The 54,650-nt window shown below is 69.6% G+C and carries 55 protein-coding genes and 8 pseudogenes (1 of these 63 cut by a window edge); 26 read left to right on the forward strand and 37 right to left on the reverse strand.

Annotated elements, in window-relative coordinates; genetic code table 11:
* Positions 1–13: 13 nt before the first annotated feature.
* The 3 genes and pseudogenes from ACH4TL_RS29790 to ACH4TL_RS29800 form a co-directional block, all read left to right on the forward strand.
* Positions 14–277, forward strand: a pseudogene (locus ACH4TL_RS29790) (putative T7SS-secreted protein); the annotation flags it as partial.
* 214 nt (positions 278–491) lie between these two features.
* Positions 492–671 (forward strand): annotated as a pseudogene (locus ACH4TL_RS29795) (putative adhesin).
* Positions 672–717: 46 nt separating this feature from the next.
* Positions 718–1,140, forward strand: coding sequence for a hypothetical protein (locus ACH4TL_RS29800; protein WP_398321922.1), 423 nt, complete (start codon positions 718–720; stop codon positions 1,138–1,140).
* A gap of 20 nt (positions 1,141–1,160) precedes the next feature.
* Here ACH4TL_RS29800 and ACH4TL_RS29805 read toward each other — a convergent pair whose 3' ends face one another.
* Genes ACH4TL_RS29805 through ACH4TL_RS29815 form a run of 3 tightly spaced genes read right to left on the reverse strand, consistent with a single transcriptional unit; the run spans position 1,161 to position 4,732 of the window.
* Positions 1,161–2,669 (reverse strand): peptide MFS transporter, encoded by a 1,509-nt coding sequence (locus ACH4TL_RS29805; RefSeq protein WP_398321925.1) that lies wholly within the window; start codon positions 2,667–2,669, stop codon positions 1,161–1,163.
* Complete coding sequence (locus ACH4TL_RS29810) at positions 2,666–4,111, reverse strand: NAD(P)/FAD-dependent oxidoreductase (protein ID WP_398321928.1); 1,446 nt, start codon at positions 4,109–4,111, stop codon at positions 2,666–2,668. Before ACH4TL_RS29810 ends, ACH4TL_RS29805 begins: the two co-directional genes overlap by 4 nt.
* Before the next feature lie 48 nt (positions 4,112–4,159).
* Positions 4,160–4,732 carry a helix-turn-helix domain-containing protein gene (locus tag ACH4TL_RS29815; RefSeq protein WP_398321931.1) on the reverse strand — a complete coding sequence of 191 codons (573 nt, stop codon included), beginning with the start codon at positions 4,730–4,732 and terminating at the stop codon, positions 4,160–4,162.
* Positions 4,733–4,990: 258 nt separating this feature from the next.
* On the opposite strand from ACH4TL_RS29815, the gene ACH4TL_RS29820 reads away from it, so the two are divergent.
* Both ACH4TL_RS29820 and ACH4TL_RS29825 read left to right on the forward strand, forming a co-directional pair.
* Positions 4,991–5,764 (forward strand): SDR family oxidoreductase, encoded by a 774-nt coding sequence (locus tag ACH4TL_RS29820; RefSeq protein ID WP_398321934.1) that lies wholly within the window; start codon positions 4,991–4,993, stop codon positions 5,762–5,764.
* A 154-nt stretch (positions 5,765–5,918) separates the two neighbouring features.
* Positions 5,919–6,272 carry a hypothetical protein gene (locus ACH4TL_RS29825; protein ID WP_398321937.1) on the forward strand — a complete coding sequence of 118 codons (354 nt, stop codon included), beginning with the start codon at positions 5,919–5,921 and terminating at the stop codon, positions 6,270–6,272.
* Between the two features lie 9 nt (positions 6,273–6,281).
* Here the strand turns inward: ACH4TL_RS29825 and ACH4TL_RS29830 are convergent.
* From ACH4TL_RS29830 to ACH4TL_RS29850, 5 genes and pseudogenes are all read right to left on the reverse strand, one after another.
* Positions 6,282–7,096, reverse strand: a pseudogene (locus ACH4TL_RS29830) (aminoacyl--tRNA ligase-related protein).
* A gap of 308 nt (positions 7,097–7,404) precedes the next feature.
* On the reverse strand, positions 7,405–8,151 hold the full coding sequence (locus ACH4TL_RS29835) for a phosphotransferase family protein (RefSeq protein ID WP_398321940.1): 747 nt from the start codon (positions 8,149–8,151) through the stop codon (positions 7,405–7,407).
* 142 nt (positions 8,152–8,293) lie between these two features.
* Positions 8,294–8,659 carry a hypothetical protein gene (locus ACH4TL_RS29840; protein WP_398321943.1) on the reverse strand — a complete coding sequence of 122 codons (366 nt, stop codon included), beginning with the start codon at positions 8,657–8,659 and terminating at the stop codon, positions 8,294–8,296.
* A 325-nt stretch (positions 8,660–8,984) separates the two neighbouring features.
* Positions 8,985–9,629, reverse strand: coding sequence for a hypothetical protein (locus ACH4TL_RS29845; RefSeq protein WP_398321946.1), 645 nt, complete (start codon positions 9,627–9,629; stop codon positions 8,985–8,987).
* A gap of 135 nt (positions 9,630–9,764) precedes the next feature.
* Positions 9,765–9,911, reverse strand: a complete 147-nt coding sequence (locus tag ACH4TL_RS29850; protein ID WP_398321949.1) for a hypothetical protein — start codon at positions 9,909–9,911, stop codon at positions 9,765–9,767.
* Between the two features lie 50 nt (positions 9,912–9,961).
* Between ACH4TL_RS29850 and ACH4TL_RS29855 the strand changes: the two are divergent.
* Positions 9,962–10,596: pseudogene (locus tag ACH4TL_RS29855) on the forward strand (IS200/IS605 family accessory protein TnpB-related protein); the annotation flags it as partial.
* 86 nt (positions 10,597–10,682) lie between these two features.
* Here ACH4TL_RS29855 and ACH4TL_RS29860 read toward each other — a convergent pair.
* Both ACH4TL_RS29860 and ACH4TL_RS29865 read right to left on the reverse strand, forming a co-directional pair.
* Complete coding sequence (locus tag ACH4TL_RS29860; protein WP_398321952.1) at positions 10,683–11,600, reverse strand: PDR/VanB family oxidoreductase; 918 nt, start codon at positions 11,598–11,600, stop codon at positions 10,683–10,685.
* A gap of 37 nt (positions 11,601–11,637) precedes the next feature.
* Positions 11,638–12,267, reverse strand: coding sequence for an MSMEG_1061 family FMN-dependent PPOX-type flavoprotein (locus tag ACH4TL_RS29865; protein ID WP_398321955.1), 630 nt, complete (start codon positions 12,265–12,267; stop codon positions 11,638–11,640).
* 171 nt (positions 12,268–12,438) lie between these two features.
* Between ACH4TL_RS29865 and ACH4TL_RS29870 the strand changes: the two genes are divergently transcribed.
* From ACH4TL_RS29870 to ACH4TL_RS29885, 4 genes are all read left to right on the forward strand, one after another.
* Positions 12,439–13,095, forward strand: coding sequence for a TetR/AcrR family transcriptional regulator (locus ACH4TL_RS29870; protein WP_398321958.1), 657 nt, complete (start codon positions 12,439–12,441; stop codon positions 13,093–13,095).
* Between the two features lie 167 nt (positions 13,096–13,262).
* A complete protein-coding gene (locus tag ACH4TL_RS29875; RefSeq protein WP_398321961.1) occupies positions 13,263–14,087 on the forward strand; it encodes a class I SAM-dependent methyltransferase in 825 nt (274 codons plus the stop codon).
* Positions 14,088–14,192: 105 nt separating this feature from the next.
* Positions 14,193–15,188, forward strand: a complete 996-nt coding sequence (locus ACH4TL_RS29880) for a nucleoside hydrolase (protein ID WP_398321964.1) — start codon at positions 14,193–14,195, stop codon at positions 15,186–15,188.
* Positions 15,185–15,733: a DinB family protein gene (locus ACH4TL_RS29885; protein WP_398321967.1), complete on the forward strand. Its 549-nt coding sequence runs from the start codon at positions 15,185–15,187 to the stop codon at positions 15,731–15,733. Before ACH4TL_RS29880 ends, ACH4TL_RS29885 begins: the two co-directional genes overlap by 4 nt.
* An 11-nt stretch (positions 15,734–15,744) precedes the next feature.
* On the opposite strand, the gene ACH4TL_RS29890 is transcribed toward ACH4TL_RS29885, so the two are convergent.
* The 3 genes from ACH4TL_RS29890 to ACH4TL_RS29900 form a co-directional block, all read right to left on the reverse strand.
* Positions 15,745–16,638 carry a virginiamycin B lyase gene (locus ACH4TL_RS29890; protein WP_398321970.1) on the reverse strand — a complete coding sequence of 298 codons (894 nt, stop codon included), beginning with the start codon at positions 16,636–16,638 and terminating at the stop codon, positions 15,745–15,747.
* Positions 16,639–16,804: 166 nt separating this feature from the next.
* A complete protein-coding gene (locus tag ACH4TL_RS29895) occupies positions 16,805–17,476 on the reverse strand; it encodes a hypothetical protein (protein ID WP_398321972.1) in 672 nt (223 codons plus the stop codon).
* A complete protein-coding gene (locus tag ACH4TL_RS29900; RefSeq protein WP_398321975.1) occupies positions 17,476–17,973 on the reverse strand; it encodes an RNA polymerase sigma factor in 498 nt (165 codons plus the stop codon). The genes ACH4TL_RS29895 and ACH4TL_RS29900 overlap by 1 nt, the downstream gene beginning before the upstream one ends.
* Positions 17,974–18,106: 133 nt before the next feature.
* Between ACH4TL_RS29900 and ACH4TL_RS29905 the strand changes: the two genes are divergently transcribed.
* The 3 genes from ACH4TL_RS29905 (at position 18,107) to ACH4TL_RS29915 (ending at position 20,130) form a co-directional block, all read left to right on the forward strand.
* Positions 18,107–18,301 carry a hypothetical protein gene (locus tag ACH4TL_RS29905; protein ID WP_398321978.1) on the forward strand — a complete coding sequence of 65 codons (195 nt, stop codon included), beginning with the start codon at positions 18,107–18,109 and terminating at the stop codon, positions 18,299–18,301.
* An 80-nt stretch (positions 18,302–18,381) separates the two neighbouring features.
* Positions 18,382–19,293, forward strand: coding sequence for a DUF1396 domain-containing protein (locus ACH4TL_RS29910; protein ID WP_398321981.1), 912 nt, complete (start codon positions 18,382–18,384; stop codon positions 19,291–19,293).
* Positions 19,294–19,404: 111 nt separating this feature from the next.
* Complete coding sequence (locus ACH4TL_RS29915; RefSeq protein WP_398321984.1) at positions 19,405–20,130, forward strand: DUF4232 domain-containing protein; 726 nt, start codon at positions 19,405–19,407, stop codon at positions 20,128–20,130.
* A 74-nt stretch (positions 20,131–20,204) separates the two neighbouring features.
* On the opposite strand, the pseudogene ACH4TL_RS29920 reads toward ACH4TL_RS29915, so the two are convergent.
* The 7 genes and pseudogenes from ACH4TL_RS29920 to ACH4TL_RS29950 form a co-directional block, all read right to left on the reverse strand.
* Positions 20,205–21,626, reverse strand: a pseudogene (locus tag ACH4TL_RS29920) (M1 family metallopeptidase).
* 184 nt (positions 21,627–21,810) lie between these two features.
* The gene (locus tag ACH4TL_RS29925) at positions 21,811–22,485 is read right to left on the reverse strand and encodes a hypothetical protein (RefSeq protein ID WP_398321987.1); all 675 of its coding nucleotides are present in this window, start codon (positions 22,483–22,485) and stop codon (positions 21,811–21,813) included.
* Between the two features lie 754 nt (positions 22,486–23,239).
* Positions 23,240–24,073: a PIG-L family deacetylase gene (locus ACH4TL_RS29930; protein ID WP_398321990.1), complete on the reverse strand. Its 834-nt coding sequence runs from the start codon at positions 24,071–24,073 to the stop codon at positions 23,240–23,242.
* 412 nt (positions 24,074–24,485) lie between these two features.
* Positions 24,486–24,956, reverse strand: a complete 471-nt coding sequence (locus tag ACH4TL_RS29935; protein WP_398321993.1) for a DIP1984 family protein — start codon at positions 24,954–24,956, stop codon at positions 24,486–24,488.
* Between the two features lie 96 nt (positions 24,957–25,052).
* The gene (locus ACH4TL_RS29940) at positions 25,053–25,886 is read right to left on the reverse strand and encodes a citryl-CoA lyase (RefSeq protein ID WP_398321996.1); all 834 of its coding nucleotides are present in this window, start codon (positions 25,884–25,886) and stop codon (positions 25,053–25,055) included.
* Positions 25,883–27,094: a CaiB/BaiF CoA transferase family protein gene (locus ACH4TL_RS29945; RefSeq protein WP_398321999.1), complete on the reverse strand. Its 1,212-nt coding sequence runs from the start codon at positions 27,092–27,094 to the stop codon at positions 25,883–25,885. Before ACH4TL_RS29945 ends, ACH4TL_RS29940 begins: the two co-directional genes overlap by 4 nt.
* A complete protein-coding gene (locus tag ACH4TL_RS29950; protein ID WP_398322002.1) occupies positions 27,091–27,852 on the reverse strand; it encodes an IclR family transcriptional regulator in 762 nt (253 codons plus the stop codon). The genes ACH4TL_RS29945 and ACH4TL_RS29950 overlap by 4 nt, the downstream gene beginning before the upstream one ends.
* Before the next feature lie 159 nt (positions 27,853–28,011).
* On the opposite strand from ACH4TL_RS29950, the gene ACH4TL_RS29955 reads away from it, so the two are divergent.
* Positions 28,012–29,385 carry an MFS transporter gene (locus ACH4TL_RS29955; protein WP_398322005.1) on the forward strand — a complete coding sequence of 458 codons (1,374 nt, stop codon included), beginning with the start codon at positions 28,012–28,014 and terminating at the stop codon, positions 29,383–29,385.
* Between the two features lie 104 nt (positions 29,386–29,489).
* Here the strand turns inward: ACH4TL_RS29955 and ACH4TL_RS29960 are convergent, their stop codons facing one another.
* The gene (locus ACH4TL_RS29960) at positions 29,490–30,401 is read right to left on the reverse strand and encodes a LysR family transcriptional regulator (RefSeq protein WP_398322008.1); all 912 of its coding nucleotides are present in this window, start codon (positions 30,399–30,401) and stop codon (positions 29,490–29,492) included.
* 171 nt (positions 30,402–30,572) lie between these two features.
* On the opposite strand from ACH4TL_RS29960, the gene ACH4TL_RS29965 reads away from it, so the two are divergent.
* The 6 genes and pseudogenes from ACH4TL_RS29965 to ACH4TL_RS29990 form a co-directional block, all read left to right on the forward strand.
* Complete coding sequence (locus ACH4TL_RS29965) at positions 30,573–31,466, forward strand: oxidoreductase (protein ID WP_398322011.1); 894 nt, start codon at positions 30,573–30,575, stop codon at positions 31,464–31,466.
* A 278-nt stretch (positions 31,467–31,744) separates the two neighbouring features.
* Positions 31,745–32,053: pseudogene (locus ACH4TL_RS29970) on the forward strand (hypothetical protein); the annotation flags it as partial.
* Between the two features lie 64 nt (positions 32,054–32,117).
* Positions 32,118–32,618: an MFS transporter gene (locus ACH4TL_RS29975; RefSeq protein ID WP_398322014.1), complete on the forward strand. Its 501-nt coding sequence runs from the start codon at positions 32,118–32,120 to the stop codon at positions 32,616–32,618.
* The gene (locus tag ACH4TL_RS29980) at positions 32,519–32,920 is read left to right on the forward strand and encodes an MFS transporter (protein WP_398425374.1); all 402 of its coding nucleotides are present in this window, start codon (positions 32,519–32,521) and stop codon (positions 32,918–32,920) included. The genes ACH4TL_RS29975 and ACH4TL_RS29980 overlap by 100 nt, the downstream gene beginning before the upstream one ends.
* A gap of 8 nt (positions 32,921–32,928) precedes the next feature.
* Positions 32,929–33,252, forward strand: a complete 324-nt coding sequence (locus ACH4TL_RS29985; RefSeq protein ID WP_398322017.1) for an MFS transporter — start codon at positions 32,929–32,931, stop codon at positions 33,250–33,252.
* A gap of 70 nt (positions 33,253–33,322) precedes the next feature.
* A pseudogene (locus tag ACH4TL_RS29990) lies at positions 33,323–33,541 on the forward strand (IS701 family transposase); the annotation flags it as partial.
* Between the two features lie 8 nt (positions 33,542–33,549).
* Here ACH4TL_RS29990 and ACH4TL_RS29995 read toward each other — a convergent pair.
* A pseudogene (locus ACH4TL_RS29995) lies at positions 33,550–34,373 on the reverse strand (helix-turn-helix transcriptional regulator).
* A gap of 234 nt (positions 34,374–34,607) precedes the next feature.
* Positions 34,608–35,552 carry an NADP-dependent oxidoreductase gene (locus tag ACH4TL_RS30000; protein WP_398322020.1) on the reverse strand — a complete coding sequence of 315 codons (945 nt, stop codon included), beginning with the start codon at positions 35,550–35,552 and terminating at the stop codon, positions 34,608–34,610.
* Between the two features lie 231 nt (positions 35,553–35,783).
* Here ACH4TL_RS30000 and ACH4TL_RS30005 point away from each other — a divergent pair, with 231 nt between their 5' ends.
* From ACH4TL_RS30005 to ACH4TL_RS30015, 3 genes are all read left to right on the forward strand, one after another.
* Positions 35,784–36,284 carry a MarR family winged helix-turn-helix transcriptional regulator gene (locus ACH4TL_RS30005; RefSeq protein ID WP_398322023.1) on the forward strand — a complete coding sequence of 167 codons (501 nt, stop codon included), beginning with the start codon at positions 35,784–35,786 and terminating at the stop codon, positions 36,282–36,284.
* A gap of 58 nt (positions 36,285–36,342) precedes the next feature.
* Positions 36,343–36,516, forward strand: coding sequence for a hypothetical protein (locus ACH4TL_RS30010; protein ID WP_398322026.1), 174 nt, complete (start codon positions 36,343–36,345; stop codon positions 36,514–36,516).
* A gap of 356 nt (positions 36,517–36,872) precedes the next feature.
* Positions 36,873–37,415: a PucR family transcriptional regulator gene (locus tag ACH4TL_RS30015; protein ID WP_398322029.1), complete on the forward strand. Its 543-nt coding sequence runs from the start codon at positions 36,873–36,875 to the stop codon at positions 37,413–37,415.
* Between the two features lie 47 nt (positions 37,416–37,462).
* Here ACH4TL_RS30015 and ACH4TL_RS30020 read toward each other — a convergent pair whose 3' ends face one another.
* Positions 37,463–38,767: an MFS transporter gene (locus ACH4TL_RS30020; RefSeq protein ID WP_398322032.1), complete on the reverse strand. Its 1,305-nt coding sequence runs from the start codon at positions 38,765–38,767 to the stop codon at positions 37,463–37,465.
* 83 nt (positions 38,768–38,850) lie between these two features.
* The gene (locus ACH4TL_RS30025; RefSeq protein ID WP_398322035.1) at positions 38,851–40,347 is read right to left on the reverse strand and encodes an argininosuccinate lyase; all 1,497 of its coding nucleotides are present in this window, start codon (positions 40,345–40,347) and stop codon (positions 38,851–38,853) included.
* Between the two features lie 167 nt (positions 40,348–40,514).
* On the opposite strand from ACH4TL_RS30025, the gene ACH4TL_RS30030 reads away from it, so the two are divergent.
* Complete coding sequence (locus ACH4TL_RS30030) at positions 40,515–41,522, forward strand: LacI family DNA-binding transcriptional regulator (protein ID WP_398322038.1); 1,008 nt, start codon at positions 40,515–40,517, stop codon at positions 41,520–41,522.
* Positions 41,523–42,367: 845 nt separating this feature from the next.
* Here the strand turns inward: ACH4TL_RS30030 and ACH4TL_RS30035 are convergent.
* Positions 42,368–42,694 (reverse strand): transposase, encoded by a 327-nt coding sequence (locus tag ACH4TL_RS30035; RefSeq protein WP_398322041.1) that lies wholly within the window; start codon positions 42,692–42,694, stop codon positions 42,368–42,370.
* Complete coding sequence (locus tag ACH4TL_RS30040; protein WP_398322044.1) at positions 42,687–42,821, reverse strand: hypothetical protein; 135 nt, start codon at positions 42,819–42,821, stop codon at positions 42,687–42,689. Before ACH4TL_RS30040 ends, ACH4TL_RS30035 begins: the two co-directional genes overlap by 8 nt.
* A gap of 136 nt (positions 42,822–42,957) precedes the next feature.
* On the opposite strand from ACH4TL_RS30040, the gene ACH4TL_RS30045 reads away from it, so the two are divergent.
* Entirely contained in the window at positions 42,958–43,182 is a 225-nt protein-coding gene (locus ACH4TL_RS30045) for a hypothetical protein (protein ID WP_398322047.1), read from the forward strand.
* Between the two features lie 321 nt (positions 43,183–43,503).
* A complete protein-coding gene (locus ACH4TL_RS30050; RefSeq protein ID WP_398322050.1) occupies positions 43,504–44,508 on the forward strand; it encodes a helix-turn-helix transcriptional regulator in 1,005 nt (334 codons plus the stop codon).
* 180 nt (positions 44,509–44,688) lie between these two features.
* Here ACH4TL_RS30050 and ACH4TL_RS30055 read toward each other — a convergent pair whose 3' ends face one another.
* From ACH4TL_RS30055 to mpaC, 10 genes are all read right to left on the reverse strand, one after another.
* A complete protein-coding gene (locus ACH4TL_RS30055; RefSeq protein WP_398322053.1) occupies positions 44,689–44,928 on the reverse strand; it encodes a hypothetical protein in 240 nt (79 codons plus the stop codon).
* An 80-nt stretch (positions 44,929–45,008) separates the two neighbouring features.
* Positions 45,009–45,203, reverse strand: coding sequence for a hypothetical protein (locus ACH4TL_RS30060; RefSeq protein WP_398322056.1), 195 nt, complete (start codon positions 45,201–45,203; stop codon positions 45,009–45,011).
* Between the two features lie 42 nt (positions 45,204–45,245).
* Complete coding sequence (locus ACH4TL_RS30065; RefSeq protein ID WP_398322059.1) at positions 45,246–46,487, reverse strand: ABC transporter permease; 1,242 nt, start codon at positions 46,485–46,487, stop codon at positions 45,246–45,248.
* On the reverse strand, positions 46,484–47,374 hold the full coding sequence (locus ACH4TL_RS30070) for an ABC transporter ATP-binding protein (RefSeq protein ID WP_398322062.1): 891 nt from the start codon (positions 47,372–47,374) through the stop codon (positions 46,484–46,486). Before ACH4TL_RS30070 ends, ACH4TL_RS30065 begins: the two co-directional genes overlap by 4 nt.
* Before the next feature lie 24 nt (positions 47,375–47,398).
* Positions 47,399–48,526 carry a YcaO-like family protein gene (locus tag ACH4TL_RS30075; RefSeq protein WP_398322065.1) on the reverse strand — a complete coding sequence of 376 codons (1,128 nt, stop codon included), beginning with the start codon at positions 48,524–48,526 and terminating at the stop codon, positions 47,399–47,401.
* A 122-nt stretch (positions 48,527–48,648) separates the two neighbouring features.
* Positions 48,649–51,168 (reverse strand): class III lanthionine synthetase LanKC, encoded by a 2,520-nt coding sequence (lanKC, locus tag ACH4TL_RS30080; RefSeq protein ID WP_398322066.1) that lies wholly within the window; start codon positions 51,166–51,168, stop codon positions 48,649–48,651.
* 18 nt (positions 51,169–51,186) lie between these two features.
* A complete protein-coding gene (mpaP, locus tag ACH4TL_RS30085) occupies positions 51,187–52,821 on the reverse strand; it encodes a daptide biosynthesis intramembrane metalloprotease (protein ID WP_398322068.1) in 1,635 nt (544 codons plus the stop codon).
* Between the two features lie 153 nt (positions 52,822–52,974).
* Positions 52,975–53,118, reverse strand: a complete 144-nt coding sequence (locus tag ACH4TL_RS30090) for a daptide-type RiPP (protein WP_398322071.1) — start codon at positions 53,116–53,118, stop codon at positions 52,975–52,977.
* A gap of 95 nt (positions 53,119–53,213) precedes the next feature.
* Positions 53,214–53,363, reverse strand: coding sequence for a daptide-type RiPP (locus ACH4TL_RS30095; protein WP_398322074.1), 150 nt, complete (start codon positions 53,361–53,363; stop codon positions 53,214–53,216).
* Between the two features lie 32 nt (positions 53,364–53,395).
* Positions 53,396–54,650 carry the 3' portion of a daptide-type RiPP biosynthesis dehydogenase gene (mpaC, locus tag ACH4TL_RS30100; protein WP_398322077.1) on the reverse strand. Its footprint extends 62 nt past the window's final position, so only the last 1,255 of its 1,317 coding nucleotides appear in the window; its start codon lies off the right edge, out of view — the gene reads right to left on this strand; the stop codon is at positions 53,396–53,398.

The raw sequence follows: 54,650 nt of genomic DNA on the forward strand, positions 1-54,650 counted from the left end.
CGTCGGCGACGGCATCGAGGGCGCGGGCAGCTGGACCGCCGACCGGCTGGACGATGTCGGCTGGGACAGCGGCGCGGACTGGGTCCGCGCCGAGCGCGCCCGCGCCGCGGACGCGCTCGGCGCCGACGTGGACGAATTTCAGCTGGACCAGACCGACGACCCCATGAAGCTGGTCCGCTCCACGGCCGAGCACCTGACCCACTTCGCGAAGGCGTTCAACAACGTGGGCCGCTGCCTCAAGGGCGTCGACCCCGACCAGCTCATGAAGGGCGTGTTCGCGAACGCCTTCCCCAGCGGGGTCTCCGTCGAGCCGAAGAAGTGGCACAAAGCCGCCGACGACCGCGATCCGGGCACGCTGCCGGACAAGCCCGGCGCGTTCCACGATCCGGGCGCCGAGGGCATCAAGGCGGCGGAAGACGTCCTCAAGGAGGCCCGTCGGCAGCAGCCGCCACGGCGAAACCATCTCGGACTCCCTGGGCAACCAGATCGAGATGTGCAACCCCAAGCCCGTGGAGGTGTACGGTCCCGGGGAGAAACTGCCGGACTACATCCTGTCTGCCCCGTAGGGCCTCAAGATCATGGGCTCGCCCACGACGGTGGCAACCGACACCCGCCTCTCCCAACTGCTCCAGCCGAACATGGGACGCGTGCACTGGGCGGCCTGCCGATAGGTCCCCGACATCCTCTAGCCATCCAATTCCCTCTGGAAGGAACACCTTGTCCCGTTTCGACGACCTGTCCCCCTACGCCTACACCCCCGGCATCGGGGTCCCGGAGGGGATCGCGGCGTTCAACGTCGGCTGGCTGGAGAAGCAGGACGACTTCCCGCGCGGCGACGTCCCGCAGGCCTTCGTCGAATCCCTCGGGGTGCTGTGCCGGGACGAGTCCCAGAACGCCATGCGCGGCCTGTTCCCCTGCACCCTCCCCCACCCGGAGGGCAAGCCCCCGTACCCGGTCTCGGTCGAGGTCGAGGGCCAGAGGGTCACCCTCGGCGCCGCCGAGATCAGGGTGGTGGCGGCGAACGGCACCTGGCTCATCGCCCCGAACCTCGTCCACCACTACGTCACCGCGCACTCCTACCTGCCGCCGGAGGAGTTCATCGAAGCGGTGACGGCGCGGCGGAGTGCCCCGAGGATGTAGCCCAGCCGGGGAAACCCGGCTCAGGGCTCAAGACCCGCTTGGAGCAGACGGCCCACCGGCCTGCGCGTGGCGAGCAGAATGAGTCCGGTGCCGATGCCGCACACAGCGGTGACGGTGAAATAGGACGCGTTGTCGATCGCGGTGAAGAGCTGACCCAGCAGACCTGCCAGGGACGAACCCAGCGCGAGCGTGAGGAAGTTCAGCCCGACCATCTGGGAGCGGAACTTCTCGGGACCGATCCGCGTGGCCAGGGACAGCCCGATCGGGCCGATGAAGACCTCTGAAGAGCCGGCCGCCATCATGAACGTGAGGATGAGGACCAAGGGGATGTCGGCGTCTCCGGTGGCTTCGGAGATGATGAGCAGGAAGAGGTAGGCGCAGCCGATCTGGGTCAGCCCCAGGGCGACCTTGACCACCGGGCCGGGCTGGCGATCCCCCAGGGTCTTCCACATCCTGGCGATGAGCGGGGTGATGAGGACGGCCGCCAGCGGGCTGACCGTCGTGACCCAGGCGACCGGGAAGGTCCAGGTGCCGATGTGCAGGTCGACGCGTTCGGTGATGAGGACCGAGATCGCCGTGAACTTCTGGAACAGGAAGCCGAAGTACACGCCGGACGCGAGGAAGAGCGGAAGGTAGCCGAGGATGCGCCGACGCTCGTCGCGACTGACCGCCGACGATGTGGTCATGGTGAGGAAGTAGGTGGCGGCGGCCACCAGCGCGGCGATCGTCACCACGGTGGACAGGTTCTCCGCGCGGAGCAGGCCCATGGCGACGGCGGCGCCGACAGCCGCGAGGAAGCCGACGGCCGCCAGGGCGACGAGGGGGCGGCGGCCCGCGGGAAGGGGGTTGTTGACGGTCCGGGCGCGCTCGGGGAGCTTCTTCATCGAGGTGACGTACTGGACGAGCGCCGCACCCATGCCGACCGCCGCCAGCCCGAATCCGTAGTGGAAGCCGAGCTCGTTCTGGGCGAGGCCGGTGGTGAGCGGCCCGACCACGGCACCGATGTTGATGGCCATGTAGAAGTAGGAGAAGCCGGCGTCCCGGTAGCGCTCGTCCTGGTTCTGGTCCAGGACGAAGCCGACGATCGAGGTGATGTTCGTCTTCAGCGCGCCGGTGCCGAGGACGATGCACACCAGGCCGGTGCCGAGGCCGACCAGACCGGGCGCGAAGGCGAGCACCACGTGCCCGATGGTGATGACGACGGCGCCGTACAGCACCATGTTCTGCGGACTGATGAGCCGGTCGCCCAGCCAGGCACCCAGGATCTGGGAGAGGTAGACGGCACCCCCGTAGGCGCCGACGACGCCCGTCGCGACGGCCGGGGCCAGCGCCAGGCCACCGTCGTGGAGTGCGTAGAGCAGGTAGAACGACAGGATTCCCTGAAGCCCGTAGAAGGAGTAGCGCTCCCACAGCTCGGTGAAGGCCATGCTCACCAGGCCGCGCCGGAAGGAGTGTCCGGCGCCCTCAGCCGGTTTCCCGCCGCGCTCACTGTCAACTGTGGTGGTCGTCCGGTGCGGTGTGGTGTTCATTCGCTCAGTCCTGCCAGTCGTGAACCGAAACGGGCGATGAGGGAGGTGTCCTGGGAGTGCCGGCTCTCCTCCCATCGGTCGGCGACGCCGAAGAGCCGGTACATCGCGTGGACGCCGATCCAGCGCAGTGGTTCGGGCTCCCAGCGGCCGGAGTCGTGGTCGTTCCAGGGCAGTCGGGTCAGCGCGGTGTCGCGTCCGGCTGCCCGGTCCAGCAGCGTCCGTGCGGCGAGATGGGTCGCGGTGACGCCGTGTCCGGCGAAGCCGCGCACGACGCCGATCCTGGTGGCGGGATCGAAGGTGATGCCGGCGCACCAGTCGCGGGTCACGCCGATGGCACCCCGCCAGGCATGCTCGATGGTGAACCGCACATCGGGGAAGAACAGCTGGAGGCGTTCACGCAGAACGCGCACCGTACGGGCGTCCACACTGCCCGGCCCGGGGGTACCGGAGTTGAAGGCATAGGGCGTGCCGCGGCCGCCGATGGCGATGCGGTCATCGGCGGTGCGCTGAGCGTAGACGAAGGTGTGTGCCGCGTCGCCCAGGCATTCCCGGCCCTGCCAGCCGATCCGCTCCCAGGTGCTTTCGGGGAGCTGACCGGTGACGACCATGGAGGAGTTGACGGGAATGACCTCACGCCCGCCGAGGCCGCGGGCGTCGCTTTCGACCTGTCCGGAGTAGGCCTCCAAGCAGGTCAGAATGGTCCTGGCACGTACGGTTCCACGCTCGGTGGTCACGGCGCCGGGGGCGATGCGCGTGGCGCGCGTGCCTTCGAGGATGCGGACCCCCTTGGCCTCCACCACCGCCGCGAGACCGTGGACGAGCTTGGCGGGGTCGACACGCGCGGTCGTGCGGGTGAGCATGCCTCCCAGTGCGGGGCGGATGGCGATGCGCTTCCTGACGGCTCCGGCGTCGAGCAGTTCGAGATCCTCCGCGCGGTATCCGCCCGCGAGGTCCGCGGCGAAGGTGCGTTCGAGGCGCTTCATCGCGGCCGGGGTGGTGGCCACGCGCAGGTGCCCGCCCCTGTGCTGATCCGCCTGGATCCCCTCCTCCTCGAGGATGCGGAGGGTGTCGTCGATGGCCCCTTCCATCTCCCGCTGGAAGGAGGCGATGGCGGCGGTTCCGTCCTCGCCCCGCCTGCGCGCGGCCTTGGCGTACACGGCCCGGTTGCCCGGAATGAGCGGTGAGAGCCAGCCGCCGTTGCGCCCGGAGGCACCGTAGCCGACCTCTCCGGCCTCCAGAACGGTGATCTTCGCTCCGGGGCGCTCCACTGCGGCGAAGTAGGCGGCCCAGAGGCCGGTCAGTCCGCCGCCGACGACGACGAGGTCCTGTTCCTCGTCGGGCAGACCTGCGGCCCGGCTCCGCGACGGGCCGCCAGGCGCCCCCTCCGTGGTGCGGGAGGCCGCCATCCAGTGCGATATCTCGCCGTTTCGATACGCGGGCATGAGTGTCTCCAGCCGGTGGGCGACGAGCGGTGTTTCGGTGAGGCGGGGTCAGTAGGTGGGCGGTGCCATCGCCCACAGGACTCGGGCCTCTTCCGTGCCCGTGATTTCGACGACCCGATGGGGATCACTGCTGAGGTAGTGGATCGAGTCGAAGGCGGAGAGCCTGTGGGACTGCTCGCCGACCCAGACCTCCACCTCGCCGGACAGGACCAGAAGCAATTCTTCGGAGCTGCCGTGGGTGTAGGGCTCCACGCCGGTCGAGCCACCCGGCGTGAAGTGGCCGAGGAGCACCTCCAGATGGTCGAAGGCCCCGGGGGTGAGCTTGATCTTCGTGGCGCCCTCGCCGAAGGACATGCCGTGGGTGTCGCGGAACCGCAGTACCGGGCTGGCCGCGGATCCTCCCTGGTCGAAGAGGTCGCCAACGGTGAGTTTCAGTACCTCGCACAGCCGTTGGAGAGTCCGCACGCTCGCGTTGACCTGATCGCGCTCGACCTGGGAGAGGTGTCCCTCGGTGAGGCCGGTCCGGTCGGCCACGTCCTTGAGCGTTAACCGGAGGGCCTTTCTGCGACGCCGCAGACGGCCACCGACGCCGGACGGGGAGTCCGGTTGCCTGTTCGTCATGGGCGGGAACCTAACAAGCCTGCGGTCCGACCACAAGAGTTATTGCTCCCATCAAAGTTTTCTTTGATGGGAGCAACGCCGCCCCGCAGTGCGCTCGGGTCGCAGCAGCTCACGACGGGCCCGTAGGAATTGCCTTCGACGCTACGCCCGGGCGGCGGCGACCGGGATGCGCGAAGGTGGCCGTAATCCTCCTAGGATCACGCCGTCCGGGTGAAGCGCGGCCTGGAACCGCACGTGAGCCCCGGAAACCCTTCCTCCATGACCCATCGCAACCACCCCTCTCTGACCGGCCGAGTCGCAGTGATCACGGGCGCCACCAGCGGAATCGGCGCGGCCACCGCGCGCCGTCTGGCGGCCGACGGGGCCCACGTCGCCGTCCTGGGCCGCCGCGAGGACCGCCTGAAGGCCCTGGCCGACGACCTGCGCGGGGATACCCCCGGCACGATCCTCCCCCTGCCCGTCGACCTGACCGCCCCCGACGCCCTGACCACCGCCGCGGACACCATCCGCACCACGCTCGGCCGCGTCGACCTCGTCGTGGCCAACGCGGGCGTGATGCTCGGCGCCCCCTTCGAGACGGCGGCCACCGACGAATGGGACCGCATGCTCGACACCAACCTGCGCGCCCTGCTGCACACCGCCCGCACCTTCACCGACGACCTCATCGCCACCGCCGCCGACGGTCACCCCGCGGACCTCGTCCACATCGGCTCCGTCGCCGGACACGCCCTCTTCCCCAACTGGTCCGTCTACTCCGCCACCAAGGCCGCCGTGGCCCACCTGACCCGCAACCTGCGCGCCGAACTGGGCCCGCGCAACGTCCGCGTGAGGAACGTCGAACCGGGCGTCACCCTCACCGAACTGGGCGAGGACATGCGCGACGCGGAGATGCGCGCATCCCTCACCGGAATGCGCACCACCCTCCAGCCCCTGACCTCGGAGGACATCGCGAATGCGATCGCCTTCGCGGTCGCGGCCCCGCCGCACGTGAACATCGCCGACCTGGTGGTAGTCCCAACACAACAGGGCTGACGCCATCACCACGACCGCGGCCGGGGGGGGGGCGCCCCCGGCCGCGGCCACCGAACACCCGCCTCTGGCGTCCAGCTCCGCCAAAACCCCATGCCCACCGAGCCCTGGCCCGCTATCGTCCTTCACCCCACCGCACACACCGGAAGCGACCCGCATGACCAGCCACGTCTCCACCACGACACTCTGGCGACCCACCGGCCCCAAGGAGCTGGATCTGGTCCGCGAGTTGCATTGGCGCGCCTGGCCACCCCGCCTCCCCGAGCAACCGATCTTCTACCCGGTCCTCAACGAGGACTACGCGATCAAGATCGCGAGGGACTGGAACGTGAAGCACGACGGAGCGGGCTACGTCACCCGCTTCGAGGTCGAGTCGGACTTCGTGGCCCGCTACCCCGTACAACAGGCCGGCGGGAAGACCATCCTCGAACTCTGGGTCCCGGCCGAGGAACTGGACGACTTCAACGCCCACATCGTCGGCAAGATCCACCTGGTCCACGAGTTCCACTGACCAACACCGCTACCACAGCTCAACCCGACGAGCCCCCACCACCTCCCCCATACGCGCCACCACCTCCTCAGCGGCCAGAACTCCCACCCGCCGCCCGCCCCGCAACCGCAGCGCCACCGCACCCTCGGCGGCTTCCCTCGCGCCGATCACCACCTGGTACGGCACAAGCCGGGCAGCCCGCACCCGAGCCCCCAGCGAACCCCGCTCCGGCCCCTCGACCCGCGCCCGCAACCCCCGCTCGGCACACCTCTCCACAAACGCGTCGGCGTGCCCCACCTCCCCCTCGGACACCGGCAGAACCACCACCTGCACGGGCGCGAGCCACCCCGGAAACGCACCCCCATGCACCTCCACCAGGTGTGCGACAGCCCGCTCGACACTCCCGATGACACTGCGATGCACCATCACCACCCGGTGCTTCGCCCCATCCGCACCGACATATGACAACCCGAACCGCTCAGGCTGATGAAAGTCCACCTGCACGGTAGACAGGGTGAACTCCCGCCCAGCCCCATCCGCAACCTGCACATCGATCTTCGGCCCATAAAACGCGGCCTCCCCCTCAACCGCCTCATACGCCACCCCCGCTCGCCTCAGCACCTCCCCCAGCACCGCGACCGACCGCTCCCACACCTCTCCCGCTTGCCGAGGACCGGCGAATACACCTGCCGATACCCCGCCCGCCGCTCCTCCTCCCGGATGTACTCCTCCAGCGCCGCCCGCACCGCCGCCCCATCCGGCAACCAATACGGCAACCCGGCGCCAATCAGCGGATCGGTCCCGAACAGCTCCAACTCGCGGCCCAACTTGCGGTGATCATGCATGGCGTTCTCCTCACGGACGACGAGGCGAGCCCACCGCAAGCAAAAGCCCCGGGGCACTCGCCCCGGGGCTTCGATCAGACATAGGTCAGCGCGCCGGGACTCTCTCCGGCGTCGTCGTCACATCAGCGCGCTTCATGCCCCCGAAGCTACCAACCCCACCCCTCCCCCGCCTCCCCTTTTCCCCGGAGAACCCCCAGGGCCCTGCCACCACCAGTGACGAAGTGACCGCGAGACTTACACCCTCGACACCGGCGGCAACCGCGACGACGTCACCCAACTGATCCCGCTTGGCGGGGCCCGAGCAGCCCTCACATGCGGGATCTCAGCACGTCGACCTCGCAACCCGGCGCGAACGGGTCGAAGCCGTGCTCGACCAGCCAGCGAACCGCCAGCAGGCTTCGCAATGACCACCACGCGCGGATCACGTCGAGGTCGATGTCAGTGCCGTAGCCGGCGACGACGTCGTCAAGGTGCTCCTCGTGTCCGAGCGTGAAGGTGGCGAGGTCGTACAAGGCATCACCCTGGCCCGCCTCGGACCAGTCGATGATGCCCGTGACCTCGTCGCCGTCGACGAAGACGTGCGCGATCTGCAGGTCGCCGTGAGTGAACGCCGGAGTCCACGGCCGGAGCGCGGCCTCGGCAACCTGGCGGTTGCGGGTGACCAGGTCCGCGGGCAGGACGCCGTTCGCCACGAGCCGCTCGCACTCGTCGTCGAGTTCCGCCGCCAGCGCGACGATGCTCCGGCCGGCCCGGCCGGGCCGGGGCGGCAGCGGCGCATCGTGCAACCTCCGGATGGCGGCGCCCGCCGCGGCCCAAGCCGTCGGCGATCCGGTCGACGGCCCGCCGAGGCGTCCAAGCGTCGTCCCGGGGAGTGCGGCGATCGCGAGCACGGACGGCTTGCGCCACAGGACCTCCGGGGTGGGGACCGGCGCGAGGGACATCGCCTCGACCTCGACGTCGATGCGTGCCTGATCGGCGTCCACCTTCAGAAACACATCGCCGACGCGCAGGGTCGCGCGCTCGGAATGGGCGACGACGACTTCGACCTCATCCATGGGCGACCAGTATCCCGGGGGCGATCGCCGACGTCGCCGGGTTTCTCACGTGCGATGACGCGGCTGACCGCGTTCCACCTACCTCGCGGCCTCGTGCACGACACCGAAGGTGGTGGCGAAAGCTGGGCACGCCTACTGCACGTCAGCCCTGCTCATCCGCTGGCTCCGCAGTTCCGTGTACCGCGAGTGCATTGCGGTGCTCGCGGCCGGACCAGCAGCGAAGACATGTCACCCTCCCGAAGTTACTGCTAATATAGAAGTCACTGGCTTCTGCATTAGCAGTCGATGGGTTCTGCGGTGATGTGCACACGCCGGGCCGGGCATGCGGCGACCCGGCAGCGACAAGAACCACATCCCTCACTGCTTGCCCCGGCACGCAGGAGAACGCATGGCCGAACGCGAGCACCCGCTCCAGCCTGCCGTCCGCCGTGGACGACAGCCGCGTCGACTCGTCGATGGTGGACGCGTAGAAGGTCATGACCTCGGGAGCCATCTGGTGATCCGCCATGGCCGCATTGTGGCGGACCAGGGATGTCCGTGTTCCCTCCGTCCCCGGTCCCGCTCGATGACCAGCCCCGTCAGCGGCCGTGACGCCGAGGCCGACACGGCATGGCACACGGCCCTCGGCCACGCCGCGAACTGCCCCGGCTGCCGACCGCCGAGCGAAGGCTGCGAGGTGGGCCTGGCCCTCCTGCACATGCACCACCAAGCGTGGATCAAGCTGCACGAACAGCCCCACCCGATACCCCTCAGCACCGGCCTGGATCACCACGTGAGTGACACCGGGGCCAACCGCCTCGCACGGCAAGACCGGCCCCAGGGCGCCTGGTGCCCTACCTCAGAACGACACGCCCGGCACTGCGGTAGAGGGAGACGCCCAGGGCCAGCAGCCACCAGCTGAAGACCGCCCCCATCAGGGCAGTGGTGCCCCACCCGTTCGCCGCGTAGAAGTCCGCCGGGGTGTTCCCGAAGAACAGGGACGGCACGAAGGCCAGGTTCACTCCGGCCAGGACGTATGCCGAGCGGCTGGTCCACCGGGGGAGCAGGTTCGTGCGGGAGACGACATAACCCACCGCGGTCAGGAAGAACGCCAGCATGAGGCGGGAGATCGAGCCGTAGAGGATGTACGTACCGCTGACAGCGATGGTCGGATCGATCCGCCGGTCGGCGGCGATGACCGCACCGGCCTCCAGGCCGTGGGAGACCAGGGTGACGGTCGCATAGACGAGTCCTGTAGCGAAGGCCATCGAGCCAACCCACTCATACGCAGGGCTCACGCGCTTGACCAGTTCACGAAAGGCCGTCACGAACACGATGAGGAACGCGAGCGCGACAATCCCGATCAGCAGCCTGGCCAGGACGTTCGAGTCCGGCGGCGGGCCCGAGTACATGAAGTACAGGGGCACTTCAATGATGATGGCGGCCGCGGTCAAGATACCCGCGACACCGGTCATGCGTCTGGCAAAGGTCTCGTTCATGAGTGCCCCCGGTTGGCTCATCTGCTGATGAGGTAAATCCTGCCGACCGCGACACTCGCCGTCGGTGGGCCTGGACACCGGATCAGGGGTGGCCCCACCGACACCCTCCTCGCGGACTCCGCTGAACGTCCGGGATCAGCCCGGGCTGGGGCGGCCGTGGCGCTCGCGGGGGAACCAGTGGAGGTGGGCGCCTTCGGGGGCGGTGATGGCGGGGCGGATGTCGGCGGTGGCGCCATTCGTGGTGCCCGGCCCGTCCGGGGTGGCCGTCCGTGACAGTCTCAAGGGCCTGACCGGACAGGACGAGAAGGTCCTGCGTCTGGTCGGTGACCCTGCTGACCGGGACTGAGTGGCGGGTGCGGTGGGAGGCGGAGCGCTGGTTCCTCCAGGCCGACGGCGAGTCCGGCAGGCGGTTCGGGAACGAGACGATCCGGGTCAGTCCTGCCGGTGAGGTGAGTATCAAGCTTCCGGCACCGTTGGCCGGGCTGGCGAACGCGCCCCACGGCCGGTATGTGCTGGCCTGCGGGGTCGGGTTCCGGCACCGGGGCGAGCAGTGGGCCGACCGCATCGCCGCCGACCGTGCCGTGGCCTACCGCACATCACCGTCGTCGCCGTCGATGCCGCCTACACCAGCCGCTGGGGCGCTCAACACTGGAAGAGGCCCCTCACCAGCAAGAACAGACAGACCACTCGCCACCATGCGGCAGCGGTGGCGATCGGCAGGCGCGCCCTGGGGCACCCGATCCGGCGACGGACGCAACCGCCCCCGCAGGACCAATGGGGTCTCCCCTGCTCGAGCGAAGCCGAGAGCTTGGGGAAGATCGTGCGGGGCATCGGACCGTCCAGGCCGCACCGGTGGCTCCGGGGCGTGAGGAAACCCGCCCCCGCATTCCCGGACCACGAACACGATCCGTCGGCACCGGATGCGGAGCGAAAACGGGCGACCAGAGGGGGCACCTCCCAGCGGTAGCTGGGGGAGCCCACAACCGTTCGGAGCACCCGGCTGAGCACGAGTCCTGGCACCAGGACCCACTCCCGCTCAGTCTCTAGGAACGGTCAGATGTCCACTACCAGGCGGGGGGACCGGGCGCGGGACACGCAGGCGTACATGCGGCCCTCGGGGGCGCCGATGTCGTCGCGGTGTTCGGGCCGGCCGTCGACGACGGCGATCTCGCAGCTCCCGCAGACGCCTTCGCGGCAGCCGGACGGCACGGGGAATCCGGCGTGGGTCAGGGCGTCCAGCAGGGATTCGTCGGGCGGCACCTGGACCGTCCGCCCGGACCGGGCGCACACCGCCTCGAACGGTGTGTTGGGGGCGAACGTCCTGGTCACGGGCTGGAACCGCTCCATGTGGAGCCGTTCGGCGGGGAACGTGGCCTCCGCCGCGGCGAGCATCGGCGCGGGGCCGCAGCAGTAGACGAGGGCGTCGGGGTTCAGGGCGGACCGCAGCGCGGTGAGGTCCGGCCTGCCGTGCTGCCGCGTGGCGACGATCCGTACGCGATCGCCGTGGCGGGAGCGCAGTTCGTCGGCGAACGGCATGGTGGCGGCCGACTGCCCTGCGTACACGAGCGTGGCCGGAACGCCCGCCCCGGCCGCCGCCCGCAACATCGGCAGGATGGGGGTGATGCCGATGCCACCGGCGAGGAAGAGGTATTCGGGCGCGGGTACGAGCGGGAAGTGGTTCCGTGGCAGCGACACATCGAGGGTGCGGCCGCGGCGCAGGAACCGGTGGATGTACTCCGAACCGCCCCGGCTGAGGGGATCGTGGCGTACGGCCACCCGGTACGTGTCGCGGTCCGCCGGGTCCCCGCACAGCGAGTACTGCCGGGTCAGCCAGTTCGGCAGGGCCAGGTCGATGTGGGCTCCCGGCTCCCAGGGCGCCAGCGGGCCGGTGGCGCCGCGCAGGACGAGGGCGACGACGCTCTCGGCGACTTGGCGTATGGCGTCGACGGTGGTGTGTTGTGGCTGCTGCATCGGTGATTCACCTTGTGGCAGGAGGAGTTGGGAGGGGTCAGTAGAGCTTCCGGTAGCCCTCTTGGAGGGTGCGTTCGAGCATCTGCGGGTCGATGTCCACGCCGAACTGGGCGGCGGCGATCTCGCCGATCGAGGGCATCTCCTCGGCCAGGGCCTGGCTCGCGGGGTCCCACAGCCGGGACCGGATGAGCGCGCGGCCGCAGTGGAAGTACGCCTCCGCGACCTCGACCACGATCGCCAGCTCGGGCGTCCTCGCCTCGGTGCGCATCCGGGCGAGGACATCGGGCTCATCGGTGGGGTAGCCGCGGCCGTTGACGCGCAGCGTCTCCCGCAGCCCGGGGATGAAGAAGAGCAGCCCGACGCCGTCGTTCTCGGCGAGGTTGCGGAACGAGTCGGCGATCTTGTTTCCGGGCCGGTCGGGGAGGGCGAGGGTGTGTTCGTCGAGGACCTTCACGAACCCCGGGTAGTCGCCGCGCGGCGAGCAGTCGGCGCGCCCGGCCGCGTCCGCCGTGGCGAGGGTCAGGAAGGGTGAGTGGGCGATGAAGTGGCGGAAGTAGTCGTCGATGCGGTCGAGGATCTTGGCCTCGATCATGGCGTCGGGTTCCCCGAGCCGGGTGCGGACCTCGGCCGGTGACACCCGCCGGGGGCGGGCAGGGGCATGCGTCACTAAGGCTCCTTCGTCGGGGGTGAAATGGGCGGGGCGAACGCGGCGGCGGGGCGTGACCGGTCGCACCACCTGCGGCGGCAACTCACCGCTCAGCCGCAGCTCATGGCATCATTGTGAGCAATCATTCAGGTTCCGCGCCACTCGCATTCGCGGCCCCGCCCAGGAGGTGTCATGACGTCAGGCCACCGCGGACTTCGGCCACGTAGACAGCCACGCCAGGCCCGGGCCGAGCTGACCCGGCAGCGCATCCTCACCGCCGCTGCTCACGTTTTCGCCGAGTACGGCTACGCCGCCGGGACCACCAACCGCATCGCCGAGCAGGCCCGGATCTCGATCGGCTCGCTGTACCAGTACTACCCGAACAAGGACGCGATCCTGGTCGAGCTGGTGACGAGCCACCTCGACGCCGGGGCAGCCGCCACCAAGAGCCTCCAGGACGAGGAGCAGCCCGAATCCCTCGAAGAGCTGCTGCGCGGCTTCGTGCACACCGTGATCGGGAACCACCGCGACGATCCGCAGCTGCTGCGCGTCATGGCCGAGCAGGGGCCCCGGGCGCCCGAGTTGCTGGAGAAGGTCGCCGCGTACGAGCGCGAACGCATCGCCTACGCACGGGAGTTGTTCGACCGGCACCCCGAGGTCCGGATCGCCGACACGGACACCGCCGCCCGGCTCGTCGTGACCACGGTCGAGCTGGTCATCCACACCCTCATCGCCGCGCCCGATCCCGTCGACGCCACCCGGCTGGAGAACGAACTCGTCGCGATGCTCATCCGCTACCTCACTCCACAGCCCGGGCCGGGACGGGACGCAACGCCAAGCGGGTGTTGACACGACGCCGAGCCCCATCGTGCCGCCGAACATCGCGAGCCACGCTCGAACGTGGCTTCGACGACCGCGCCGCCCGGTCCCGGCAATGGCTCGCTTTGCCCCGTCATGGCCGGTTGTTCCCGGCCGCGTCCTTTGCCGGGGCCGCCCGGCGCCCGCATAGTGAGCCCATGACCGACGCGTACGAGCGGATGATGCGGGCCAACCAGTCGAACTGGGATGCCCGGACCCCCGTCCACCTCGCCAGCCGGTTCTACGGGATCGACGAGGACCCCGATCCGTCGCGGTGGTTCGCCCCATGGGAGTGGGACGACATCGGCGAGGTGGCCGACCACGATGTGCTGCACCTGCAATGCCACCTCGGCACGGAGACGATCGCGTTCGCGCAGCGCGGGGCGCGGACGGTCGGTCTCGACTTCTCCGAGGCGTCCGTGCGGGCCGCGACCGGGATCGCGGCGCGGGCGGGCGTCGACGTGTCGTATGTGCGGGCCAATGTGTACGACGCGGTGGAGGCCCTGGGCGGGCGGCGGTTCGACGTCGTCTACACCGGCAAGGGCTCGCTGTGCTACCTGCCCGACCTGGACCGCTGGGCGGGCGTCCTGACCGAACTTCTCCGCCCCGGCGGTCGCCTGTACATCGTGGAGTTCCACCCGCTGTTCAACGCCCTCGGCCCGAAGCCCGCCCCCGGCGAGGGCCCCGAACTCCTCCTGCGCCACGACTACTTGGGCGGCAGCGGCCCCGTGCACCGCGACGCGACGCACACCTACACCGACGGCCCGGCCGTCGAGGGCGCCACCGACAGCTACGAGTGGATGCACGGGCTGGACGAGGTCGTCAACGCCCTGGTCGGGGCGGGTCTGAGCATCCGGCGGCTGCGCGAGTCACCGGAACTGCCCTGGCCCCGCTGGCCGCATATGACGCGCGCCGCGTCCGGATGGTGGCAGCTGCCGGAGCCGCGGATCCCGCTGCTGTACGGGCTGATGGCGTGCCGTTGAGAACAAGTTGAAAACACGAGTCGGGGCCCCGCTGACCGGGAAAGGCATTTCGCTGCCGCGCGAATGACGGAACAGTAGCGGGAACGCAGAGTCAGAGGAGATCGCATGCCACCCGGTGCCACCCCGCCACGTCTGTCCGTCGTCCTCGACACCGATCCCGGGGTGGACGACACCTGGGCGATCCTGTTTCTGGCCGCCCAGCCGGACGTCGAGATCGTCGCCGTCGGAGCCGCGCACGGCAACGTACCCACGGCCACGGCGGCGGCCAACGCGTTGCGCGTGCTCGATGTCGCCGGCCTGGACCACGTACCGGTCGCCGTCGGACATCCCACTCCGCTGCAACAGCCCCTGCGGACCTCCGAGTTCGTCCATGGCGAGGACGGTCTCGGTGGCAACGCGGGGCCCGCTTCACCGCGCGGGGTGAGCCGGGAATCGGCGGCGGAACAGCTCGTACGCCTCGCCAGGCAGCGGCCGGGCGAACTGACGCTGCTCGCGCTGGCCCCGCTCACCAATATCGCCCTCGCCCTTCGGCTGGAGCCGAACCTGCCGAGCCTTCTGCACCGTGTGGTGCTCATGGGCGGCGCGTTCCGGGTGCCGGGCAATGTCACCGCCTGGGCCGAGGCGAACGCCGCCCATGATCCGGAGGCCGCGGAAGAGGTGCTGCGCGCGGGGTTCGCCCTGACCATGGTGCCGCTGGACATGACCGACCACGCATGGGCCGACGAAGCCTGGCTGAAGCGGATCGCGGCCGCGACCACCCCGGCGGCTCGCTTCGCGTCGTCCGTGCTCGACACCTACGTCGCCCTCTACAGCGGCGCCCGCGGCACCGTCGGCTGCGTCATGCACGATCCGCTGGCGGCCGCCATCATGGTGGACGAGTCCCTGGCCACGTACGAGGAGTACCAGGTCATGGTGGAGCTGGCGGGGCACACGCGGGGCGCCACGCTGCTGGACGACCGCAAGTTCACCATCCGCCACGGGGGCATCCCCGACGATCGGCGTCCGGTACGGATAGCCGCCACCGTGGACGCCGCCACCGCCATGGACCGCATCCGCCACGCGCTGGTCACACCGGGGGCCGACCAGGAAGGCACACGATGACCGACGCCCCCTCCCCCCAGCACTACGCGCCCCGCTGGGCCGACGACACCCGCCCGACCCCGCCCTCCGTCGGCGGCGAACGGGAGACCCTGAGCGCCGTCCTGGACTGGCACCGGGCCACCTTCGAGCTGAAGTGCGCCGGTCTGCCGCCGGAGCGGCTGTCCGAACGGGCGGTGCCGCCGTCCAGCCTGTCGCTGCACGGCATCGTGCGGCATCTGGCGGGTGTCGAGCGCTGGTGGTTCCGCATCCAGTTCGCGGGCGAGAACGTGCCGATGCTCCACTACTCCGACGACGACCCCGACCAGGACTTCGACAGCCTGGACGGTGACGTCGGCGAAGCCTTCGCCGTCTGGCGCGCGGAGTGCGACCGCTCCCGGCACATCACGGCCGCCGCCGCGTCGCTGGACGAAACCGGGATCCGCAAGCGGACCGGCGAGCCGATCTCGCTGCGGAGGATCATGGTGGACCTGATCGCCGAGTACGCACGCCACAACGGCCACGCGGACCTGCTGCGCGAGCGCATCGACGGCACCACCGGGATGTGACCCTCAGCGTTTCAGGGAGCCACCCGCGCGACCGCTCCCGTCTCCAGCGCCACCCAGAGCGCGCCGTCGGGGCCCAGGGTGATGCCGTGCGGTTCGGACGACGGTGAGGGCAGGTCGTACGTGGCGATCTCACCGCGCGCGGTGATGTGACCGACGCGGTTGGCACCCCACTCGGTGAACCAGCACGATCCGGTGGCAGCCGCGACGATGGCGTGGGGTTTGGCGGTGCGGTCGGGGAGCGGGAACTCCTCGATCGCACCGTCCATCGCGATCCTGCCGATCTGGCCCGCCGCGATCTCCACGAACCACACGGCGGCGCCGTCACCGGCGATGCCCACGGGTCCGGCGCCGGGTGTCGGCAGGGGGTGGATGGCGATGTCGCCGTCGGTGGTGATGCGGCCGATGGCGTTCGCCTGGTTGAGGGTGAACCACAGGGCGCCATCGGGGCCGTTGGTGATCGCCGAAGCGAAGCCGCCCGCGACCGGGAGGGTGAACTCGGTGATGTCTCCGTCCCCGGTGATGCGCCCGATCCGGTCGGTGTTCATTTCCGTGAACCACATGGCGCCGTCCGGACCGGCGGTGATGCCGTAGGGGCCGCTGTCGGGCGTCGGCACGCGAAACGATTCCGCCGCACCGTCGTGCGTGATGCGGCCGATCCGGTGGTCCTGGGACCGGGTGAACCACAGGGCGCCGTCGGGCCCGGGGGCGATGACCATAGGACGGCACGTCGGCGCGTCGAGGGGGTACTCCTCCAGTGCGCCGTCGACCGTGAGACGCGCGATGCGACCGCTGTGCACGAAGGTGAGCCACAGGGCACCGTCGGGGCCGGTCGCGATGCCGTAGGGCCCGGCCTCCCGGTCCGCCACCGGGATCTCCGTGATGGCCGGGGCTGGGGATCGGTGCACAGCGACTCCTTACCGGGGTGGGGATCGGCCGATGGCTCGGCTCGCTCCATGGGCGGCACGCCGCCTCATGCGTCCCAACTGTCCACGAGGAGACGGCACGTGCAACCGCTTTTCACCGCCCGACGTGAGCACACCCGTCGGGGCCGCCCCATCCCGTTGCGCCGCGTCACCGGCCCCGCGGTGCGTCGAGCCGGAGCGCCTCGCACACCCCCCGGCTCAGGGCCACGTCGTTGTCCTTCCCGGCGACGGCCGCGCCGCCCTCGACGGCGTACCAGCCCTGGGTGGTGTTCACCAGCACATAACGCCCCTCATCGCCCCTTTCGAGTAGCAGGACGTACTCCTTCCCGGCGCGGAGCCCGGCGGTCTCGGGCCCGGAACCGGGGGTCGTGTAGTCCACCTGGATCGCGTCGCCCGATGTCTCGCCCTTGGCGGTCGCCACCACCGTCGCCGTGGCCACCGTCGTGCGGACACCGTCGACGGTCTCCTCGCGCCCGGCGCCGAGCCGCGCCCGTACGATCACGTCAGCCCTTCCCTCCAGCCCGGCCGTGCTGCCGAAGTAGGGCTCATCGGCCAGGCCGCCGCGGCCTGGTTTTTCCCCCGACCCGGCCGGATCGCCCTGGAGGCCGAGGAAGGCGACACCGCCGATGGCAACGGCGGCCCCGCCCGCGACAGCGGCCACCAGGAAGCCCCTTCGGGACGACCGGCGAGGGGCCGCGGCGGGCGCGGCCCCACCGGATCCGACCAGCGCGGCGAGTTCGTCGGCGGCCCGCCGCGACAGCCCCTCGTGCGCCGTGTCCGGGACCGGGTTGGCGTTCTTGACCAGGGCTTTTACGCGCATCACAGGGACTCCCGGGGCAGGTCGTAAACGGCACGGAACGCCTTGCGTGCTCGATGCAGCCGGACCCACACCGCGGACGCGCCGCATCCGAGGACTTCACCGGCCTCCGCGGCGCTGAGCCCGTCCCAGTAGCTCAGCAGCAGCACCTCCCGGTGTGCGGGCGGAAGCCGGTCGAGGGCGTCGAGTACGGCGCTGTCCTGGCCCGACGCCGGAGCGCGGCCCAACGCGTCGGCGATGGTGCGGTGCAACTCCGTGAGCCGTGCCATCGAGCGGTGGTGGTTGCTCAGCAGGTTGCGCGCGGTGACGAAAAGCCACCCGTTCCCCACGTCATGACCGGCCGTCATGCGCTCCCACGCGGTACGGAAGACCTCGGCGGTCAGCTCCTCCGCCGCGCCTCGGTCGCCCGACCGCCGGTACACAAAGGCGCACACCCGCGGGTGGTCACGGACGTACAAGTCCGTGAACCGCGCGGCACGGTCACGCTCGCTCCGGGTCATCGAGGTCTCCACACCCCTTACATGTCATGGACCCGGTGCATCCTTACCGACGCCCCGGCCCGCGCCCACCCCTTGACACCCGAGCGGGTGCGGCCGAGCATCTGCAGCGACACATCTGAGCGCCTATCAGGCGGTGGAGCTCGACGAGTTCAGCCGGTCGATACCGGGGGTCGGCCACGGCCTGGCCGCGATGTTCGCCTTCTTCCAGGACCGCGACCTTCTCTCCCGGGACCGGGACCTGAACGCCCTGCGCGACCTGCACCCCGGACTCGCCACCTTCGGCGACTGGTTGGCCACCACCGGATGGGACGGCACCGCCGGGGAATGACGACGCGCGCAGGACCGCTCGTGCGCTAATGTCCCGACATCGTTCAAAAACGAACGCAAGTTCTGCAAGGGGTGGGGGATATGGGCATCGTCTTGGGCACCGGACCGGGCAGCAGACGCAGCAGAGCGGCGGGCGCGGTGTTCGCCGCCGCGCTGCTGTGTGCCGGAGCGGCGGGCTGTGGTGCGGGGAAGTCCGGTGCGGGGAAGTCCGGTGCGGAGGAGCCGCGCATGGCGCCCGCGGCGGCCGTGCGAGCGGCGGCGAAGAAGACCGAGAAGCTCACCTCGATGAGCTACCGGATGTCCGGCACCACCCTCGAGGACGGCGGGGTCGAGGGCGAAGGAGCCATGACCTTCGACCCGCCCGCGATGTGGATGAAGGCGCGCTCGCTCGACCAGGGCCCGGACATGTCGGTGGAGTTCCGGCTCACCGGAGGCAAGCTGTACCTCGGAGGCGGCGCCATCAAGGCCGGGTTCGACGAGGAGTCCTCCCCCGAACTCGACGGCAAGAGCTGGCTCGCGACCGACTCCTCGGCCATGGGTAAGGGCGGCACCGGCGCGGCGGGACAGGGCGCCCTCACCGACCGGGCCGACAAGAATCCGGCCGAGGAGTCCACTTTCCTCTCCGACTCCGACAACGTGCGACGGATCGGCGACGAGACCATCGACGGCGTCCGGACCACCCACTACCGCGGCACGGTCACCCTCGCCCAGATGCGCGCGAGCCTGAAGGACGAGGACGCCGAGACCCGTAAGCGCCGTGAGAAGAGCCTGCGGCAGTACGAGGACCTGGGCGTCGACCGCCTGGCCATGGACATGTGGATCGACCAGGACAGCCACACGAAGCGGTTCCGCACGCGCGGCAAGAACGACGACGGCAACCAGCTCGACGTGACGATCACCGTCTTGGACATCAACAAGCCGGTCACGGTGGAGGCCCCGCCCGCGAGCGACACCTTCGACCTGGCCGACCTGACCCGGGGCCTGGCGGACTGACCATCGTGTTAGCCGGGTGTTAGCGGGGCGGCAGTGTTGCGGTAGCGGCCCTGGCCAGAGTGGTTGTCGTACCGAACGGACCACGACACCGACCTCTCCGGGGGACCCGAAATGCGCTCCAACACCACTGCCCGCACCGCCCGCCGTCGCAGCCTCCGCGCCGCCGCCGCTGTCCTGACCGCGGCCGCCGCCCTGACCCTGACGGCCTGCAACGGCTCGGAGGCCGACGACGCGAAGTCCGCGGGCCAGTCCGACACGGCTCCGGCCGGGTCCGGCAGCTCCTCGGGTTCCTCCGGCGGTGCGCAGGGTTCTGACGCCGAGGACAAGGGGGGCTCGGAGGCGGGCGCTTCGGGGGATCAGTCGGGCAGCGGGCAGGAAGGCGGCGGCAGCGCGCACGCGGGCGTCGAGCGCTGCCGCACCGACAACCTGGAAGCCGCCTTCGCCACGGGCGAGGACGCGCTTCCGGTCCCGGAGGAGGGCGCGGACGGCTCGACGACCGCCACCATCACCCTGATCAACAAGGGCACCAGCTCCTGCAAGCTCAACGGCTTCCCCGGTGTGGACCTGACCTCGGTGAACGGCGGCGAGCGCTGGTCCCTGACCCGCTCCTCGCAGAAGCCGAGCCCCGTGGAGGTGGCGGCCGGCCAGAGCACCGAGTTCACCCTCAACCTCGCCTTCACCAAGGAGGAAGAGGGCTTCTACCAGCCGGCCTGGGTCGAGATCACCCCGCCCAACGAGACCAAGGCCCTCAAGATCGAGTGGCCCTGGGAGTCCGACTCGCTCGTCGACCAGCGCAGCGCGACCCGCCCCGGCACCTTCGTCAACCCCATCGGCTGACCAGCTCGGAGCTGTGCCACCACCGTCCGCCGCCCCGGTACGTCACACCGCGACAGCGGACGGTGGTGGCCGTCTCAGCGGGTGCGGGGCTTCCCCTGGGCGTACAGCCACTTGTGGAACAGCGGACCGAGGTTCTTCCCTGACTCCCGCTCCGCGAGGCGCTCGAACCGGTCGGTGGTGCCGTGTCCGTAGCGGTGCTGTACGGCCCAGGCGCGCAGGACGCGGAAGAAGACCCGGTCGCCGACGGCCGTGCGCAGGGCGTGCAGGGCCATGGCTCCGCGGTCATAGACGGGGCGGTCGAAGATCTTGGCGCCGCTGCCGGGGTTGCCGGGCGGGAACGCCCACAGGGAATCGCCCGCGGGGGTGGCGTACAGGTCGTCGAACGTCTCCTAGGCGCTGGCGCCGCCGTGCTGCTCGTCGTAGAGCCACTGGGCGTAGCTGGCGAAGCCCTCGTTGAGCCAGATGTCCTTCCAGGAGGTGAGGGAGACGGAGTCGCCGAACCACTGGTGGGCGTTCTCATGGACGAGGGTGCCGAGGCCCGGGGCGCGGCTGTAGACGGGCCGGGTCTGGGTCTCCAGGGCGTAGCCGACGTCGGGCGCGTGGTCGACGATGGACCCGGCGGCGCGGTACGGGTAGGGCCCGAACAGCTTGCTCTCCCACTCCAGCACGCTCGGCAGCTTCTTCAGCACGGGCGCGGAGGCGGCGGCCTCGCGCGGGTCGACGGCGTCGTAGACCTCGATGCCGTCGCGGGTCGTGTACTGCTTTACCTTGAACTTCCCGATGGTCGCGGTGGCGAGGTAGGCGGCCATGGGTGCGGTCTGGCGCCAGCGGAAGGTGGTCTTCCCCTTGTGGCTGCTCCGGCCGAGCAGGACGCCGTTGGAGACGGCGGTGCGGCCCTTGGGGACGGTGATCGTGATGTCGTACGACGACTTGTCGAGCGGGTGGTTGTTGGCGGGGAACCAGGTCATGGCGCCCTGGGGTTCCCCGGCGACGAACGCGCCGTCGTCGGTGGGGATCCAGCCGTCGAGGGAGCCGTCGGGGTCGGTGACCGGGGCGGGCTTGCCCTGGTAGGTGACGGTGACGCGGAACCGCTGGCCCTTGCGCAGGGCGCGCCGGGGCGTGACGACGAGTTCCTGACCGCTGCGCTGGTACGCCGACCTGGCCCGGTCGACGGTCAGACCGGTGATCTTCAACCCCTTGAGATCGAGGTCGAAGCGGTTCAGGCGCTGGGTGGCGCGGGCGGTGAGCACCGCCTTGCCGGTGAGGTGTCGGCTCGACGGGTCGTAACCGAGCGTCAGTCCGTAGTGTGCGACGTGGTAGCCGCCGTTCCCGGCGAGCGGGAAGTACGGGTCGCCGACGCCGGGGGCGCCCGCCCGTCCGTCAGCGGTGGCGGGCCCGGCGGCCGTGAGCAGGACCGCCACGGCGACCGGGACGGTGGCGGCGGTGCGTATGCGGGAGTGGGTCACGTGCGCGCTCCTTGGGGGGTGGCGTGCGATCGGAGGCTCCTCAGATTAGGCAACCGCGCCAGCCGAATCCCGCCGAATCGTCTCCTGTCGCTTACGGGGGAGCAAGGTGCCCCCCGGCCGCGCAGGCCGGAGGGCGGGTTGCGGGTGGTTGCTTCGCTTATGGTGCCGGGGGCACGAGCACGGCACCGCTCAATCAACGTCCGTGGGACAGAAGCTAGAACGTGCGGTTCAGGCGGAGCGACAGGTAGCAGCCGCCGGCGCGGCCGTCAGTGTCGTCGCCCAGCGTCACGGGACGCCCCTCCTGGACAATTTGCGAGGTGTTCTTCGGGCGGGTGTTCTTGCACTGTCCCTTGGCATCGCCGCCGTCGTCGCCGTACCACTGCACCTCGAGGATGATGTCCGAGCGACCGGACAGGGCGAAGGTGAGGTTGCACCAGCCCGCCCGGCCGTCGGTGTCCACCCGGATGGGGTCGGCGAACGTCCTGAAGGAGGAGTTGATCGGGATCGTCTTCAGGCCCCCGTTCTCGCACTGGGTGTCGTCGCTACCGGGCTCCGCCTCCCACTTGTAGGTGGCGGTCAGGCCCGCGAGGGAGTTCGACGGGTCGTAGAGGCCGAAGGCCAGCTGACAGCCCCCCGCGCGGTTGTCGGTGTCCAAGCGGATGGGGGTGCTCCAGTCGGCCGCAGTGAACCACCGCTCCGGCGGGTTCGTCGGCCCGTCGCACTGGCCGTCCCCGTCGGGGTAGAACCGAACGCCCAGCTCGGGCGAGGCATTGGCCGAGGACGACGAGGCGCTGGCCGACGTGGCCGACAGGCCGGTCACCATCAGTATGCCGACCGCCAGCGTGGAGGCTAATCGGGCCGATCTACTGCCCAGCTTCAGCTTTCTCACGTGTGTCTCCCAGGATGTCTTCGCTTGATCCGGAAAAGGTGCCGAACCGTTCCACGAGCGTGAATGACCATCACTGAATTCCAGATTGGTGCGATGGAACAGAGAAGAACAGAGGAAAACCGAGGTGAGGCGCCGCGCCGACAGCGCGCGGCAGCAACGGCAAGAGTATCCAGGGCACATCAGGCCAACGAGCAGCCCGATATCGGCCATACCTGGCCGATATCGGCCTCCCGGCGCGATCTCGTTCCGCCAGGTTCCGGCGCTGGGGCTCGTGTGCTCGAAGAGGAGGCAAGGTGTCCAACGTCGAAGGACTCGCCGAGAAGGTGCTGCACGACCTTCACTGGGCGGGCGTTGCAGAGGAACCGACCACTACATGCTCAAGGTCGAGCGCGGAAGGCTACTTGGACGTACTGGTCTCCGACAGCTCGGGTATGGGTGTCGGGTTCTCCGTCGACTGGCGAAGCGGTGCGTGGTCCCGGCCGACGACCTGACCGGGACCGAGCACAACGCTCGCGGGCCCAAGCCCTGACCACCCAGCGCTCGGCCCCGAAGACCTACGGCATCGCGACGTCCCCCGCCAGCCGGACGGCAAGGAGCGGCCCGTCGAGGACGTCGGCGCGGGGCCGAGCCCGCCCGCCTCCCGCATGGGCCCGGCGAGCCGACCGGGATCCACACCGGTGCGCTCGTGCTCCCGGCCCGGCCGAACCGGCACACGATCCGGCCGTCTTCCGCGTAGCCGAGCGGCCAGGACGGGTCAGCGCAGTCCGGCGAAGAGATCCTTCTCCGGTACGGCGGCGCCGGTGGCGTCCTTGACACGTACGTACGTCTCCATGCCCATCAGCTCACCGAACCTCTCCTTGCCCATCTTGAGGAAGAAGATGTTCTCGCCCTGACTGGCGTGCGCGGCCAGCGCATCGAACTTCTGGCCGCTGAACGCGGTGGTGTCCACCCACGTGGTGATCTCGTCGTCGGGGAGGCCGATCTCGGCCATCGCGGCGGCCTCGGCAGGGTCCGGCTCCGGCATGTCCTCATCGAACTCGCGCATGGTCTCCCCGAACCGCTGCATCATCGAGCGGGGCATCGTCGTCCAGTACACCTTCGGTGTCAGCGTGGTCATCTCCAGCGCCGCCATCGTGATGCGGTGGGCCTGGATGTGGTCGGGGTGGCCGTAGAAGCCGTTCTCGTCGTAGGTGACGACCACATCGGGCCGGTAGTGCCGCATGAGTTCCGCGAGTCGGGCGGCGCCTTCCTCCACGGGGGTCTGCCAGAAGGATCCGGGGGCGTCGTTGCTCGGCCAGCCCACCATCCCGGAGTCGGCGTAGTCCAGCATCTCCAGATCGCTGATCTTCAGGACGTCACAGCTCGCCTTGAGCTCTTGACGGCGCATCGCGGCGACGGCCGCCGGATCGTGCCCGGGATCGCCCGGCTTGACACCCCCCGGTCCGTCACCGCAGCCGCCGTCGGTACACGTGACGAGAACCGTCCGGATGCCCTCCGCCGCGTACCGCGCCAGGACCCCTCCGGTTCCGGTGGCCTCGTCGTCGGGGTGGGCGTGTACGGCCATGAGCGTCAAGGGCCGGTCAGTCATGGAACAGTCCTCCAGCGGAATACGTCGTGATCCAAGTGCGCGGCGGGCATACCGCGGTCCTGGGGCCCGGATCCAGGTGGGCCGGTCCCTCGGTCGATGCAACCGCACCGCCGGGACGGCTGTTCCCCACGCGGCCGTTTGGCCTTCCTGACCGACGATCGTCGTTCTCCGGGATGCCGTGATGCGGAAAGCCCCGAACCCACCCTCGCCGCCTCGGATCTGCACGTGGTGATGTGCTGTGCAATGTGCACCTTTACCTGTACGCGGTACTGAGCTGCACTGTCGCTTGGGGAATCGAACCCCCGCGTTGCTCCTCACGCACCAGGAGTGGGCTGGAAAACCGCCAGCCCTCGGTGTGTGCACGCCTCCGAAGCCGCTACCTGCTCCGCATCGTCCCAGCTTGCTGGACCACTCAGTCCAGCAGATCGACCTCCCAGTTCGTACGCTGGATCCGCACATCGACCTCTCGGATCTCCCGGGCGAGTACATCCGCCCGACCGCGCAGTTCCGCGACCGGAAGCGCGGAAAGCATCATCAGCTCGGACCGGAGCTGCCGGCCGTATCCCCGCTCACCCTTGCCCACCGCCGCGTCCGCCGCCGCGGTGACCAGGGAGTGACGCAACCGCAGTACATCCCGACGTGCGAGGGCATCGGTGAGCGTGCCGTCCGGACCCATCTCCACGGTGGCATTGGTCCGGTTGATCCGCCGGATCAACGTTTCCAGAGCGTCGAGCACCTCACCGGCCTCAGCCAGCAGCTGAGCCGCGTCCTCGGCGGGTGTCTCCCCTTCCTGGTACCGCGCACTGCTGACGATGCGCGCCCGCAGCTGTTCCACTCGGCGCGTCGCCTCCGCACGTTCTGCCAGTGCCTCAGCAAGCTTCAAAAACTCTCCGCCTCCCCGTTCATCAGTTCGCACGAGTATCGAGTGCGAACCCCCTCCTACGCATCTGAATTCTTGTGCCGTCGCGGGCGGGCTCCGCTAAACGTAGTCGCGCGCCGGTTCGCCGTCGTAGGCCGCGAGAAGTGGTGGAGGCAGTGGTCCCTTGATCCGTGCCCCGCCCTCGTGCTCCTCCCACGCGTGGGCCAGGATTCCCACGCTCCGGGACAGGACGAACAGGCCCCTGCCCAGCTCGGCGGGGAAGCCCAGCTCGGCATAGACGATCGCGGTGGCGCCGTCGATGTTCATCGGAACCGGCTTCGTACGCCCGCGGGCCAGCGATTCCTCCAGTGCGAGGCCCGCCGCCAGGGCACGGCCGGGGACCTCGCCCGCGTCGACAGCCTCACGCACCAGCGCCAGCAGCGGGTCCCGGCGCGGATCGCGGGGATGGAAACGGTGTCCGAACCCCGGGACGTACGCCGCACGGGCACGGAACCCGGCGACGACCTCGTCCGCGGACTCCCCCTCGACGATCCGGGCCAGTACCTCCATGCACTGCTGGCCCGCTCCCCCATGGGTGTCGCCGAGCAGCCCGGCGCCTGTCGCGACCGCACTGTTGAGACCGACTCCGCAGGTCGCGGCCATGCGGGCCGCGGCGATGGACGGCGCTTGCGGGCCGTGGTCGACGGCGGCGACGAGTGCCGCCTCGAGGAGTCGTCCCTGGACCGGGCTCGGCAGCTCGCCGCGCAGCATCAGCCAGATCTGCTCCGCGAACGTGACACGTCCGACGAGCTGTTCGACGGGGTAGCCGCGCAGCAGTATCTCTCCCGGACGGATACGGCTGACGGCTGTGGACCACCAGGCCGTCACCGCCTCCTCCACCACCGCGTCCGCCGTCGCCACGTCCTCCGTAGCCGTCGTACCTGTCCCGCTCATATCGCCCCACGCTTCCGCAAATCGCCGATCTCCTCTTCCCCGTAGCCGAGTTCGCCCAGCACATCGTCGGTGTGCTGGCCGAGCAGCGGCGGCGGCAACGCCGCGCCGACCGCCTCGCCGTCCACCCGGACGGGACTGCCCAGTACGTCCAGCGCCCGCTCCCGTCCACCGGGGAACGGCAGCCTGCGGACGAAGTCCCGTGCCGCCAGCTGCTCCAGCTCCAGCGCATCGGGCACCGAGAGCACCCGGGCCGCGGGGACACCCGCGTCGGACAGGACGTCCTCCCACTCCTTGGCAGTCCGCAGGGACAGCCCTCGCTCCACCTCGGCACGCAGCTGCTCGCGGTGTGCCTTGCGGTCGGCGGGATGGCTGAAGCGCCGGTCCTCCAGCAGTTCCTCCCGGCCGATCAGTCGGCACAGCGTGGCGAACTGCTGCTGGCGGTTGGCCGAGATGTTGAGGTACCCGTCAGCGGTACGGAAGGTTCCCGACGGGGCGGCCGTGAAGTTCTCGTTGCCCATCGGCTGCGGAGCGCGGCCCGTGATGAGGTAGTTGGAGGTGACCCAGCCCATCGCGGTGAGCGCGGCCTCCAGCATCGATACGTCGAGGAACGCGCCCTCGCCGGAGCGGCCCCGGCGTACCAGTGCGGCCGCGATGGCGTAGGCGGCGGCCATGCCGCCGAGCGTGTCCGCGACCGGGAACCCGGCGCGCAGCGGGGCGGTCTCCGGTGTGCCGGTGACGCTCATCATGCCGCTCAGGCCCTGCACGATCTGGTCGTACGCGGGGCGGGCGCGCATCGGTCCGGTCTGCCCGAAGCCGGAGATGGCGCAGTAGACGAGCCCTGGGTTCTCGGCACGCAGCACGTCCCAGCCGACCCCGAGGCGGTCCATCACCCCCGGCCGGAAGTTCTCGACCAGGACGTCCGCCGCCCGTACGGCACGGAGCAGCGCCTCGCGCCCCGCCTCGTCCTTCAGATTGAGCGTGAGGGACCGCTTGCCCGCGTTCTGGGCGAGGAAGGACGCCCCGAGGAGGTCGTCGCTCAGCTCCCGGTCGGCGCCCAACTGCCGCGCCAGGTCGCCCGATTCGGGCAGCTCGACCTTGATGACGTCCGCGCCCTGGAGGGCGAGCTGATATCCGGCGAAGGGGCCCGCGAGCACATTGGTCAGGTCGAGGACGCGTACGCCGTCGAGAAGGGGGCCGGGGCCGGTCAACGGGACACACCTCCCACGCAGTCGAGCGCGGTGAGCGCGCGGGCCGCCTCGACGAGCGGCCCGGAGAACTCCGCGACGGCCTGCTCGGTGAAGCGGACGGTGGGGCCGCCCAGCGCGAGCGCGGCGACCACCCGGCCCGCCTTGTCGAATACGGGCGCGGCCACACCCGACACCCCCGCCTCACGCTCGCCGTGGCTGACGGACCAGCCGTCGACCGCCGCCTGCTGCGCCCGCTCCCACAGGACACGCGGCCAGTCCTCGTGCGGGGCCGCGGCCGCGATCGACTCGACGTCGGCGCGTTCGGCGCGGGAGAGCAGGACATGGCTCGCCGCGCCCGACCACAGGGGCATCTCCTCCCCCACCCGAACCACGTGCCGCAGCGTGCGGGAGCCCTCGTGCCGGGCGACGCAGACGCGGGCGCCCTGCTGCCGGACGTACAGATGCACCGCCTCGCCACCGCTCACCTCGCTCAGCTCCTTCAGCAGCACGAGAGCGGATTCGGGCAGTTGCCAGGTGGAGCGGGCCAGTTCCGCCCAGCGGAGAAGGCCCGGCCCCGGGACCGTCCGGCCGTCGCCGCGGCTCCACAGCAGACCGCACTGTTCCAGGGTGTGGACGAGCCGTACGACGGTGGATTTGGCCAGGCCGGTCGCGTCGACCAGCTCGCGAACCGTGCGGCTGGGGTGCTCGGTGTCGTACAGCGCCAGCAGCTCCACGGCGCGCTGCACGCTGCGGACGCCTCCCGCGTCGGGCTCGGGCATGGGCTCCTCCTGCGGTCGGAAGCAATGGGAAATGGTCGCCGCCGACCCCTTGCCAGGGGGTGGGCGCCTCCATAACATCACCGAACCATTCTGCAGCACAAGAGAACCACCTAGTGGTACCGGGGTGGTGTACCCGAAGGTGACGAAGGAGTCCCCCGGATGAGTTCCGTGAGCGAAGTGCCCAGTGACAGGCCGGTGTTCCAGCCGAAGATCGCCCTGGCGGCGGTCTTCGGCACCACAGTGGAGTGGTACGACTTCGCCCTCTACGGCACCGCGGCGGCCCTGGTCTTCAACAAGGTCTACTTCCCGGACAGCGATCCGCTGGTCGGCACGATCCTGGCGTACGGCACCTTCGCCATCGGCTTCCTCGCCCGGCCGCTCGGCGGCGCGTACTTCGGCGAGAAGGGCGACACCAAGGGCCGCAAGGATGTCCTGGTCGTGACGCTGCTGCTGATGGGCCTGGCGACGACGGCGATCGGTCTGCTGCCGACCTACGGCCAGATAGGCGTGGCCGCGCCCGTCCTGCTCACGGTGCTGCGCTTCGTGCAGGGCTTCGCGGCCGGTGGTGAGAAGACCGGTGCGCTGATCATCCTCTTCGAGAACGCGCCGCCCAAGTGGCGCGGCTTCCTCACCTCCCTGCCCGCGATCGGCACCGGCACGGGGACCCTGCTGTCCACCGGAGCCTTCGCCCTCGCCACCGGCCTGCTCTCGGAAGACGCCTTCCTGTCGTGGGGATGGCGATTGCCGTTCCTGGCCAGCGCCGTACTCGCCTTCTTCGGGCTGTGGGTGCGCCGCTCGCTCCAGGAGACCGCGGACTTCGAGCGGGCAAGCGTCCGCGTGAACGTCCAGCACCGCTCACTGCGGAGCCGGATCACGCACAGCCGCGTCGTGGAGGCGTGGCGCCGCTACCCGAAGCAGATGCTGATCGTCATCGGCGCCGGTGCGGGCGAGAACGCCGGATACTACGTCTTCGGCACCTTCTCGGTGACGTACGCCGAGGACCGCGGCCTGCCCACCGCGGCACTGCTCAGCGGCATCGCCGTCGCGGCGGCCGTGAAACTCGTGACGGTGCCGGCCTTCGGCGCCCTCTCGGACCGCATCGGACGCCGCCCCGTCTCGATCGGCGGGGCACTGGTGCTCTTCGTCGCCGCCTGGCCGTTCTTCGAACTGATCGAAAGTGGACAGCCGTGGGCGACCTGGCTCGCATTGCTGGTCACCCTGGGCATCGGACAGTCCGCGATCCTCGGTTCACAACCCGCGTTCTTCGCCGAACTCTTCGACACCAAGGTGCGCTTCAGCGCGGTGGGCGTCGCGAACAACATCGGCACGGTCCTCACCGGCGGGCTGGCACCACTCCTCGCCTCGTCACTGCTGCTCTGGTTCGACCACAGCATCACGGGCATCGTCGTCCTCATCGCCCTGATGAGCGGACTCACGGCGGTCACGGTGGCGCTGGCCAAGGAGACCCGTCACACCGAACAGGAACCCGCCCCCGCCGATCGCGTCCGTGCCAGGGAACTGTCGCCGGAGTGATGTGCCCCCGCGGAGCGATCCCCGTGACGCGCGACATCGATGAGCCGGACCTCGGCCCCGGCCCTGGCAACCCTGCTGGCGCCGGGCCGACGCCCCTCGCGGGCCTATTCACTCGCGCCAGGCGGATACCGATGCAGAGCGGCGGTGAGTTCGCGTACCACCTCGGCGAAACCCTTTACGAGGGGGCTGCTCGCGCCCTCGTACCAGGCCATGGCGACCCTCAGCGGTTCGACGTCGGTGAGCGGGACCCAGGACAGGTCGGGGCGGGCGTAGTACAGGGCCATGCTCGCCGAAGCGAAGCAGACCGCGGTGCCCTCGGCGACCTGCTCCAGCATCTCCTCGACGTTGTCGTTCTTCGGACCCCAGCGCGGTGCGGAACCGTCCGGTCTCGGGTTCACCGCCCACCAGTCGACCCATTCGCGTGGCGCCCGCTCCGTCCACAGCAGCGGCTCGTCCTTGACCTCCAGGATGCCGATGCCCGAACGCCCCGCCAGCGGGTGCCCGCCGGGCAGGCCGACGACCCGGGGCTCGGTGTGGACCACCTCGGCATGCAGGTCGGTGAGGTCGGCGGGCAGCCAGACGAAGGCGACGTCCACCCGGCCGTCGCGCAGAGCGGCCGCCTCCTGGCCCCAGTCGAAGCGTTTCGGTTCCACCCGGACGTCCGGATTGCGGCGTGCGAACTCGGCCCGGGCCCGGGTGGTCAACTCGCCCGCGCCGCTTGCCTCGAAGCCGACCCGGAGCACTGCCTTATCCTGGCACCGGTGGCGTTCCGCCGCGACGCGGACACGGTCCGCCTGGCGTACGGTCCGGCGCGCCTCGGCCACCACATCGCGCCCGGCAGGAGTCTGGGTCATGCCGCCGGGGTGCCGCTCGAAAAGGGGGACACCGAGTTCCGCCTCCAGCTTCCGCAGCGCGTACGACAGGGCCGGCTGGCTCACGTGCAGCCGCGCCGCCGCCCGGCCGAGGTTCCCTTCCTCGGCGATCGCCACGAGATAGTTCAACTGCCGTAATTCCATGGGGAGAGCATAGCCAGCGACGATAAACACTCTTTATGAAGCGTGTTGAACTCTGTCTTGGACGGTGGGGCCGAGTGGCGGCCGTAATGGAGGCGCACGCCGGGAAACCGCCTCGGCCGTGTTCGACGGGCCGGCGCCCGGTCGGCTTCCGGAACCACTCTGGAGATCCCCATGAGCGACAACGTCCGCACCGCTACTGCCCCGGCCACTACCCCCACCCGCTCCGCGACCGGCAGGGTCTGGCTGATCACCGGCGCCAACTCCGGTTTCGGGCAGGCGATCACGCGGGCGGCCCTAGCCGCCGGTGACACCGTGGTGGCCGCCGTTCGCCGCCCCGAATCCCTCGACGGACTCGCCGCCGAGCACCCCGACCGCGTCATCCCCGTCGCCCTCGACGTCACCGACCCGGCCCGCATCACCGCCATCGTCGCCGAAGTGATCCTCTGGTACGGGCGAATCGACGTACTGGTCAACAACGCCGGTCGCGGACAGGTCGGCGCCGTCGAGGAGACCACCGACCGCGAGCTCCGCGACCTGATGGACCTGCACTTCTTCGGCCCCGCCGCGCTCACCCGCGCCGTACTCCCGCACATGCGCCGCCAGGGCTCGGGCGCTGTCGTGCAGATGAGCAGCATGGGCGGCCGGTTCTCCTTCCCCGGCGTCGGCGCCTACTCGGCCACCAAGTTCGCCCTGGAGGGGCTGTCCGAGGCGCTGGCCCTGGAAGTCGCCCCGCACGGGATCAAGGTGCTGGTCGTGGAGCCGGGGGCGTTCCGGACCGGGTTCGCCGGCGGCGGTGCGCTGCGGCAGTCGGCGCCCCTGGACGCGTACGAGGAGACGGTCGGCCCGGTCCGCGCCGGGCTGCCGGACAGCGACGGCAAGCAGCCGGGGGACCCCGAGAAGGCCGCCGCGGCGATCCTGACCGCTTTGGCCGCCGAGCAGACCCCGCTGCGACTGGCCCTCGGTAACGACGCCGCCGACGCCATCGCCGCCCAGCTGAAGTCCGCCGGCGAGGAGGCGGCCGCCTGGGATGCGGTCAGCCGGGGCACCGACTTCGACAAGGAGTGAGGGGATCGGGCAGTCGGGTCCTGGCGGTGGGTCCCAGAGCGCTGAGGCGGGAGCGGGAAGAGCCCCTGCCGGGAGACCGTCACCGGGAACTGTGGCAGCCCAGGGCGTGACTCTCCCGGGCGGCTCGTCCTCCGTATCCGCACACCGCCGGTCCCGCGGCCGGCCCCGTCGGCTGCCCTGCCTGGCAGACGCACGGGAAGTGACTCAGTCGTCGGTCGTTCCGGCTGCGAGGGATTCGCAGCACGCCGGGCACCGGCAAAGACCTGGAGGGAAGATCCATGGACCGCAACGGTGGCGTGAGTGACGAGGGGGTGGCACTCCCCGGTGAAGAAACCGAAGCGAACGGGCAGCCTGCAGCCGACGTGAGGGGAGGTGCCCCGTCCGGCCCCGAGGCAGGCGGCAAGCGGCCGGGGCTCCGGTCCACGGTGCTGGTTGCCTGCCTGGCCTTTTTCGTCATCACGCTGGACACCACCGTGGTCAACGTCGCCCTGCCGAGCATCGGTCAGCAGTGGGGCGGCCAGGTCTCCGCACTGCAGTGGGTGGTCACCGCGTACACCCTGCTCTTCGCGGCCCTGCTCCTGTCGGCCGGTGCCATCTCCGACCGCATCGGTGCGAGCCGCGCCTTCACGATCGGGCTGTCCGTCTTCACTGATGTCCGCACTGTGCGGGCTGGCCCCCAACCTCACTGTGCTCATCGCTGCCCGGGCGGTACAGGGAGCCGGAGCCGCTGTGATGATGCCTGCCTCACTCGCCCTGGTGCGCCAGGCGTACGACTCCCCGGCCCAGCGCGCTCGCGGAATAGCACTGTGGACCGCCGGTGGTGGTGCGGCGGTCGCGGCCGGCCCGGTTGTCGGCGGCGCGCTCACCACGGGACTCGGCTGGCGGTGGATCTTCTTTGTGAACCTGCCGGTCGGCGTCTTCGCACTCATCGGCATGCTGCGGGCGCCCCGCTCCCCACGAGGACACTCCCCGATGGACCCCGTCGGCCAGGTCACCGCCGTACTCGCCCTGGCCGCCCTGGTGTTCGCCGTCATCACCGGAGGGTCGAGCGGGTGGACGAGCCCGACGACTGCGGCTTCCTGGTCGCCGTACTCGCCGGAACCGCGTTCCTCCTGGTCGAATCCCGGCAGAGTGATCCCGCCGTTCCGCTGACGTTGTTCCGCATTCCCCCGGTGGCCGTCTGCACCAGCGCGGGTCTCGCCCTGAACTTCGGCTACTACGGCCTGGTCTTCGTCTTCACGATCTTCTTCCAGGAACACCGCGGAGCCTCGGCGCTCACCGCGGGACTGATGTTCATTCCGATGACGGCCTTCACCACCCTGGTCCATCGTCTCGCCGGCAAGCTGACCAACCGGTACGGACCGCGCCTCCCACTGATCCTGGGCCAGGCCATCCAGACGGTCAGCATCCTGGGCCTGCTCCTCGTCCCGTCGGGACACCCCCCCTGCTGCTGACCCTGCTGGTGCCGCTCGGCATCGGCGGCGGACTCGCCATCCCACCGTTGGCGTCGGCGATGCTGGAGTCGGTGCCGCACGAGCGGGCCGGCCTCGCATCCGGAGTACTCAGCGCCGCACGGCAGTTCGGCGGCGCGATCGGAGTCGCCCTGCTCGGTGCGCTGATCGCCGACTCTGCCCACTTCATGACCGGGATGCGGATCAGCCTGGTTGTCGGGGCGGCCGTGCTGGTGGCCACCACACTCGGCGTGGCGCTCTTCCTGCCCGGCAGCCCGAAGCCCACGGCTCCCTCGACGCCGGGGCCGGGAGCCGTGGAGCCTGCCACGGGGTAGGAGGAGGTAGCCGAGCACGGATGTCGACCAGTTTGGAGGCGTCGCCGAGTTCGCACCATCACGCTGTCCCCGAGCAGCACGGCGGCCCGACCGCCGTCACTGGGTTCTCGCCCGCCGCAGCGTCACCCGCCCGCAAGAGACCTCCAAACCCGCCGAGACGACGCTTGACGACCTGATCCGCATCACGGGCAGCCGAGGGGCCAGCAAGGAATGCTTCCAGAGCGCGAAGCAGGAGTGCGGCCTCGGCGACTACCAGGTCCGCCGCTATCCCCGCTGGCACCGCCGTATGAACCGGTACTAGGCGTCCACGGCTGCGAGGAGTTGCAGCTTTTCGTAGCTCGGCGAGCCGGGTACGGCGGAGAAGACCAGGAGTTCCTGTGCCTGGTCGGGGTCCACCAGCCGCTGGCAGTACAGCTCCATCTCGCCCAGCTCCGCGTGCCGGTAGCGCTTGAGATCCTGATGGTGGGTGACGTCCACCTCGTGCAGCCGCCAGAGGTCGGCGAACTCGGGGCTGACCTCCAGCAGTGCTGTGACGATCTCCTCGGCCCTGCCCGTGGTGTCCGCCGTGTACGCCGCCCGGAGCTCCACGGTGAAGACCCTGCCCCGCAGGGCGTGGTCCTCGACGGGGTAGAGGTCGCGTTGCGCCGGGTCGGTGAACCAGCGGTAGACCAGGTAGCGGGACAGCCCGCTGAACCGGGTGTAATCGCCCAGCAGAGCAACCGCCGGGCGAGTCTGGAGCAGCGTCTCGTTGAACCGGGACATCACCAGCGCGGGCGTGTCCGCGAGCCGTTCCATGATGCGCATCATGGTCGGGCTGACGTGGTCCTCACGCGGCACCCGTCGTGGCGCGGAGTGCCCGCCGAGGTCGAAGAGGTAGTCCCGCTCGCTCAGGCTCAGATGCAGGCCCCGGGCGAGTGCGGCGAGCACCCGCTCGGACGGCACCGACCACGCTGCTGCTCGATCCGGCTGTAGTAATCGACCGACATACCGGCCAGCGCGGCAACCTCCTCGCGCCGCAGCCCACCGGTACGACGCCTAGAGCCACGGGGAAGCCCGACATCCTCCGGCTGCAGCGCCTCCCGGCGCGCCCGGAGAAAATCGGCCAGCAGTACCCGATCCATCTCAGCCTCCGCGAACAATACGCCTACCGGAGAACGCCCGGTCGGCGAGATCTCATGCGTCGGGCCCGCCCAACTGGGCCAGGACGTCGACTACTCCGGGGTCGAAGCTGAGCGTCATGATCTCGATCTTTCAGTGAGGGGCGGCCCAGATCGACTTCGCACCGGCCATCGGGGCCGGTGCGCCGCGGCGATTTCGGGATCCGAGCCGAGTGCCACGGTGCCTGCCTTCCGGGGTCAGGCGGCGGACGGGACGACGATGACCTTGCCGTGCACCGCGCCCTCGGCGGCCCGGGCGTGCAGCGCCGCCAGTTCGGCCAGCTGCGCCCGCTCGGCCACGGCGACGCGCAGCTCACCTCGGTCGACCAGGGCCACCAGCCGCGACAGCTGTTCGGCGTCGCTGCGGACGAACAGGTCGATGCCGCGCACGCCGCGCTCTTCGTCGCTGGGCGCGGGCATCCACACCGTCGTGTTGACCACGACACCGCCCGGTCGGACCAGGGTGACCAGTGCGGCCAGCTGCGCCGGGTCGACCGGCGCGAGGTTGAGCACCACGTCGACCGGCTCGGTCACCGCGTCGGGCACGCTCGTGGCCGTGTGGTCGATGACCTCGTCGGCGTCGGCCGACTTCACCACCTCGGCGCTACGGGGGCCGGCCGTGGCGATCACATGGGCCTTGGCGCCCTTGGCCAGCTGTACGGCGTAGCCGCCGACCGCTCCGCCGGCGCCGTTGATCAGCACGCGTTGCCCGGCCGTCAGCTTGCCGTGGTCGAACAGCGCCTGGTACGCGGTGAGCCCCACCAGCGGCAACGCCGCGGCGTCCGGCAGCGGGACGTCCTTGGGCGCCGTTGCCAGGACCTCGGCCGGCGCGAGGACGTACTCCGCGGCGGCGCCGGACTTGTCCATCGGCAGGAACCCGATGACCTCGTCGCCGACCACCAGGCCGTCCACGCCTTCGCCCAGCGCGTCGACCGTACCGGCGACATCGAGGCCGGGGGTGTGCGGTAACTCCACCGGGATCGGGCCGCGCATGAAGCCACCGCGGATGTTGCCGTCGACGGAGTTGAACGACGTCGCGGCGACGCGGATCCGGACCTGCCCGGCTCCGGGGACGGGCTGCTCCACGTCCTCGTAGCGCAGGACCTCGGGGCCGCCGTACTCGTGGAAACGCACTGCCTTCATCGGAGTTCTCGCTTTCGCTTCGCGCCTGATTGCTTCGAACTTGAAGCAACTGCGGGACACGTTACTGCTGCTTCGAATTCGAAGCAAGTGACGTCGCCCACCGTCGGCCCGCGCCCGTCGCCGCGACGGGCTCCGCGGCGGCTCGGCCGGTCCCCGGGATCCGCGGACGGCGCCCCCCTGCCCACCCCCACCACACGCCAATCTTCGAATTCGAAGCAGTACACTGGGGTCATGTCCAAGTCGCCGCCGTCACTCGACCCCGTGCAACTCGGCGCCTACTTCGACCTCATGGAGGTCGCCAACCTGCTCCGGCACGCGGTCGAGCAACAGCTACGCGAAGCCGGCGACCTCAGTTACATCCAATTCCAGCTGCTGGCCCGCCTCGGTGACTCCCCGACGGGCAGCCACCGCATGACCGACCTCGCCGACGGCGTTGTCTACAGCCGCAGCGGCCTGACCTACCAGGTTGGCCTGCTCGAGAAGGTGGGCCTGGTCGTGCGCGCGCCCTCGCCGGACGATGAGCGGAGCGTCACGGTCGCCATCACCGACGCCGGACGCGCGCTGCTCGGGAAGGTGCTGCCGGGTCACATCGAGGTGGTCAGCGGCCTCCTGTTCGAGCCGCTTGCGCGCGATGACGTCAAGGCTCTCGCCGGCCTGCTGGCGCCGGTGCGCGACCACATGCGCTCCACACCACCTCGTTCAGCCGCGCCGCGCCGCAAAGCCGGATCATAAGGACCCGGCCCGGTCTACTTCGACGTCGAGAGGGACCTGGCGAGAGGAGGAGCCCGGTTTGGGTGCGACGGGACTGGCGGGCCGGTTGGCCGACGCACGCGCCGGGGCGCTGGTGGGCCGGGAACCGGAGCGGGCGGTGCTCGACCGGATGCTGTCGGGGACGGGGGACGCTCCGCTCGTGGCGTATCTCCACGGGCCCGGCGGCATCGGCAAGTCCTCGCTGGTGCGCTAGGCCGCCTGGCAGGCGGAGCTCGCCGGGCGCCGTGTGGTGCGGGTCGACGCCCGGTTTCTGGACGCGGATCCGCGACGCCTGGCGGAGGCCGCCGCACCGGCCTGCGCCGAGCCCGGTGCGGTGCTCCTGGTCGATACCTTCGAGCAGTGCCAGCGACTCGAGACCTGGCTGCGCGAGACCTTCCTGCTCCGGCTCCCCGAGGACGCGCTCGTCGTGCTCGCGAGCCGGGTCGCCCCCGATCCCGAGTGGTCGCTGGATCCCGGCTGGGCGCCGCTGTTCGCCGGGGTGGCGGTACGGCCGCTCGATGCGGCCCAGTCCGACCGCGTCGGCGAGCGGATGCGGGTGCAGCCCTTCGGGTGCGAGAGGGCAAGCTCGTCGTTCTCACCTCGGCGGGGGCCACAGACGCGGCGACATGCCAACGGCTGGCCATCGCTGTGCACCAGGTGGCAGGACGCCGTGGCATTTCCATCGAAGCAGTGGGACTCAGCGGCCCGCTCCGTGACGCCGCCGATGGGCTCCAGACATCGATCCGCCAAGCCGAATTCACGGCACGGGTGGCAGCACGAGTGCCGGAGATGGAACGGCAAGCTTGCTGGGAAGCACTCGGCGAATACCGTCTGTTCTACTCATACGAATGGAACTCCGCCGGCGTCGCCGCGATTGATCCAGGCGTCGCCGTGATCCTCAGCCAAGAACACTCCCCCTTGGCCCAGACCGTGCTCGCCTACCTCGATCGCCAGGGAGACGTCAACGCGACCGCGGCAGCCTTGAACGTGCATCGCACCACCCTCTACTACCGCCTCAACCAAGTCGCCGGCCTCATCGGCCAGGACCTCAACGGTCCCGCACGGTTCCGAATCCACGCCGCCCTTCGGCTCGCTCAACTGTCCAACCTCTGAGCTCCGGTCCCACGCCCGTCGGATGGGGGCTGGGGCAGGGGCCCGGATCACCTGGCCCCTTTGATGAACATGACGGCGAAGGCGCCCAGCAGGGCGAATCCCGCGGCGCTGAGGTAGAGGACCGCGTAGTTCGAGCCGCCTCCGATGGCGAGGAACAGGGGCGCGATGGCGGGCGCCACGCTCTGCGGGAGGGCGTTGGCGATGTTGAACAGCCCCATGCCCTTGGCTGCCTCGGTCTCGCTGTCGGGCAGGACGGAGACGACCAGCGCGTAGTCGACGCCCACGTAGACGCCCTGTCCCAGGCTGGCGACGGCGATGCCCACGATGAAGCCGGTCAGCGTGGAGCAGAGCGCGATGACACCCATACCGGCACCGAACAGCAGAGACGCCGCCACGATGAAGACCTTGCGGCGCTGGAGCCGGTCGGACAGCCAGCCACTGACATTGCTGCCGAGTACGACCCCGACGGCCAGGACGAGCATGGCCCAGCTCAGGATCGAGGCGGCCCGGTCCGAGCTGTATCCGAGGTGGTCCATCAGGAAGTACGTCTTGTAGGTGAGCAGCAGTGCTTTACCGGTCCACACGAGGAAGCGGCTGACGAACGCCCAGGCGAAGTCACGGTGGCGGAGGGGGTTGATCCACAGGCTGCGCGGAATGTCCAGCCACGCCCTGGGAGGCACCTCGCCCTTCCTCTGGGGGACTTCCTTCAAGTAGAGGGCGAAAATCAGGACCAGGACCAGTCCGATGGCCGCGGGGACGATGAACATGCCCAAGCCCTGGGTGCCGGTGGTCGCGATCAGGAAGGTGCCGCTGACGGTGGCGACCTGGTTGGTCATGCCCATCAGACCGGAAACGGTTCCGCGGCGTTCCTCCGGCACGCGGTCGGGAAGGATGGCGATGAGGGCGGCCATGGCGGCGTTCATCGCGATCTGGGTCAGGCACCAGCCGACGAGGACGACGGGGATGCTGGGGGCCGTACCGATGACGAAGAGGGACGCGCCGCCCACGAGGGTGCCGATGACGACGAACGGTCGCCGCCGTCCCCACCGGGAGGTGCAGCGGTCGCTGAAGTGTCCGAAGACCGGGTTGGCGACCATCGCGAATATCGCTCCGACGCCCGCCACCAAGGCCAGTGACGACGTCTTGCCCTCGGGGTCGAGGTCGGCGATGCGCAGGGACAGCGTGACCGAGGCGGGTGTGAGCAGGGCGATCCAGACGCCGATGATGGCGAGGATGTAGAGGGCGGTGAAGACGCCGCCGAAACGCTGACCGGTCAGCCGGGCGGATCGTTCCGGACCGGTTTCGGCGCGGGCGGCCGCGACGGGCGTGGCATTGGGCGCGGGTATGGACACGGGTGACTCCTTCGTCGAGCGTGAGCGAACGGGCCGGGGAGCGCAAGCGTCGAGCGGCGCGCCCGGGCCTCCGGCGGGAGCTGTCAGGCCTCGTGGGGCGGCTGTCCGTCCAGGAGGGCGACGGCGTCACGCACGAGGCGGTCCTCGGCCTGTGCTGCCGCGGTAGTGAGAGCGACGACGGTGTCCTGGTGCGCCTTGATGTCGCCGGCCGCCTCGGCCGCCAGTTCCGCGCGCCGTGCCGGGCTGGTGCCGCCGGCGCTGTGGCGGCCGTCGACGAAGGACCGCACGTCCAGGAGCCGACGCAGCCGGTCCGGGGTGTAGCCACGCAGGGGGCCTTCGGCGAGGTCGGGGCGGACCGTTTCTTCAGTTGCCCCGGCCGCCTCGTGGGCCGTGACGAAACGCGCCACCGCCTCATGGGCGGCGCGGAAACTCATGCCGTGGACGCGGACGAGATCGTCCGCCAGGGCGCTGGCCGTCGACCAGTGCCGTCCCGCGGACCGGTGCAGCCGCTCGGTGTCGGCCTCCAACGTGGCCACCGCCTCGGCCAGCAGGTGGATGGCTCCCGCGGTCTCACGGCAGTACCCGGGCATGCGGTTGTGCACGTATCCCTGGTCGGCGTCGGTGGATGTCGCGAAGTGCAGCACTCCCAGCTGGCTGGCCCCCCAGCCCGCCGCATCCCCGGCGAGGCCCCGGATCCGCTCCAGCACGATCGGGTTGCGCTTCTGCGGCATCATGCTCGACGTACCGCACAGGGAGGGATGCAGCCGCACCAGGGCGACCTCGGAGGACGACCAGTAGAACAGGTCGGACGCGCACCGACTGACACCCGACAGGGTCAGGCCCAGTACGGCGGCGAGTTCGGCCCCGGCGTCCAGGGCCGACAGCCCAGCGTCCCGCGCATTGCGTACCGGACGGGAGAATCCGAGGTAGGCGGCGGTGGCCTCACGATCGATGGGCCAGTCCGTCCCGCTGTGGGCGGCGCCGCCCAGCGGGCATTCGTTCAGCCGCTCGTACAGCTGCGCCATCCGCGCGAGGTTCCGCGACACCGTCCAGTAGTGGGCGTTGAAGTAGTGCCCCAGGGTCGTGGGCTGGGCGTGCTGCAGATGCGTGTAACCGGGAGCGATCACCGCGTCGTACTCGGTGCCCGCGTCAAGCAGGACCTGCCCGAGCCGCAGCAGCTCCCGCATGACGTACACCAGCGCGGCACGGTCGGCCATCCGCACGCCGGTGGCCTTCTGATCGATGCGACTGCGGGCACGCTGGATGTCCAGGCCCGCCGGGCCGCACTGCTCCTCCAAGTGCTGTTCGAGTTGCAGCGTGATCGTGCCGACCGCCGCGTCGCCGGCCAGCACCTTCTCGGCGTCTCCGTCGAGTAGCCGCAGCAGCGCCGCCACCAGTGACCGGCCCTGCTCGGGGGCGAGGACGCGCTGCTGGGTGAGCATCAGGGTGTGTGCCAAGTCGATCTTGACGAAGTGCTCCGCGGCAGCGACTTCGTCCTCCAGTTCGACGGCGTTGACGTGATCCACCAGGGCCGCCGCCGGGCTCGCGCCCAGTCGGCCGTCGGTGAGCAGGGGCTTCATGGCAACTCTCCGCATGATGGTTCGGTTCGCGTCATGTAAACGTCAACATGGCTATGTAAACGTCAACACGGGCCCTCAGTGTTAGGCTCACCCCGGCGCATGTCAACGGTTACATCGCGGTGGAGCCGCTCAGCGACACCCAGTGGCCACACCGGGAGGGGCAAACAATGCCGGGCAGGGTAGAGCAGCGGGTCACTCTCCGTGACGTGGCGAAGGCGGCAGGAGTGAGCACCGCGACCGTCACCCGGACCCTGCAGAATTCCCCCCGCGTCGAGCCCGCGACCCGGCAGCGTGTCATGAAACAGGTCGAGCTCCTGGGCTATTCGCCCAACCCCATCGCCCGCGACCTGCGTTACGGCCGCCGCGAGGCGGCCGTCGGGCTGGTCACCGCCGGCTTCACGAACCTCTTCCAGGCCGGAGTCGCCTCCGGCGCCGAACGGGAACTCCGCCACGCGGGACTACAGCTGATCATCGGGTCCACCGACGACACCCCCGCACGGGAACCCGAACTCGCCCGGGCCATGATCGACCGCCGCGTCAGCGCCCTGCTGATGATGCCCGACGGCGACCACCGCGACTTCCTCACCGCCGAGCACACCCACGGCACCGCCGTCGTCCTGGTCGGGCGCCCCGCCGCCGGACTGACCGCCGACGTAGTCATGACCGACGACGACCACGCCGTCCAGCAGGCCACCCAGCACCTCATCGGTCTCGGACACCACCGCATCGCCGCACTCACCGGGCGCTTGGACTCCTTCCGCGCCACACAGCGGCTCAGCGGCTACCGAAGCGCCCTCGCGCAGGCCGGGATCCAGGAAGAGCCGGGGCTGGTGGTCGGCGACCTCACGTCCGCTCAGCAGGCCCGCGACGCGGTGGTGCGCCTGCTGGAGCCGCCGTCACCCCCCACGGCCGTGCTCGCGCTCAACCTCGGCATCAGTACGGGGGTCCTCATCGAGCGGCTCGCCGGGCGGCACGCGTTCGCCTTCATCGGACTCGACGAAACCGACCTCTCCAAAGGGCTCGGCGTCTCGGCCGTCGTCCGCGACCCGCAGGAAGTCGGCCGGCAGGCGGCGCGCCTGGCCATCGACCGGATCGCCACTCCCGACCGACCGCCGCGCACCGTCACCGTCCCCAGCAGCTACGTCCGGCGAGGCACCGGCGAAGTCGGGCCCTGAGCCGGCCCGCCGGGGGGAACGGCCAGGAGTGCACGTCTCGTTGTGCCACACCCCTCACATCCCACCGGCGCCGCACAGCTGTTGGCCGCGCGGAGCACGGTGTGCCGGTAGTGGACCGGCGCGTAGGCCCGCGGCGAGCCCGGCGCGTCGGGTGGGCGGCGGCCTCGACCACGCCGAAATGCCGGTAGCCGGTTGTTGATCCCGAGCCGTCGCCGCGACGCAGTCCCCGCGCTCGAGCGCGGCGTCCGCCCTCCAGGCGACTCCGCGCGACGCGCCGCCGAGATCTTCTGCGCCATGACGAGCATGGCAGGGCCCTTGTGAGGCAACCGTGAGGTAAAAGCCCCCGCGAGACGGCCTCGCCTTGGATTTCCCGCAGGTGAGAGCCGCCCCCTCAAGGGGGTGGGTGGGAGCTGAGTGGGGCGGGTGGGACTCGAACCTAAACCGGTGACCCATCTCACCTGCGGCTTTGCCGGAGAACCGGACATATCCACCCCATTCGATCCCGCTGAGTCCTCCTCGATCCCGCTCGATCCGGCGCGGTGAGGCATTTACCTCACCGGCTCTCGGGCCCCAGCGTGTCGCAGTGAGCGGACTGGGTCGACGGACACTCCGCTGTGGATCACGCGGCAGGCGAAGACACGGGCAGCCCCAGGTGGCCCGAGACTCATCCCTTCCCTCTGATTGAGGAAGATGGCCACTTCGGTGAAGGTCAGCCCCGTCTGCGTGCTCCGCGCGTGACGCTGATGGTGTACTCGGAGCCGAGGAGGTAGCCGAGCGCGGTGTCAACCGGTTCAGAGGCCTCGGAGAGTTCACGTAGCTCGGATCAGGCTTCGTTATCGCCACCGCTATTGCGACGCTATGGTCGGCCCAATCGGAGTCGCTAGATGTTGTGTAGCGAGCTGTCGAATGCGCTCGCGGGCCTCTGCGCGACCGGTGACGGAGACAGTTCCGGGCGATCCGACGAAGTCCCACGTCCTGGGCGAGCAGGCGGTGGCCTCGGCATAGGCAGTTGAACGGTCGCGGCAGATCACCTCGACGCCGGGGCGATCAGCAAGCCACCGGGCCACCACCGGGACGGACCGGCCAGGCAGTAGATCGACAGGGCGACGGGTCTCGATGTCCACCAGGATGGTGCCGTAGATGTGGCCCTTGCGCAGGACGAACTCATCCACCCCGAGCGCCGAGGCGTGACGGGCACCTGGTTTCGAGCAGCGCGCGGACCAGCCGCAGCAGTGTCGACTGGCTCACCACCGCCGTCAGGTTCTCCACCAGCTGTGCACCGGCCCGGCCGGCTGGCATGACCCCCACGGTCCGCACGGCCTTTGGGGACCGGCGCTCCTTCGGCCGTGGCAGAAGTGAGCCCACTGATCTGCTCAGCGACGTCGCTTACGGACACGCACGCTCACGGCAGCGGATCCGCCGGCCCTATGTCGCGATGACCACCGGGCGCCGCCGACCGGGCTATCCGCCAGACGCCGGGCATAACGGCTGTGCGCCCGACCCGAGAACACCCCACACCCTGGAAACGCAGCCAAAGAGCGTGAGCACGGGCACGTATGACCAGCAACTCGTCTTCACTGTCGATGCCTTCGACCTCGACATCGTCGATCTGGTGGAACCACAGGTGTTGGAGGAGCGCATCACTCACGACGATCCATGATCGCCGATTTGGTGACCCAGCGTGGCCCGATCACGCAAAGTGGACCAGAGTCACTTTTCAGCCGCCGCCGACAGAACTGGCGCACGGCGAATAAACCGAACAGGTCTATCATTCTGGTCATGCCCAGAGTCTACGACTTCCCTACGGGCCTGCTCGCCGCACAGGGAGAACTCCACCACCTCGCCAACACCCTCAAGGCGTTACATGATCGCTCCCCATGGCCTGTTGAGCCACACCTCAGCTTCGACCCCGACGTCTGTCGCCCTCGACAGAGTCCCGAGACCGAAGGATGGGGCCGGAGGAAGTCCAAAAGGAGAGAGGGTGAGTGAAACCATCCATACAGACCAGGAGGACGCTGCGGGGACTTGTCTGGGAATCCTTGGTGTATCCGCAGCGGAGGAAGCCCTCTACCGGCGGCTTTTGCGCAGTGGAAACGGTTGCATGAGTGCGACATGCCTCGTATCGGGCGAGGAAGTCCTGGCAGACCGGTTAGTCGAACTCGGCGTCGCTGTGCGTGGCGGTTTAGCCGGAGGGGTGCGCGCTGTCGGGCCCGCGCGTGCGGTGGATCAGCTCATCGATGACCGGCTGAGACGGCTGCGGGGCGAGTTAGAGGCGACCGTAGCGGCCACGGGCGTGGTCGAGTCGTTAATCTCCGAGATGGCCGGATCGCACAGCTCGCCCGTGGACGTTCCGCCGGTTCAGCAGCTGAAGGGGGTGGCGGCGGTAAGGGAGGCCATCGATGAGCTGACCTTCTTCGCGCGTTCGGAGAACCTGACGGTAAATCCAATAGGCGTGCTCACCCCTGAATCCATTGAGGTCTCCCGTCCCATGGATCTGCGCGTACTGCGACGGGGGCTGCGCATGCGCACTCTGATGGCCGCTCCGGCCCTGGACGATCCGGTCACGATGGCCTACTTGCGAGAACTCGCCGCGAACGGCGCGGAGATACGCATCTCCTATCAGCCGTTGGAACGCATGATCATATGCGACCGAAGTGCGGCTCTCACTCCGATCGACCCCTCCCATACGGCCAGGGGCGCCTTGCTGACGCGTGAGACCGGCTTGGTCGCCACGCTGGTCGCCTTGTTCGACCGTATGTGGGTCAGCGCACAGGAGCTGCCGCTCGAGGACGAGGATGCGCCCAGTGAGACCGAGTGCAGTGTCCTCAAGGTGCTGTATACGGCGGACAAGGACGAGAGCGGTGCTCGTGACCTGGGCATGTCCGTGCGCACCTACCGCAAATACGTGGCGTCTCTGATGGATCGACTGGGCGCATCGAACCGGTTCCAGGCCGCCCTGCTGGCCCGCGAAAAAGGCTGGATCTAGTGCCGCAACAGGCAACGTTCACCCTGTTTGGGGCCACGATATGAGTTTGGGCTCGAAACTCCTTGCCCACGGCCATGATGTCGATCAGGACATTGTTGGTCGATACTTCTGACCGGATGCCGCTGGCGATACCGCGCGCGGAGCCCGGCCGTCAGCCCCTGCGACATCACGAGTTCGACCTCACTGGTACCTGGCCCAGCCTTCCAGGCCAGGGGTGGTGAGGATCGCGTCGACGGTGTGCCCTACATCGCCCACCTCGAAGTCGCTCGGAACGTCGAGGGTGAGTTCGGCCATCGCGGGGTCGGGAGTGCATGTGATCTGTTTCAACCGCCACGTGGGCGGCAGCTTGGCAACCAGCCGAACACTGGCGGTCTCCGGAGAGGCCGGAGCCATGCTGGTGATGCGGATGCGGTGCTCCATGGACGGCGGGGCTCCCGTGAGTGGATGCCTTCGTCAGGGGCCGGAAGGGGTGCGGCCCCGTGACGAAGGCGGTGCTGTTGTTAACGGGTGCGGTTCCCCTTGAGAGCCTGGGAGAGCTTGTAGGCGCCGGTGGCAATGCCGATCAGCAGGGCGGCGCCGAGGGCGTAGCGGGCGGTGTCGCCGAGGCTGCTGGTGATGACCACGATCATGGCCCCGCACATGACGGCGAGCAGACCGGCGATCACGGTGGCGGGACGGGCTGTGGTGGGGTTCATCTTTCGGTCTCCTTCAGTGGACGGTTGAGGAAGGGCGGCTGATCAGTCGGTGAGCTTGAGGGCCTGCCGGAAGGACAGCTTTCCGCCGGTCTGCATCAGGGCCCGGCGGTAGATCCGCTCACTGAGCCCCACCACTCCGGCGGCGACGAACAGCGATATCAGCATCGAAACGATCGGCTCCCACCAGGAGACGTCTCCGCCGATGATGCGGACCGGCATGGTGATCGTCGACGTGAGCGGAACGTAGGACAGGACGGTCTGCGCGGTGCCCGAGGCGGCGATCCCTGCGATGAGGACCAGGGCGGCCACCATGTTGACCGGGGTGGTGGTGGACTGAATGTCCTCGCTGCGGCCGGCGATCGCCCCTGCCGCGGCGAATACACAGGCCAGCACCGCGATGCCGACCAGGTAGTACGCGAGGAACCAACTCAGGCCGACGGTGACCTGGGACAGCACATCATGGTGGCCGGTGGCGATCAGACCTATGGCGCCCGCGGCGCTGAACGCGGCCATCTGCACGAGAGCGAGCATGGTGTGTCCGACGATCTTGCCGATGAGCAGGTCGCGCAGCCGGATGGTGGACGCGATGATTTCGACGATGCGGTTCTGCTTCTCTTCCACGATGCTCGTGGCCAGCGCGACGCCGAGCATCACCGAGGCGAGATAGAACAGGAAGCCGAAGAAGAACGTGGCCATGCGGACGACGCTCTCGGGGGTGCTCTCCGGGGAGAGCAGCTCGTGGCCGAGCGTCGAATCCTTCGTGAGCGCGCCCAGGCTCGTGCCGGCATGGGAGGCGTTGTCGGCCATGGCTTTGTTCTGCACCGCGGCGCCGAGCCAGGTGGCAGCGGTGTCGTCGATGCCGGTGTCGCCCACCAGCAGCCAACCCCCGGCAGAGGGGATCAGGCCGGCGTCCGCCTTCCCTGACGTCACCGCCGACTCCACGGCCTCCTGGGAGGACTCCTGATGAAACGTGATGGTCACATCCTGATCCGCCCGGTCAGCCAACGCTTCGGCCTGGCGGACGATCTGTGTGCTGCCGGTGCCCGTGGCAGCGATGGTGATCTTCCCGACGGTGGAGGCCAGGTACACCTGAAGACCGATCGCCCCGACGATCAGGGCCAGCGTGACCAGGGTGGAGACAAGGAACCCCCGGTCACGTAACTTGACGGCTATTTCACGGGCGGTGACGATACGCCAGGCACCGACAGGCCGTGGACCGGCTTGTGCCGGATGGGCCGTGGCCGGGTTGGTGCGGGCCTCGGCGCCACGGACAGAGGTACTCATGCGTTCGTCATCTCCCTGAAAACATCGGACACGCTGGGAACGATCTCGCCGAACTCCCGTACGCTCCCGCGCCGCAGCGCCTCGGCCAGCAGCCGGTCGGCCGCGCCCTCATCGTCGAGCTGTAGCAGCGCGCCACCGGCCCCGTCGTCCTCGCTGATGACGGTGACGCCGGTGAAGGTACGCAGCCAGCCGGTCGGCCCGGACATGGCGAGACGGTGCCGAACAGTGCCGCGACGCCGCAGCTCGTGCGCGGATCCCTGCGCCAGAACCCGGCCCCTGTCCAGGAAAACCAGGTCGTCGCAGAGCCGTTCCACCAAATCGAGCTGGTGCGAGGAGAACAGCACCGGCACTCCTCGCTGGATGTACTCGCGCAGCACCTCGACCATCGTGTCCACCGCGTGCGGGTCTAGACCGGAGAACGGCTCGTCCAACACGAGGAACTGGGGGTCGCCGATGAGGGCGGCGGCGATCTGGACCCGCTGCTGGTTGCCCAGCGACAGCGCCTCCAGACGGGCAGTGCCCCTCTCTGCCAGGCCCAGCCGGTCGATCAGCTCGCCAGCCGACCGCTGAGCAGACTGCGCGGATAATCCGCGCAGTCGGCCGAGGTAGGTGAGCTGTCCTATGACGGTCTGCTTCGGATATAAGCCGCGCTCTTCGGGCATGTAACCGAACCGTCTGCGATCGTCGGCGGTGACCGGACGCCCGTCCCAGCGGATCGTGCCGTCGTGGACCGCCAACACACCCATGATCAAGCGCATGGTGGTGGTCTTCCCGGCCCCGTTCACGCCGACGAAGCCCGTCATCCGGCCTCCCTCGACATAGAAGGAGGTCCGTTCGACGGCGGCCCGGTCGCCGAAGTACCGCGTCACCTTGTCCAGTTCCAGCATCACTGTCGCTTTCTTCGTCGCGAGTCAGGGCAGGGGGTGCGGTCCCGCAGCCCGGTGGTCATTGTTCCCTGCCGCGCACCCGGTGCGCCGTGGTGCGCTGTCCACCCGGCGGAGGTTCCACGTCCATACGTGTCGCTCGTCCATGCGCAAGCTCTGGTATCCCGCCGGGATGACCTTGACGGCCCGCCAGCCCATGCGCCTGATATGCGGGGACAATCGGGAGGTCAGGTCGACCACCAGCGGATCGGCGCCGTCGGCAAGAACCGCGTCGGTCAGGTGCCGAAGTGTCACGTCGGCGGAACGCATCACCGCATGGCCGGGCATGAACCCCCTTGCCCAGGCCGCGACGGACCTGTACGCCCGCGAGCTGAGCAGGTACCGGATGCGATCGTGCTCGCTGACCACCACCTCCGGTGTCGGAGCGTCGGTGCGGGAGGTCTCGTCGAGAGCAGCCCTGACCTGCCATGCCTCTTGCAGGGCGCCGAGAATCGCCTGCTCAGGCCGTCCGGATGCCTTCATGCCGACCGCTGCCACCGCACGGGGACCGGGCGGGTCGAGCAGCACGACCACGACGCAGCACAATCCGGGCACCGCGGTGGGGATCCGGGCAATCACCGGGCTGATCGCTTGGCCGACAGCGCGCTGCCACAACGAACGGAGCGGGCCCTCGGGCGCGTGGCCGAGCGCCTGCTCCGGGTGGGGCCAGGACGGCAAGCGCAGCTGCCGTGCCCAGGCTGTGGTGAAGGCATCGCGTTCGACGATCTCGACCAGGGCGGAGCGCAGAGCCGCGTCCGCCGTGGTTCCGGCAGCCGCTCCGGACGGACTCGGATCGAACAGGCCCTCCTCCTCGGTGGCCGGCCAGTTCACCAAACTGGCGGGAACCAGGATGGTGGCGTCGTTACGAAGACGCCGGGCCGGATACCACGTCAGCACCGTGGCATTGGCGTGTGGGGCGGCCAATGCGTGCGCGGAGGCGTCCAGCGCCGGCAGCGTGAGGGAATCGATGGTGCCCCGGTAGGAGACCAGGCCGGGCAGCGGGTGCAGGGCACGACGTTCGACTGCCTCGCCCGCGCCGCGTATGAGCACATCGGCGCGTGAGTGACCGCGGGCCCCCACGATGAGTGCCGAGGGCGGCACCTCTCCCGTCGGCACCCCGGGCACCGGGTGGAGGGCGACCGCGCTGGACCACAGCAGGCCCGCGCCCTGCGGTGACTGGAGCGAGTACCGCTCCGCGACACCGGTGGAGGGGTGAAGAGTACGGGGGATGTCGAGCATCACGCCACCACCCCAACGGGGACCGGACGTGCCGAACGGAGGGGAAGGAGCGGCAGCATGTGCAGGTCGTCGCGGACCAGGGAGGTGAGAGCGAGCAGGACTCCGGCGGATCCGGTGGCCAGATCGGTGGAGAGGCGGTAGCCGTGCTCGCCGAGCGTGTGGATCCGGCCGGGCTCCGGGGAGACGGCTTCCCAGCCGATGGCATCCAGGTGTAGCCGCATCTGCTCGGGGTCATGCCGGTCCAGGACGGTGAGGGAACCGGCGCGGCCGTGGAACAGCCCGTTCGTCGAGGCCAGACGGCAACGGCTCATCTCCTGAAGCCACCGGCACGTCTTCTCCAGTCTCGTACCGGGGCGATAAGCGGTGATCTCGCGCGTGACGAGGGCAAGACCGGCGGCGCCCGCGAGGCCCAGACCGAGACCGTCCGGATCGCCGGTGTCGAGCGCGATGGCGTCGAGGTCCCCGCCCAGCTCGATCACCGCCTGGTCCAGGTAGCGTTCGTCTCCGGTGCGTTCGAACAAGCGCAGCAGGAACAGGGCGTGCCCGGCACGGCCCTGGATCAGGCCCGTACGCCGGTGGTCCGTACTCGTGCCGGTGATGCGATCGGCCAGGGCACGGCCCTCGTCCAGCCATCTGTTACCGCCTTCGCGGTCGGCGAGATGCAGCGCGGTGAGCCCCAATCCGGACAGGCCCGAACCCAGCGACATGTCGGTTCCTTCGGCCATCGCCAGGGCGCGCTCCATCACCTTCCCGGCCTCGCCCTGTAGCCCCAGCGTATGGAGCGTGCAGGCGACTCCGGCGAGCCCGGTGAAGAAGCCGGGGCCGTCCAGCAGCGGTCGCCGGGCGTGGTCGGCGAGCCACTGAACATGCTCTGCTGGGACCTCATAGCCACACTGGTGGAGCGCCCACATGACTCCGGCAGCACCGTAGGCGAAGGTGATGCCGCCTTCCGGTAGCAGGAACTGCAACGCGTCGCCGGGGTAGAGGCGGTCGTCACGCTCAGGGGTTGCCGCATCGAGGATGGAAGCGGCCAGGACGTCGCGTACCGCGGCACCGGGCACGTGCCCGGACTCCGGCCACGGCGCCGAGTAGTCCTGGGGGGAGCGCAAGGCGTCGCGGCCGAGCGCCTTCTTCACCCCGGTGGTGAAAGCCACGGGGAGATCGAAGTTCTCGGCTGCGGCGTCGACGAGAGCGTGAACCTTCTCCACGCCCCATGGCACAACCTGCGGAAGCGGCATGAACAGGGTCAGCTTCAGCACGTTCAGCCCGAACAGGTCCACCTGCGTGCCGGTGAGGTGGCTGGGGGCATGGAAACCGAGCGCGCCCATCGCCTGCTGGTAGCCGTCCTCCGGTTTGGTGCAGGTCTCCATGTCGATGAACGCGATGGTGCCGTCCTCACGGAGAAGGATGTTGCCGGGGTGCAGGTCGCCGAAGACGACGCCCCGCTCGTGCATCGCTGATACGCCGTCCTCCACCTGCTTGAGGATGTCCATCGCCCATGTCAGGTAGGCGGCGCGTGCCGCCGGGCTGTCCTCGCCCGAGGCGAATGGGTGCTTGAACCTCAGGACGTCGACCAGCGGGCGGCCGTCGATGAACTCCCGTGCCAGAAAACGATGTTCGTGCCCCTGGCGGTAGTCCACCACCGCTGGTACGCCGGGCAGGCCGGCGAGCTTCTGCAGAGCCCAGTGCTCGCGTTCCATCCGGGCGATCGCGTCGGCGCCGGAGGCGTCCAGGCCGGCCAGCGGGCGGGCTTCCTTCAACAGAACGTCACTGCCGGTGCGGGTGTCGACGGCACGGTAGACGCCACCACCGTTGGAGAAGTGCAGCGCCTTGTACACGCGGAACGGGAAGTCTCGCAATGTGCCCTGCTTGCGAGCCCGGTGAGCGTCCTGGAGGAAGTCCGGGATCGTCACCCACGCGGGCGGGCGGAACGAGGGTTTGCGCTCGTCCGGGACCAGCTCCCCGTCAGGGGTGCGGATGCCGGGAACGAGTTGCCCGTTCCTGGCGCGGGCCATCAGCAATACGAACCCGCCGTATCGCACGTACAGGGGCCCCTTGCCCCACCGCAGGTCGCTGAGGATGTAGGGCGCGGGGGTACCGCCGATCAGCGCGTCCAGGTCGGTGAGGGTCTTCTCCAAGGCCTGCTCGTCGGGCGGGTAGATGGTGATGAACTTGCCGCTTGCGGTGCGGTCTCCGTACTTGCTTCCCCGCCGGGCCACGATCGCCTCGTTGTTGATGTACTTGTACATGAGGTCGTGCTCGACGCAATACGGGGCGACCACGTCCAGCAGGCCGGCCGCGTTGCCGGGCAGCGCCGAGACATGAATCTTCCATCCTTGGCCGGGGATGCCCGGATCTGGAGGCGTACACACGGTCCACTCACGGCCCCGGGCCACGGTCCATCCCTCGGCGGGGGTGCGGTCAGCGTGGAAGTCCTGGTCGGGCGCGTCTTCCTGGTCAGGCGCGTCGTAGAAGAAGGTGTCCTGGCGGATGAAATCGAGGAAGCGAAGATCGGTCACGGCAGGGCCTCAAAAATCTCAAGGGATGAACGGGACGACATAAGTGCGGTACGCCACCTCCCACAGCGGCAAGCGTCCGGTGTCGACCTCGGCCGTTCCGAACGGCTCAGTGGGGGCCTGGCTGGTAGTGAGCCGGTAGCTGATCACCGGGGTCTCGGGCTCCGGACCGAGCGCGATGGGAAAGAACGCCGACACTGGAGCAGTCGTCCGTTTTCCGGCCTGCTGGCCGATGACCCCGTGTCCGGTGGACGGAGTGAGAATCAGGCCGTTGCTGCTCAGGGACACGGGTCGGCCCGGCTCGATGCGGCTCGCGTCCGAGCCCTGCATGAGGACCACATCGACTCCGCCGGCGCGTGTGACATAGGCGGCCGGGGTTGTGCAGGTGACCGGAAGGAACATCACAACGGAAGCCGCGCCGGCGAGCAGGGCGCCGACGAGGCTGACCCTGACCCTGGAGGCTCCGGAGCCCCGTACCTCTCCCACCATGCGCCTGATGCCACGGCCGACGAGATAGAGCACGTAGCAGAAGGCCGAGGCAGCTAGGCATGCACCGACGAACCCGGCACGCTGCAGCAGCCCAATCCACAGCTTCAGCGCGGTCGACAGCAGGTACAGGGGGAAGGTCATGCATGCTAGCCCGTACCAGACGGTCCAGCTGCGGCCGGGTAGCTCCCGCCGGTAGGTACCGCCGAAGAGCAGACGCGCGACGCTGCGGCGTGCGTCCTTGATCGCCCTGTCCCGCAGGTAGGGGATATCCACGCGGCTCATCAGCGCGATGTATCCGTCCAGCTTGATCAGCGGCAGCAGGTTCAGCAGGCCGGTGATGTAGCTGCCGACGGCGAACAGCACCAGACACGTTTTCACGCCCCCCTCATCGAGCGGCCACGCGGCCACGGCGGATGCTCCGGCGAGGAACGTCTGCACCGCGGGTCCCGCGAGGGCGACGTGGACGCGCTGGCACCGCTCGGCAAGCCGCCACGAGTCCGACACGTCGCAGAAGAACGTCGGCATCAGGTAGAACAGCATGATCCCGATACGGGACGGGCGACCGCCGTAGCGGATGAGGGTGAAGGCGTGCCCGAGTTCGTGCAGCGAGGTACCGGCGATCAGCCCGATGAGGAGACCCACGTAGGCCAGCGGAGACAGGGGCTGGGACACGAGATTGGTCACGTAGGGAGCCTGTACGGCCAGCACGACAAGTCCGGCCAGGGCGGTCACGACGGAAGCGGCCGCGAGCCGGCGCCCCTTCCAGCGGGCCAGGGCCGGCTGAAGGGCCTGCATCGTCCGACCGGGGCTGAGCAGCGTGAGCTGCACGGTGAACGGCGGCACCAAGGTGATGCGGGACGAGCGCTGCTTCTTCTTCGGCGCCTGCTCACCGCGGTCGAGCAGACGTAGCGCGTCGAAACGACCAACGGCATCAGTGACCAGCTCCGTGGTCCACGGGAGGCCCATCGATCCGGCGAGGCTATCGATCGTGGTCTCGCCGTCCAGGCGCTGGGCCAAGGAGGCGACGGAGGCACTGACCCGGATGTAGCGGGGGCCGTGCTGGATGACCCAGGAGCCACCGTCGCCCATGGGCGGGTGGACCTCTATGCCCGGTGCGAGCCGGGGCCGCTGCGCGTCCGGCAGGACCGGCGCGGTGGTAGTGCTCACGGTGGTGGCTCCTCGGAATGTACAGGGAAAGGGCGGCAGTGTGCCCCGCCTCCGCCCGGCCCCCGGCTCAGGAGCGGGGCGGAGGCAGCGTCTACGGTTTCTCCGGAGATCCGGTGAGTGCAGGGACGCTCACCGAAGGGCGGTCACCATTGATCAGGTGAGGGCGATCGACGTGCCGACCGCGGAGGAGATGGTGGCGCCGATCGAGACGCCGGTCCAGAATCCGGGGGCCTCCAAGGCCTCCAGCTCCTGCATCTCCAGCTCCAGCGCCGGGGCTTCGTTCGTGGTGTTCTCCATCAGAGGGTTTTCCTTCGTGATAGGTGGATGAGTGGGTGCGGCACACGGCCGCGCTGTACCCGGCCCGCCCGAAGGCGCGAGGCAGGAGGCAGGGATCAGGTGAGGCTCCACGCCACGGAGACGATGGAGACGCCGACGCTGACACCGGCGCTGGTCGCCCAGCCCGGGGCCTCCAAGGCCTCCAGCTCCTGCATCTCCAGCTCCGAGATGGTCAGGTTCTGAAGCTCGACCTCGATGTGGTCCATGAACTTCTCCTTTGATGCGGCACCCGGTGTACTCACGCCTGGTGCGCTCGGATGGTGTGGTCCTCCGCATGCACGCGGTCTGGTGCCGTGTGCGTGCGGTGGTCTGGTGGGCCGACGGTGCCGGGCGGGGGCACGACACCGTCGGCAGTCGGGTGGGTGGCGTCCGTGAGGAGTCGGCGGATTTCCTGCGCGCGGACGCCGTCGAGGATGGGCAGGCCGGCCCCCCACGCGCGCATGATCCGCTCGGTGGCCTCCGCGAGCTGACGGGTGCCGGCGTGCACGGTGCGTTCGATGGCCCAGGCGTCCATCAGCCGTTCCAGCCCGGTGGCCGGATCCTGGCCGACGTGTGGGAAGGTGCCGCGGATCACGGTCCACAGGCTGCGGATCCGGTTGGGGCTGCCGAGCCGGTCGTTCCCGGCCAGGCAGTGCCGCCACAGCACGGGCCACACGGCGGACACGGTGCGCATCTTGGCCAGTCCCAACAAAGTTGAGAGCTCGTTGGCGATGCACCAGCACTTCACGGCATAGGGGCTGCGGCCGATATTGAGGTGGCCAATCTGGGATTGCGCACTCATCTCGGCGATGCGCAGTCGCAGATCCGCAGGAATCGGATTCCCCGCGGCGCGCAGGCGGGCGACCTCATCCCCCGCCTGAATGAGGCGTACGGCAAGATCTTCGACGGCGGCATCCTGCTCCGGCAAGGGGGCCGGGTCACCGGTGTAGGGGCTGACGGTGCGGAACAGTGCCTCCAGGACGCCGTCGGCAACCAGGTCGGCGGGCAGCGTGTCGGTGGCCTCCGCAATCCACATCGCCTGGATCGGGCGCAAGCATGATCCGGTGACCAAGAGCTTGTGACCGGCGCGTTCGAAACAGGCCACGGTGCCCAGTTCGCTCCCGGTGCCCAAAGTAGTGGGTACGGCCAGGACTCTTACGCTGTTGCCAAGGTGGGAGGGCAAGAGGAGAAATCCGCTGCGCTGCGGCGCGGTGAGGTAGCGGTACATGTCCGGCTGAACGGCTGACAGCGCGGTGAGCTTGGCAAAGTCGAGGGTGCTGCCGCCGCCGATGGCGACGATCAGTTCGCGCGGCGCGAGCCGGGCAGCCAGCGACCGGATCGCCTCGGCATCCCGGTTGATCGGGAGGGTCACCACCCTGGAGGTGATACCCGCGCTGCGGATTCGGTCGCGCACGCCTACGGTGGCGGGCTGTCCGGTGAGGGCCGGATCGCAGATCATGGTGACGGCATCGGCCTCGTCACCGCGCAGCCACTCGGCAAGGGAGCCGATGGAC

Source organism: Streptomyces sp. NPDC021115, assembly GCF_044333065.1.
In the GTDB taxonomy this organism is placed as follows: domain Bacteria; phylum Actinomycetota; class Actinomycetes; order Streptomycetales; family Streptomycetaceae; genus Streptomyces.

Excerpts from the sequence above, each read along its gene's own strand:
- ACH4TL_RS29805 (WP_398321925.1), bottom strand. The coding sequence starts at position 2,669 with ATGAACACCACACCGCACCGGACGACCACCACAGTTGACAGTGAGCGC.
- ACH4TL_RS29810 (WP_398321928.1), bottom strand. The coding sequence starts at position 4,111 with ATGCCCGCGTATCGAAACGGCGAGATATCGCACTGGATGGCGGCCTCC.
- ACH4TL_RS29815 (WP_398321931.1), bottom strand. The coding sequence starts at position 4,732 with ATGACGAACAGGCAACCGGACTCCCCGTCCGGCGTCGGTGGCCGTCTG.
- ACH4TL_RS29820 (WP_398321934.1), top strand. The coding sequence starts at position 4,991 with ATGACCCATCGCAACCACCCCTCTCTGACCGGCCGAGTCGCAGTGATC.
- ACH4TL_RS29825 (WP_398321937.1), top strand. The coding sequence starts at position 5,919 with ATGACCAGCCACGTCTCCACCACGACACTCTGGCGACCCACCGGCCCC.
- ACH4TL_RS29835 (WP_398321940.1), bottom strand. The coding sequence starts at position 8,151 with ATGGATGAGGTCGAAGTCGTCGTCGCCCATTCCGAGCGCGCGACCCTG.
- ACH4TL_RS29840 (WP_398321943.1), bottom strand. The coding sequence starts at position 8,659 with ATGGCGGATCACCAGATGGCTCCCGAGGTCATGACCTTCTACGCGTCC.
- ACH4TL_RS29845 (WP_398321946.1), bottom strand. The coding sequence starts at position 9,629 with ATGAACGAGACCTTTGCCAGACGCATGACCGGTGTCGCGGGTATCTTG.
- ACH4TL_RS29860 (WP_398321952.1), bottom strand. The coding sequence starts at position 11,600 with ATGCAGCAGCCACAACACACCACCGTCGACGCCATACGCCAAGTCGCC.
- ACH4TL_RS29870 (WP_398321958.1), top strand. The coding sequence starts at position 12,439 with ATGACGTCAGGCCACCGCGGACTTCGGCCACGTAGACAGCCACGCCAG.
- ACH4TL_RS29875 (WP_398321961.1), top strand. The coding sequence starts at position 13,263 with ATGACCGACGCGTACGAGCGGATGATGCGGGCCAACCAGTCGAACTGG.
- ACH4TL_RS29880 (WP_398321964.1), top strand. The coding sequence starts at position 14,193 with ATGCCACCCGGTGCCACCCCGCCACGTCTGTCCGTCGTCCTCGACACC.
- ACH4TL_RS29885 (WP_398321967.1), top strand. The coding sequence starts at position 15,185 with ATGACCGACGCCCCCTCCCCCCAGCACTACGCGCCCCGCTGGGCCGAC.
- ACH4TL_RS29895 (WP_398321972.1), bottom strand. The coding sequence starts at position 17,476 with ATGCGCGTAAAAGCCCTGGTCAAGAACGCCAACCCGGTCCCGGACACG.
- ACH4TL_RS29900 (WP_398321975.1), bottom strand. The coding sequence starts at position 17,973 with ATGACCCGGAGCGAGCGTGACCGTGCCGCGCGGTTCACGGACTTGTAC.
- ACH4TL_RS29910 (WP_398321981.1), top strand. The coding sequence starts at position 18,382 with ATGGGCATCGTCTTGGGCACCGGACCGGGCAGCAGACGCAGCAGAGCG.
- ACH4TL_RS29915 (WP_398321984.1), top strand. The coding sequence starts at position 19,405 with ATGCGCTCCAACACCACTGCCCGCACCGCCCGCCGTCGCAGCCTCCGC.
- ACH4TL_RS29930 (WP_398321990.1), bottom strand. The coding sequence starts at position 24,073 with ATGACTGACCGGCCCTTGACGCTCATGGCCGTACACGCCCACCCCGAC.
- ACH4TL_RS29940 (WP_398321996.1), bottom strand. The coding sequence starts at position 25,886 with ATGAGCGGGACAGGTACGACGGCTACGGAGGACGTGGCGACGGCGGAC.
- ACH4TL_RS29950 (WP_398322002.1), bottom strand. The coding sequence starts at position 27,852 with ATGCCCGAGCCCGACGCGGGAGGCGTCCGCAGCGTGCAGCGCGCCGTG.
- ACH4TL_RS29955 (WP_398322005.1), top strand. The coding sequence starts at position 28,012 with ATGAGTTCCGTGAGCGAAGTGCCCAGTGACAGGCCGGTGTTCCAGCCG.
- ACH4TL_RS29960 (WP_398322008.1), bottom strand. The coding sequence starts at position 30,401 with ATGGAATTACGGCAGTTGAACTATCTCGTGGCGATCGCCGAGGAAGGG.
- ACH4TL_RS29965 (WP_398322011.1), top strand. The coding sequence starts at position 30,573 with ATGAGCGACAACGTCCGCACCGCTACTGCCCCGGCCACTACCCCCACC.
- ACH4TL_RS29975 (WP_398322014.1), top strand. The coding sequence starts at position 32,118 with ATGTCCGCACTGTGCGGGCTGGCCCCCAACCTCACTGTGCTCATCGCT.
- ACH4TL_RS30000 (WP_398322020.1), bottom strand. The coding sequence starts at position 35,552 with ATGAAGGCAGTGCGTTTCCACGAGTACGGCGGCCCCGAGGTCCTGCGC.
- ACH4TL_RS30005 (WP_398322023.1), top strand. The coding sequence starts at position 35,784 with ATGTCCAAGTCGCCGCCGTCACTCGACCCCGTGCAACTCGGCGCCTAC.
- ACH4TL_RS30025 (WP_398322035.1), bottom strand. The coding sequence starts at position 40,347 with ATGAAGCCCCTGCTCACCGACGGCCGACTGGGCGCGAGCCCGGCGGCG.
- ACH4TL_RS30030 (WP_398322038.1), top strand. The coding sequence starts at position 40,515 with ATGCCGGGCAGGGTAGAGCAGCGGGTCACTCTCCGTGACGTGGCGAAG.
- ACH4TL_RS30040 (WP_398322044.1), bottom strand. The coding sequence starts at position 42,821 with ATGCCAGCCGGCCGGGCCGGTGCACAGCTGGTGGAGAACCTGACGGCG.
- ACH4TL_RS30045 (WP_398322047.1), top strand. The coding sequence starts at position 42,958 with ATGACCACCGGGCGCCGCCGACCGGGCTATCCGCCAGACGCCGGGCAT.
- ACH4TL_RS30055 (WP_398322053.1), bottom strand. The coding sequence starts at position 44,928 with ATGGAGCACCGCATCCGCATCACCAGCATGGCTCCGGCCTCTCCGGAG.
- ACH4TL_RS30060 (WP_398322056.1), bottom strand. The coding sequence starts at position 45,203 with ATGAACCCCACCACAGCCCGTCCCGCCACCGTGATCGCCGGTCTGCTC.
- ACH4TL_RS30065 (WP_398322059.1), bottom strand. The coding sequence starts at position 46,487 with ATGAGTACCTCTGTCCGTGGCGCCGAGGCCCGCACCAACCCGGCCACG.
- ACH4TL_RS30070 (WP_398322062.1), bottom strand. The coding sequence starts at position 47,374 with ATGCTGGAACTGGACAAGGTGACGCGGTACTTCGGCGACCGGGCCGCC.
- ACH4TL_RS30090 (WP_398322071.1), bottom strand. The coding sequence starts at position 53,118 with ATGGAGAACACCACGAACGAAGCCCCGGCGCTGGAGCTGGAGATGCAG.
- ACH4TL_RS30095 (WP_398322074.1), bottom strand. The coding sequence starts at position 53,363 with ATGGACCACATCGAGGTCGAGCTTCAGAACCTGACCATCTCGGAGCTG.